The sequence below is a fragment of the Pseudomonas sp. PS01297 genome, assembly GCF_029959305.1.
GTDB lineage: Bacteria > Pseudomonadota > Gammaproteobacteria > Pseudomonadales > Pseudomonadaceae > Aquipseudomonas > Aquipseudomonas helleri.
The window spans coordinates 1-42551 of record NZ_JASCPQ010000043.1; the positions used below are offsets into that span (position 1 = coordinate 1).

A 42551-nucleotide genomic window follows, 5' to 3' on the forward strand; every position below is an offset into this window, starting at 1 on the left:
AGCTTGCCTCGCGATCTTTTGATCTTTTAAAAGATCGCGAGGCAAGCTCGCTCCTACCGGTTTTAATTAAACGCTATCAGTGCTTGAACATCACATGCCGAATGGTGGTGTAGTCCTCCAGGCCGTACATCGACATGTCGTTGCCATAGCCCGAGAGCTTGGCGCCGCCGTGGGGCATTTCGCTGACCAGCATGAAGTGCGTGTTGACCCAGGTGCAGCCGTATTGCAAGCGGGCCGCCAGACGGTGGGCACGGCCGACATCGTGGGTCCACACTGAAGACGCCAGGCCATAGTCGGAGTCGTTGGCAAACTGCAAAGCCTGCGCTTCGTCGTCGAATTCGGTGACAGACACCACCGGCCCGAAGATCTCATGGCGCACCACTTCATCGTCCTGACGCGCACCCGCCAAAACGGTCGGTTCAAAGAAGAACCCCGGCCCCGCCACGCGCTTGCCGCCCGTTACCACTTCAATGTGCGACTGCTCGCGGGCACGCTGGACAAAGCCTTCGACACGCTCCAGATGCTGCAAGGTGATCAACGGCCCGAGTTCGGTCTCAGGGTCGTCCTGCAACCCATGGCGAATACTGGACACAGCCTCACCGAGCTTTCTTACAAACTCGTGGTACACGCCCTTCTGCACATAAATACGGCAGGCGGCGGTGCAGTCCTGGCCAGCGTTGTAGAAGCCGAAGGTACGGATGCCTTCAACCGCCGCGTCGATGTCGGCATCGTCAAACACGATCACCGGGGCCTTGCCGCCCAGCTCCATGTGCATGCGTTTAACGCTGTCGGCCGTACCGGCGATGATCCGGCTGCCGGTCGCGACCGAACCGGTCAGCGACACCATGCGCACTTTGGGGTGGCTGGTCAGCGGTTTGCCGACACTTGGGCCACGACCAAAGACCACGTTAATGACGCCCGCAGGGAAGATGTCCGCCATCAACTGCGCCAGTTTCAACGTGCTCAACGGAGTCTGTTCAGACGGCTTGATCACCACGGTATTACCGGCGGCCAGCGCCGGAGCGAGCTTCCAGGCGGCCATCATCAACGGGTAGTTCCAGGGCGCAATAGACGCCACCACGCCCACCGGATCACGACGGATCATCGAGGTATGCCCCGCCAGGTATTCCCCTGCTGCACTGCCTTGCAGGCAACGGCTGGCGCCCGCGAAAAAGCGGAACACATCGGCAACGCCGGGCAGTTCGTCGTTGAGCGCGGCGGTGTAGGGTTTGCCGCAGTTGTTGGACTCCAGGCGCGCCAGCTCCGGGGCATGAGCGTCGATGGCGTCGGCCAGCTTCAGCAGCAATTGCGAGCGGTCCTTGGGCGTGGTCTGTGACCAGGCGTCGAACGCCGCGTCGGCCGCGCACACTGCTGCATCGACCTGCGCCAGGCTGGCCTCTGGGATTTCTACCAACGTGGCGCCCAACGACGGGTTGAGCACCGGGAGTTTTTCGCCTTCACCGGCGATGAGTTGACCATTGATCAGCAGGCGGGTTTGCATGGTTTCTCCTGTGGGCGGCGTGGGCCACCCCATCAAAAAGGCGCAACCTCCCCGCATGCGCGCAATCAAGGCGCACGTGGGTAGTTGCAAGGGCTAAGAGGTCGGGGGCGTCAGAGCGCGGGTTCAGGCACGGCGGTGCTGAACATGCGGGTACGGAAGGCCAGGTACACCAGCCCCAGCACGACCCAGCATGAGCCGAGGATCAGCGCATCGGCGTCCAGGCTGATGAGCATCCAGCCCGAGGTAATGGCCCCGATCAGCGGGAACAACACCCCGCGCAGCACACCGGCTTTGTCGCCCAGCGCACGGTCGAAGGTCAGTTTCAGCGCGCACAGGTTGACGGCGGTAAAGGCCAGGAATGCGCCGAAGTTAACCAAGGACGTGGCGGTGGCGATGGTCAGGCCAAAGCCGACAAAACCAAAGGCGCCGCACAGCACGATGTTGAACACCGGGGTCTTGTAGCGCGGGTTGAGCACGCCAAACAGCTTTTGCGGCAGTTGGTTGTCACGGCCCAGGGCATACAGCAAGCGCCCGACACTGGCCTGGAACGACAGGCCAGCAGCAAAGTGGGCAATGATGATGCCGGTCAGAACCACTGCAAAAAACAGGTCGCCGCCGATGGTCTTGGCGATTTCAAACGCCGCGCCGTCGATGTTTTCGAATACGCCCACCGGATGCGCCAGGTACATGAAGTACGAGGAGCCGACATACAGGCTGCCGCCGATCAAAGCCACCAGCAAAATGGCCCGCGGGATGGTGCGTTCTGGTTCAACGGTTTCTTCGCTCAAGGTCGACAGGGCGTCGAAGCCAAGGAACGAATAAGCCGCAATGGCAGCACCGGCCATGGTCGCCGAGAACGGAACGTCGGCATTGAAGAACGGTTTGACCGACAACAACCCGCCCGGACCATTGATCGCGCTGACGTAGTGCCAGCACAGGGCGATGAACACGGTGATGATGGTGAGCTGGATCAGCATCAAGATGATGTTGAAACGGTTAGCCACCTGGATCCCGAGGATGTTGAGCAACGAGGTGGACACGATAAAGCCGGTGATCCAGACCCACTGCGGTACATCCGGGAACGCCAGGCTCAGGTAGCTCGCCCCCAGCAGCCAGATCAGCATCGGGATAAAGAAGTAATCGAGCAGCGCCGCCCAGCCGACCATAAAGCCGATGTTGGGGTTAAGCATTTTACGGGTGTAGGTGTAAGCCGAACCCGCGGTCGGGAATACGCGCACCAGTCGCCCGTAGCTCAACGCGGTAAAGATGACGCCGATGGACGCCACCACATAAGACAACGCCACGGTGTTTTGGCTGGCCTGGGCGATCACGCCGTAGGTACCAAAAACAATCAGTGGCGCAATAAAGGCCAGACCGAACAGCAACACAGACACCGGACCCAAGGTACGGCGCAGATGCGGAGTCGAAATCGATGCGCTCATGACGATGCCCTCAAGCTGAGTAGTGGTAGGCGGCACGAATCACATCGAGGTAGCTCTCGACGGTCATGTCTTTGATGTTGCTGGCATCGGAAATATTGCTCTTGGACTTCTGCGCGATGGCCGTGAAGTCTTCTTCGCGCACCCCGGCCACGTCGGCAAAACGCGGGATACCCAACTCGCGGTTCATGCGAAACAGTTGATCGACGCCCGCTTGGGCCGCGTCCACAGCGCTCAGGTTGGGGTCGATCCCCAGGGCATACGCCACATCGGCGTGGCGGCGCAGGTCGGCGTCGCGGTTATGGCTGAACACAAATGGCAGGAAAATCGCGTTGCCGATGCCGTGCGGGGTGTCGTACATGCCGCCGATGGCTTCGGAAATACAGTGCACGCTGGCGATGTCGGCATTACCGAAGGCCATGCCGGCAATCAGGCTGGCAATCAGCATCTGTTCGCGGGCTTCACGGTTGTCCGGTTCTTGCACGGCGGGCTTGAGATGTTGCGCGATCAAACGGATCGCGTGCAGCGCCAGGCCGTCACTGATCGGGTTGGCGGGTTTGCCGGTATACGCCTCGATGGCGTGGGTCAGCGCGTCCATACCGGTGGCGGCAGCAATGTGCGGCGGCAGCGTGGCGGTGATGTCCGAGTCGAGCAGCGCCAGCACCGGGCCGATGCGGTAGTCGAGCAGGCTCATTTTGAACTGGCGGCGGGTGTCGGTGATCACCGAGAAAAAGGTCACTTCGCTGCCGGTGCCTGCGGTGGTCGGAATCGCCACAATCGGCAGTACTGCGTTTTTGAGGGCAAACGCGCCTTCGTAGTCTTCAACGATGCCGTCATGGGTCAGCAAAACGCTGATGGCCTTGGCGGCGTCCATTGCACTGCCGCCGCCGACCGCCAGTACGCCGTCGATGCCTTTGCCACGATACAGCTGCGCGGCACGGTTAACGTCTTCGCTACGCGGGTTGGGTTTAACGTCGGCGATTTCGTCGTAGCGAATACCGGCCTGTTCCAGGCTGGTATAGATGCTGTCGAGCAAGCCGGCGTTTTTCACGCCCGGGTCGGTGACCAGCAGCACGTGGTTCAAGCCCAGGCCGAGCAAGTGTTCGCCGGTACGCTGGCGCAGGCCAGGTTCCATGACGATTTTGGTGGGTAATAGAAACTGGAATTGCATGGGGACGTTCCTCTCGCTCTGTGGCGCTTTGCAATGTTGTAGTTATGGCAGACGAGTCAGGGAGCCGCCGGGGCGGCCACTATCGGTTTTTATTGTTGAAGGTGCCGCATGGCGGTATGGGTCGAAACACTAAGACACAGGTAGCGGATCAACAAATACTTAAAACTCAAGGGAGCATTCGATTAAATCGAATGCTCTGCGATCACCTGTAGCCGCTGTCAAGGCACGAGGCTGCGATCGATTGCGCTGCGATCGCAAACCCTGACAACTCGAACCGCCTGAAGCATCGCGTTCACCGATTTACGACTGCTGCGCAGCCGATCGCAGCCTCGTACCTCGACAGCGGCTACAGCAGCTACAGCGGCTACAGCGGCTACAGCGATTGGCCGTGGCGGGCCATGATGTGGCGCACCACGCTGTAGTCCTGAAGCGAATCGCTGGACAGGTCTTTGCCATAGCCCGAGCGCTTCAGGCCGCCGTGGGGCATTTCGCTGACCAGCATGAAGTGGCTGTTGATCCAGGTGCAGCCGTACTGCAAGCGCGCTGCCACTTGCATGGCCTTGTCGAGGTTTTGCGTCCAGATCGACGAGGCCAGGCCGTATTCAGAGTCGTTGGCCCAGTCCAAGACCTGCGCCAGTTCATCAAAACGGGTCACGGTCACCACCGGCCCAAACACTTCACGCTGGACGATTTCATCGCTTTGTTTGCAACCGGCCAGCAGCGTCGGCTGGTAATAGAAGCCCGGCCCCGGATGCGCAGCGCCCCCCGTCACACACTCAATGTGCGGCTGGCCCAGCGCCCGCTCGACAAAACTGGACACGCGATCACGCTGACGGGTGCTGATCAGCGGGCCGATCTCGTTGTCGGCATCGCGCTTGCAGGCAAAGCGGATACGGCTCACGGAATCACCCAGCGCCGCCACCAACTTGTCGTAAATACCGGCCTGCGCATATACCCGGCACGCCGAGGTGCAATCCTGCCCCGCGTTGTAATAGCCATATGTGCGCACCCCTTCGACCACGGCCTCAAGGTCGGCATCGTCGCAGACGATCACCGGCGCTTTGCCGCCCAGTTCAAGGTGGGTGCGCTTGAGGGTTTTGGCCGCGGTGGAGAGGATTTTCTGCCCGGTGACAATATCGCCGGTCAATGACACCATGCGCACTTTCGGGTGGCTGACCAGATGGCTGCCGACGTTTTCACCGCCGCCACAAATGATGTTCAGCACCCCGCGCGGCAGGATTTCGGCCAGCATCGGCGCCAGGGCCAGAATCGACAGCGGCGTGTGCTCGGAAGGTTTGAACACCAATGTGTTGCCCGCCGCCAGCGCTGGGGCGATTTTCCAGGCGGCCATCATGATCGGGTAGTTCCACGGCGCAATCGAGGCCACCACGCCGATCGGGTCACGCCGCACCATGCTGGTGTAGCCGGGCAGGTACTCGCCACTGAGCTGGCCGGTCTGGCAACGCACGGCGCCCGCAAAAAAGCGGAATACATCCACCGTGGCACTCAGGTCGTCCTTGCGCGCCAGATGCAGCGGCTTGCCGCAATTCAGCGCTTCGAGACGAGCAAGGTAATCGGCGTTTTTTTCAATCGAACTGGCGATTTCCAGCAGCAAGTTAGACCGTTGCTGCGGCGTGGTCCGCGCCCAGCCGTCGAAGGCCCGGTGCGCGGCAAGGATCGCGGCCTCGGTCTGCTCGGCGCTGGCCTCGGCGATCGACGTCAGCACCTCACCCGTGGTCGGGTTGATGATGGGTTCGACAATGCCCTGCCCGGCGACTGATTCACCGTCGATCAACAGTGCGGTGAACAATGGTGTCTGCGCGGCGGGCATGGTAGGGCTCTCTTGTGCTGTGCGGTCGTGGTGCGCCCGATTATGTGGGCTGGACCGTTTTATAGAGGCTGCAAGATTAGTCTTGGCGCAGCGCGAACGACAAACACTAAATCCAGATTAAATCGCCAGCTTGCGCCCGCCATGGGGCTGCTCGCGGGCGACGGTCAAAAACGGATCGACCAACGGCGGGCGCGCGGTTCCCCGGCGCCAGGCCAGGCCGACGTCGAGGGTCTGGTTGAGGTCGGCAATAGGCCGGGCTTCGATGATGTCGCCTTCCAGCGACCAGGGCCGGTAGGTCATGTCCGGCTGGATCGAGATCCCCAGCCCCGCTGCAACCAGGCTGCGCACCGCTTCGGTCGATGCCGTGCGCAAGGTAATGCTCGGCTGCAACCCCGCCTGCGCCCACAAGCGCTGGGCATTGCTGTCCATCTCATCGACGTTCAGTTGGATCAACGATTCTTTGGCCACGTCGGCCAGGTTGATGCTGTCCAGCTCCAGAAGTGGATGCTGGGCCGGCAGCCAGATACGGTGCGGCGAATGGGTCAACACCTCGGACTGCAAGGCGTGGCGATCTTCCAGGTTGGAGAGGATCAGCACGCCGACATCAATCTCGCCACTGACCAGCAAATGCTCGATGTACGGGCGTTCGTCTTCCATCACGCGGATTTCGACGTTGGGGTAGGCGCGCTGAAAACGGGTGAGCAAATCCGCGAGGTAATAACCCGCCACCAGGCTGGTCACGCCGACGATCAACTGCCCGGCGACCTGATCGGTGCTCTGCTGCAAGCTGCGCTTGGCGTTGTCTACCGTGGCCAGAATCAAATGCGCCTGGCGCAAAAACTGATGACCCTGGTGGGTCAGGGTCATGCCCTTGGCGTGGCGATTGAACAGGCTGACGCCGATTTCCTGCTCCAGTTGCTGGATCGCCAGGGTCAAGGTCGATTGAGAGATGTACACCGCTTGGGCGGCAGCCGAGATGGAGCCAGTCTCGGCCACGGCGATGAAGTGACGGATCTGACGCAAAGTCATCATGAAAACACATCCCGGCGCACTGATTTTTTGTGATGGACGAGTGTATATCTTTTTTATCGATAGCCCGGCACAAACCTCAGCGCTGCTTTACTGACCGTTACCCTTATTCACATTTGCTTACGACAGTCGCAGGCAGGGATCGCAGTATCATCCCGACACCTGACCACCGAGAGTTTTAGTCATGCCCACTGCTGCTTCCAAACGCTGGCTGATCCTGATCGCCGTGATGCTGGCCTTTGTGCCCATCGTGATTGATATGACCATTCTGCATATTGCTGTGCCGTCGCTGACGCTGGCGTTGGGCGCGTCTGGGGCGCAGGTCTTGTGGATCATCGATATTTATCCGCTGCTGATGGCCGGTTTGCTGGTGCCTATGGGCACCCTCGCCGACCGCGTCGGTCATCGGCGCATCCTGCTGTATGGCCTGAGCGTGTTCTGGGTGGCTTCGTTGCTCGCCGCGTTCGCGCCGACGCCGGCCATGCTCATCGGTGCGCGGGTACTGTTGGCGCTGGGCGGCGCGATGATCATGCCGTGTGTGCTGGGCATTATTCGCCGCACTTTCGAGGACGAAAAGGAACGCGCTCTGGCCCTCGGCCTGTGGGGCACCGTCGGCGCGGCGGGCGCAGCGGTGGGCCCGCTGATCGGTGGCGCGCTGCTTGAGCACTTCTGGTGGGGGTCGGTGTTTTTGATCAACGTCCCGATCATGGCGGTGGTGATCCCGGTGGTGTTTGTGCTGTTGCCACGCTTCGAGCACACCACACCCGGCAAATGGGCCGTGGGCCAGGCGCTGGTGCTGATTGCCGGAATCATCGGCGTGGTTTACGGCATCAAAGCCAGTATCGGCGCCACGCAATCGCTGTTGTTCGCCATGCTGGTGCTGGCGGCCGGGCTTGCGTTGCTGGTGCTGTTCGCACGCCAGCAACTGCGCTCTGCCACGCCGATGCTGGACCTGTCGCTGTTCGCCCACCCGGCGCTGCTGGGCGGCATGATCATGGCGCTGGTGACCATCGGCGCGCTGGCAGGCGTGGAGCTGACCCTGGCCATGGAGCTGCAATACGTGCTGGACAAAACGCCGTTGCAGGCGGGGATCTTCCTTATTCCGATCATGGCCGCCGCGGCGCTGGGTGGGCCGGTCGCCGGTTATTTGTCCAACCGCTTTGGCTTGCGCGGGGTCGCCAGCCTGTCACTGGCCCTGTCTGCCGGAGCATTGGGGTTTCTGGCCTTTGCCGATTTCAATGCCCCAGGTTTTGCGGTGCCGGCCATGCTCGCGGTATTGGGCTTGGCACTGAGTATCGGCCTGACCGCCTCGTCGATCGCCATCATGGGCTCGGTAGACGCCAGCAAAGGCGGCGCCGCTGGTTCATTGGAAGCCACCGCTTACGAGCTGGGCACCGGCCTGGGCATCACCGTGTTCGGGGTGTTTATGTCCAAAGTGTTTGGCAGCACCCTGTCACTGCCCGCTGAACTGGCGCCAGCGCAGGCCGAACGGGCCGCCAGATCCATCGGCGACAGTTACGTGGTGGCCGGTGAACTGCCTGCCGCCCAAGGCAATGCCTTAATTGAAGCCGCCAAGCTGGCGTTTTCGAGTACCCACTCGGTCCTGCTCACCACATCGGCCGTGGTCATCGCGCTGCTGGCGATAGTGGTGTTTGTGCTTTTTGGGCGGCAACGCCAGCAGATCTAAAGGGGGCGTGGGCAGGGGTAGTTACAAAAAGGTGCGTACTTGTGGGAATGTCGAGGCGCCCATAGATTGCGCGCCCTGATCATTCTTGCCCACCCTACCCTCGATAAATCGGTGATAAACCACGCCTGGCTGAAAGCCCTGGCGGCCAGTGATCTGGAGGTCACTGTGCACCGCCTGTATGACGCCTACCCGAATGGCGGCCCCCTCGATGTAGACGCCGAACAGGCGCTGGTCCGCGCCCATGACTCGATTGTCTGGCAGTTCCCGCTCTACTGGTTCAGCACTCCGCCGCTGCTCAAGCAATGGCAAGACGAAGTACTGACCCATGACTTCGCTTACGGCCACGCCGAGGGGCAACGCCAGTTGGCCGGCAAGCGCATCGCCATGGCGATTTCTGCGGGCATCAAGCAAGAGGACTATCTGCACAGCGGGCGCTACCGCTACAGCCTTGACGAACTGCTACGGCCGCTGGAAGTCACCATTCGCTACATCGACGCGCAGGCCGTGAAGCCATGGGTGTTTTATGGCGCCGAACACGACATTAACCTGCCGCAACTGGAAGAAAACGCCCAGGGTTACGTGAACTATCTACGCCAACTGACCCAAGCGGCCTGAGTCAGGCCTCAGTGACCTGCGCTGCAGATTCAGCGGGCAGCGGATTGCCCGCATGCAGCGCGCCCCATTGACACATCGCATCGATAATCGGCTGCAAGGTGCGACCCAGCTCGGTCACCCGGTAAACCACCTTGGGCACCTTGCCCGGGAACGCCTCACGGTCGATCAGGTGGTCGCCCTGCAACTCCTTGAGTTGCTCGGTGAGCACCTTCGATGACAAGGGCTGCATAAGGCGCAGCAACTCGCCGGTGCGTTTGGGACCTTCCATCAGGTGACAAAGAATCGCGCACTTCCAGCGCCCACCGATGGCCTGAATCGTTGCATCGATAGGAAAGTTGAACACCCTGTTGGTCATCGCCAGCATCTCCGCATAAGCCTCACAGCCCGTAATTAGACACAGTGCGGCCCACATAAGCAAAACACCAACTGTAGGAGCGAGCTTGCCTCGCGATCTTTAAGCATCGCGCCCCGCCCGGTAGCTCCCGTCTATCCCCTGCTTAAACCACCCCACCGCACAAATAGTTGTACAAATTAATTGACTTGTACAACACGCTCCCTATTCTCTAAAAACCTGTACAAGATATTTTCTTTGTACAAAAAAAGGAGGGAGTCAGATGCTCGATGCCATAGACACCGCCCCAGTCGGGATCAGCCGCTTAGCCCGGCACGGCGACCTATCGGGTTGCGGGAGGCACTGTGTCTGACTTCCTGCACGATTTCGCCCGCCGTTTTGCCGCACTGGATGCGAGCAATCTGCACACGCTCCATGAGCTGTACAGCGACGATATTCAATTTCGGGATCCGCTGCATGAGATCCACGGCCTGGCAGCGCTGCAAGCCTATTTTGCGCAGCTCTACGCCAACGTCAGCGAGCTGGGCTTCACCTTTCACACTTATGACCAAGTGCAGGACGGTAGCGGGTATCTGCGCTGGACCTTGCACTATCGGCACCCGCGCCTGAGCCGTGGCCAACGCATAGACGTGGCTGGCTGCTCACATCTGTTGTGGCGCGAGAAGGTCTACCAGCATCGCGACTATTTCGATGCAGGCGCCCTGCTCTATGAGCACCTGCCGCTGATGGGCTCCGCGATTGGCTGGTTGAAAGGGAGACTGGCATGAAGCGTATCTGGCTCACCGGCGCCAGCAGCGGCATTGGCGCTGCTCTGGCAGAGATCCTGTTGAATCAGGGCCATTTGCTGGCCGTGAGCGCGCGCAATGCCCAGGCCCTGGAGACCTTGCACGCGGCGTTCCCGCAACAGGTCCTGGCGCTACCCGGCGACCTGACGGATCCGCTCCAGGTTCGAGCCATCGGCGAACAGATCGGGCAGGTCTGGGGTTATCTGGATCAGGTCATCTTGAATGCCGGCACCTGCGAATATCTGGACGCAGACCACTTCGAGGCCAACATGATTGAGCGCGTGATGCGCGCCAATGTGTTTTCGGCGGCCTATTGCGTGGAAGCCGCGCTGCCGCTGTTGCGCAAGGCCAAGCGGCCGCATCTGGTGGCCGTGTGCAGTTCGGTGACCTACCTGCCGCTGCCCCGCGCCGAGGCGTATGGCGCTTCCAAGGCGGCGATGCGCTATCTGTTTCAGTCGTTGCGCATCGACGTGGCCCACGAGGGTATCGATGTCACTGTCGTCAGCCCGGGCTTCGTCGATACGCCGCTGACCCAACACAATGACTTCCCGATGCCGATGCGCTGGCCAGTGAACAAAGCGGCCACTTACATCGCCACCCGCCTCGACAAACGACCGCTGGAAATCGCTTTCCCAGGTCCTTTTATCGCCGTCCTTCGCTTACTGGCGGCTTTGCCTCAGCGCCTGCAATTGGCCCTGGGCAAACGCATGGCGCGCCCTGACACAGAAGAATCTTCATGAAAATAGCCATCATCGGCAGCGGTATTTCCGGCCTGACCTGCGCCTATCTGCTCAACCGCCAGCACGACATCACTGTGTTTGAGGCCAGTGACTGGGTGGGCGGCCACAGCCATACGGTTGACGTTGAAGTGAAGGGCGAACGCTTTGCCATCGACACCGGTTTTATTGTGTTCAACGACTGGACCTACCCCAACTTCATCCGCCTGCTGGATCAACTGGGCGTGGCCTCGCAACCCACCGAGATGAGCTTCTCGGTGCGCGATCCGAAGTCGGGCACCGAATACAACGGCAACAACCTCAACAGCCTGTTTGCCCAGCGGCGCAACCTGTTGTCGCCGGGCTTCTGGGGCATGTTGCGCGACATTTTGCGCTTCAACCGCGAAGCCCTGCGCGACCTGCACGAACAGCCCATCGCCGCCGACACCACCCTCGGCGCCTACCTGCAACAGAAGGGCTACGGTCAGCGCTTTATCGATCACTACATCGTCCCGATGGGGTCGGCGATCTGGTCGATGTCGTTGGCCGACATGCAGGGTTTTCCGCTGCAGTTCTTTGTGCGTTTTTTTAAGAATCACGGGCTGCTGTCAGCGACTAACCGCCCGCAGTGGCGTGTGGTCAGCGGCGGTTCGCGCAGTTATGTGACGGCGCTGAGCGCCAGCTTTGCCGAGCGCATCCGCCTGAGCTGCCCGGTGCAGCGGGTAGAGCGAGACGCGACCGGAGTCACCCTGCACAGCACCGCAGGCAGCGAACGTTTTGACAGCGTGGTGTTCGCCTGCCACAGCGATCAAGCCCTGAGCCTGCTGGCGGCGCCCAACCAGGCCGAGCGCGAGATACTCGGGGCGCTGCACTACGCCGACAACGACGTGGTGCTGCACAGCGACACCCGTGTGTTGCCGAACCGCCGTCTGGCGTGGGCCAGCTGGAACTACCGCCTCGGCGGCTCAACCCGGCAACCCGCCGCGCTTACTTACAACATGAACATCCTGCAAGGGCTGAAGAGCGACACGACCTTTTGTGTCAGCCTCAATCAGAACGAGGCGATTGACCCAAGCACCATCCTCGGTCGCTACCGCTACGCCCACCCGCAATACACCTTGGCAGGCGTAGAGGCGCAGGCACGCTGGGCAGAACTGCAAGGGGAGCAACACAGCTACTTCTGCGGGGCCTACTGGGCCAACGGTTTCCATGAGGACGGCGTGGTCAGCGGCTTGCGCGTGGCTGCGGCGTTCGGAGAACAGCTATGAACAGCGCGCTTTACCGCGGCTGGGTCAGCCACCGTCGGTTGCTGCCGCGCGCCCACGCATTTCGCTACCGCATGGGCATGCTGTACCTCGACCTTGCCGAGCAAGCGCAAGTGCTGGGCCTGTCGTGGCTGGCCGGGCGTTCGCGCTGGGGCGCATTTACCTTCCGCGAAACAGACTACTTGCCCCACGCCACGCGCCAGGGCGTGACGCTCAGCGATGCCGTGCGAGCGGTTGTCGAGCAGGCCTTGGGCCACGCCCCGCAAGGGCGTATCTGCCTGCTGACGCAGCCGCGCAGTTGGGGTCTATCGTTCAACCCCATCAGCCTGTTTTACTGCTTCGAAGCTGATGGCAGCTTGGCCGCCATCCTCTGCGAAGTCAGCAACACCCCGTGGCGAGAACGCTACCACTACGTGCTGCCGACCCATGCCAGCGGCGAGTCACGCCATCGGGTGGCCAAGAGTTTTCATGTCTCGCCCTTTTTGCCTCGCGATCTGGAGTACCGCATGCGTTTCTCTGCGCCGGAGCAACAGCTGAACGTGACCATGCAGGACTGGCAGGGCGAGCAAAAAGTCTTTGAGGCGGGCATGGGCCTGGAGCGCATCGAACTCACGCGCCACAGCTTGCATCACCACCTGCTGGAGTTCCCCTGGATCACCGGCAAAACCGTACTCGCCATCTACTGGCAGGCCCTGCGCCTGCTGCTCAAACGTACGCCCGTGTTTTCCCATGAAGCCGCCAACGGTGAACAGCGCACCGCCCATTTGGAGTCTCGCCATGACAAACCCTAGTCTGAACCCCACCAGTACCGGTGATTCTGCAGCCAATGGACTAGGCGCACGTCTGCTCAAAAAAGGCGTGTTGCGCAAATTGGCCCAACTGCGCCACGGGCATTTGCAGGTCATCGTCGACGGTGAGCCCCTGAGCTTTGGCCAACCCGGCGCTGAGCTGCACGGCACACTCGAAGTGCATGACGCGGCCTTCTGGCCCATGGTGGCCTTGAATGGCTCCATCGGTGCGGGCGAGGCGTATATCCATGGGTATTGGAGCAGCCCCGACCTGACGGCGGTGATCCGCATTTTTGTGGCCAACCTCGACGTACTGGATGACATGGAACGCGGCCTGGCATTGCTACGCCGCCCGGTGGCAAAAGCCCTTCACTGGCTCAACCGCAACACGCGCCAAGGCTCGCAACGCAACATTTCAGCGCACTACGACCTGGGCAACGCGCTGTTCGAAAAACTGCTCGACCCGACCATGATGTATTCCGCGGCCATGTTCCGCTCCGCCAACGACACCCTCGAACAGGCCCAACTGAACAAGCTCGCGTGCATCTGCGAAAAGCTCGACCTCAAACCCACCGATCACCTGCTGGAAATCGGCACAGGCTGGGGCAGCATGGCCCTGTATGCAGCCACCCACTACGGCTGCAAAGTCACCACCACGACCCTGTCCCATGAGCAGTTTGCGTACACCCACAAACGAATTGCCGAACTGGGCCTGCAAGACCGCGTCACCCTGCTGTTGCAGGACTACCGTGATCTGACGGGCACCTACGACAAGCTGGTCTCCATCGAGATGATCGAGGCCGTCGGCCACCGCTTCCTGCCCACCTATTTCAAACAGTGCGCCCACCTGCTCAACGATGACGGGCTGATGCTGTTGCAAGCCATCACTATTCGGGACCAGCGCTACGAGCAGGCTAAAAAAACCGTCGACTTTATCCAGCGCTACATTTTCCCCGGTGGCGCGCTGCCTTCGGTAACCGCCATGCTGAGCACCATCAGCCGCGACACCGACCTGAACCTGCATCACATGGAAGACTTCGGCCTTGATTACGCCCGCACGCTGCGCCTGTGGCACGACAACCTGCGCAGCAACCAGCACAGCCTGGAAGCGCTGGGCTACGACCAGACGTTTTATCGCCTGTGGGAGTTTTACCTGTGCTACTGCGAAGGCGGCTTTCTGGAGCGCAGCATCGGCACCGCGCATCTGCTGCTCGCCAAACCTGGGGCCAGGCCGCAACCCTATGGGCTAAAAGCCTGAACGGGCGTGGCCGGCTGTTTCTGAATGCCGGGCTTTTCCAACTGGGATGGTTCGCGTGTGTGTGGGGCGCTCAACGCCCCTGGCTGTTACTGATTGCCATCGCCTGCCTGGCGCTGCAACTGGGGTGGGTGGCAAAGGCTTTTAATGAGTGGCGCGGCGTGCTGCGGGTGGCAGCCTGCGGCTGGGTATTGGACAGCGCGCTGATGCACCTCGGGTTGTTCACCTTTTCGGGGAGCACCGTGGTTCTGCCGTTATGGCTGGCGCTGCTTTGGCTGCTTTTCGCCAGCACTTTGAACTACAGCCTGAACTGGACAAAACATCCATGGTGGCTAGGCAGCCTGCTGGGCGCTGTCGCGGGGCCGTTCTCCTATTGGGGCGGCGCGACATTGGCAGGCGTGGGCCTGCCGCTGGGTCTTTGGCCCAGCCTTGTAGTCCTCGCACTCATTTGGGCGATGCTGATGCCCGCGCTGCACTGGGTCGCGGGGCACCCGGCCCGTTGACTCAGGGCTGCTTGCGGAAGAACAAGGTGATCTGCCCCACCTCTACCCCGAACTTAGTCATGTAAGAGCGATTAATCAGGGTGTCTTTGTCCATCATGTACATCCAGTCGTCGAGCTGAACCTCGTACTCCTTGCCATCCACCGGCAGGTTCAGCACATAGTTCCAGCGCAGCGTATTGCCAGCCACCTCGCCACGGGCCTCGCCCACCACGTCACCCGCCGTTCCGCGCCATTGTCCGGGGCCCGCCGGGGTCAACGTCCATACCCGTTTTTGCTTTGTACCATCGCTGTAGGTAAACGACTCGTCGAGGATCAGCTTGTCGCCTTCTGAGTGGCCGTTGACCTGCACATGGAAGCGCTTGACGACTTCACCTGAACGCTTTTGAAACATCCCCCACGCCTCGACCCGCCCCTCAAAGAACTGGCGCACCTCAAACGTGGGCTTCTCTTGACTGTAAGTCTGCACATCGACCCTGCTGCAACTGACAAGGCCAACGCATAGCAACATTACCAATAGCTTCAACATGTGCATTTCCTCGGTGGCGATGACAGGTTCATCTCAAGGTTTGGCCTCGCCCAGCAATTGGGCACGCAACTGCGGGTTGCGGGTTCGCGGGTCCAGCCAAATCGCAAAGAAGGCTTTGGCGAACGCATCATCCTTGACCACATGCTGCAACGTGTCGCCGACGTAAAAACGTACGCCCTCGCCCGGCATATACACACCGGTGATGCGATCTCCAGGGCGCACATCGACAAACGCTTGCTGCATCTCCCGCTCCCAGCGCGCCGCCAGCTCCGGGCTCAGAGAACCGGGGGTGAGACGGCGGATTTCCTTGAGGCTGGCCTCGACCAGATCATCGCGACTGATCGCACGGCTGTAGGTCAGTTCCAACGCAAAAGGCGTGTCGGCACCCAAGGGTTGACGCGGGCTCCAGAAACGCGCGTTGTAAATCGAGAAACCGAACATGCGCATCTCCCCGCTGCCCTGCAGGTGAGCATCGGGTAAAGCCTCACGCCAATCCGCCAGCAGTTCTGCGCTCGGGAGCAGCAAAGCAAGGCAGATCACGCAGCGAGTCAAGCGGTCCATCGGCATAACCATGCGAGACCTCCACACCACTTAATGGACGTCTTGAAAACTTATACGAATTTATTGATTTGTACAGGTTATGTATGAAAGGAGGATAAAAGAGCGCGACGCCGGAAAGCAAAACCCCGCAATTAAGCGGGCTTTGACGTGGTTGCATCACGGAGCGATTACTTGGCAGTGGCAGCTTTAGCCGGAACACCAACGGCTTTGCGTTCACCAGTTGTAGACACTTCATACACGCTCGTTACCCAAGTGTCGGCGATCACGGTTTCTACCACGTAACTCTTCTGGGCTTGTGGTGTGAATTGCTGCGCAACGGGCTGTTCTTTGTCGAACGGTGTCGGCATGGGGATACCGTTGAAGGTGAACTGCTTGGCCTTGACCTGCCCTTCTACGTATAACGTTTTGTCAGCCTCGACCAGCTTGCTGATGCTGTCAGTGCCACCGGCCATTCGCTTCAGATACGCCGGTATGCGCTTGAAGTAAGCCGTGTCATAAACCCGGTCACCCGCGCTATCAATACCAATATTGGTATACCCGTACATATAACTGACCGGGTGATCGCCCTCACCGCCGATGGTGCGGAACGTCACGCTGGCTTGATGATCATTCATGACCAGTGGCACCACCGGCGCTGACGTAAGATCACCCGCCTTGCGGCTACTGCAACCGGTCATCGCAACAGCGAGTGCGATGGCTAACGGAAATGCCAGATAAGTTTTCATTCGATCCTTGAACACGTTAAGAGAAGGACCGTATTGAACCATTTGCTGAAGGAAAGTTCCCTGTACGCTGTGGGAGCTTCACACCTTATCCGAGCCAACCCCTAAAGGATTAGCGCCATGAGCACGAAGTACCTGTTGCTGAGTTTTTGCGCTGTGTTACTGGTTGGCTGTACGGGAAGGGGCTTTCAACCGCCGCCCGGAGCCTACACACAGTGGTACAAAAAGGGCGTCACCCAAGCAGGCGTCGACAACGCCATGCGTGCTTGCGGTTATACCAACCTTGATGGCGTGGGCGACACCTCGCCAATTGATGTTGTGCTGACGCGGTTCTACTGCATGAAGGACGCAGGGTTCAAGCGCAGGGACAACCTGGACCTGTGCAAGCAAGGCCGCATTGGCGAGTCACCGGTGTGTGAAGGTCGGCGGTAGCGCAATGGCAAAAGAGACGGCACGTTCCTTTACGGTTCAGCCGTTTGCCAGCGAGGAAAAATCACAAGCGAAGCAATGATCGCTAAAAGTGCACCACCGGTGCTGTAGAGCATCCGTAAAAATACCAAATCGAGCTCCGATCCTCCTGACTGGCCAATCTGCGCGACCAGAATGAAATGGGGAGTGAGGAACATTAAATAGCTGATGTGGCTCACAGAGCGCCCAGCCAGGGTGCCAATAGAGACAGGCAGTATCAGTGCAGCCAACAAAACCGGATCATGGATTACGTAACCAAGAACGGCAGCAATGGCTCCCCCCAAGAAGGTGCCACCGACGCGCTCCAGAGACATCTTCAACGTTGAAGACATGTAGGGCTGCATGATCAGAAACACCGTGAGGGTCATCCAGTAGCCGTAATGCAACGACCACAATTGAACCATCCAGACTGACAGGGCTCCCGACAGCGCTACGCGAAGACCATGCAGAAAGAGGTTAGATTTGGGTGTGAAATTTTCTCTGAGGGCCGACCATAAAACTGGCGGCTTAACAGCATCAGAATGATCGTTCTGACACCATTGGAACAGTAATGCGGAGCCTGTAGCCCATAAGCTGCCGTAGAGAAAGTAACGTGCATAATCCAGTCCCTGGGCAAAGTCCTTTGCCGGGAATGCAGTGGATACCGCAAATGCCGTCGCTGTCAGCAAAGCAGGAATGCTGATGCGCGCGCCGCAAACCTGGGCGTAAGCACCCGCAAACGCGAAGAGGGCCGACAGCACTATCGCCAGCGGCGGCCATTCCATCGTCCAGGCACCTAGCCCTGACGCCACGGCGCCGGTCATGCCGAAAACCAGGCCGACAATACAATCTTTTGCGGACTTATTGCCCGGAATCGACAGATAGCTCCAGAATGCGGCAATCGCTGACCAACAGAACAAAGGGTTGTGCAAGCGAGCCGCGAGGAGCGCCGGCACAGTACAGACAATCCCACCACACACTACGTAGCCAATGGGCACATTGCGTACCGCTTGCAACATCTTAACGGTCAGTGATTGCGACATGATCGAACCTTCACTACTCAACTGAAACCAGTGCGGTTCGATCGATCTTGTCAATCGAGGTCACCCCCGTGAGCGTCATTGCCACGCGCATTTCTTTCGAGAAGATATCCAGCATATTCTCGACCCCGCGCTGTCCGTCGGCGGCCAGAGCGTAAACCGTCGAACGCCCCAGCAGGCACGCCTTGGCGCCTAACGCGAGCATACGCACAACATCCAGCCCGGAACGAATGCCGGAGTCCACCAGCACCGTCAGGTCATCGCCCACCACGTCAGCAATGGCAGGCAAAGCCTTGGCGGTGGACAGCACACCGTCCAATTGGCGACCGCCGTGATTGGAGACCACGATGCCATCAGCGCCAAAACTGACTGCGTCCTTGGCGTCCTGTGGATCAAGGATGCCCTTGATAATCATCGGGCCCTTCCAAAACTCGCGGATCCACTCCAAATCCTTCCAACTGATGGAGGGGTCGAAGTTATTGCCTAACCAGCCAACATAATCTTCCAGGGTGGTGGCTTTGCCCATGTACTTGGAGATGTTGCCCAAATCATGCGGGCGACCGAGGAGACCGACATTCAACGCCCAATCCGGCCGAGTAGTGGCTTGCAGGATGCGCCGTGTAGCTGCGAATGGACCGGACATGCCCGAGTGGGCATCACGGTAACGAGCGCCTGGTGTCGGCATGTCTACGGTGAACACCAGCGTGGTAACGCCAGCTGCTTGAGCGCGCTCCAGGGCATTACGCATAAACCCGCGATCCTTGAGCACATAGAGTTGAAACCAGATCGATTGCGGACTCTGGGAAGCAACCTCTTCAATCGAGCAGACCGATACTGTGGACAGACAAAAGGGGATGCCTTTCGTGGCCGCAGCCTTGGCCGCTTGCACTTCACCACGACGGGCGTACATACCGGTCAGCCCAACGGGGCTGAGGATGATCGGCAGACTCTGCTCCTTCCCGAATAGCGTCGTCTTGAGACTCAGACTGTCAACATTTCTCAAGATGCGTTGACGCAAGCTGATGCTGGCAAGGTCAGAGCTATTGGCCCGCAGTGTGTGTTCGGCATAGGCGCCGCCGTCGATGTAGTCAAATAGAAATCGCGGCAACTTGCGTCTGGCAGCTTCGCGATAGTCGGACGCCGATGAAATAATCATTCTCTACAACTCCTATGTCTCTAGAAAATTTCAGCGACGCAGGACGCTGCTGAATGGATTTCACGATAAGGGTTTGTTGATCATGATAAAAACAACTTTTCCTACTCCAAATAAGTCGCTATTGGAATACACATGAATCTCAGAACGCTGCGAGTGTTTGTAGAAGTGGTGCGCCAGGGAGGGTTCTCACAAGCCGCTGAGGTGGTGTCTTTGACTCAGTCTTCAGTCAGCAAGGCGGTCAGAACGCTCGAGGATGAACTGGGAACGCCACTCTTGAACCGTATCGGCCATAAAAGCGAGTTGACGGCCGCCGGTGAGATTGCCTTTCGACGCGCACTGGTTTTACTCGCAGAGCGCAACGATCTGATCGCAGAGATCAATGATCTGCGGGATCTGAAGGGCGGTACGCTGCGGATCGGCTTACCCCCTGTAGGCTGCGGGGTGTTGTTCGCTCAGATGTTTGCCACTTATCGCAGCCGTTATCCGAGGGTGAATATAGAACTGATAGAGCATGGGAGTAAGAAACTGCGTGAGTGCCTGGAGGCCGGAGAGGTGGACCTGGCTGCACTACTGATTCCGATCGATGAAACGTTCGCCTATCAGCAAGTGCGTAACGAACCTTTAGTGGCTGTACTGCCTGGCGCCCATTCGCTTTCGCGACGCAAGCGGATCAACTTCAGTGATCTGGCGGATTCGCCATTCATCCTCTTTGAGGAGGGGTTTGCACTTAACGCATTAATAATGGCCGCATGTGATCGAAGAGCGATTGTGCCCCGGGTGACAGCCCGCAGTGGGCAAATTGATTTCATCGCTGACCTGGTAGCTGCTGGTTTGGGGGTAGCTTTTTTACCGCGAATGCTGGCGCAAAAACATAAGCATGCGGGCATCGCTCTGGTACCTCTTGAAGAGCCAGATACAGATTGGAACATCGCACTGGCGTGGCGTGCCGGTGCGCATTTGCCTCCGGCTGCAATAGCGTGGTTAGAGCTGGCCAAAGAGCTGAGATAGTGCAACAAGATCCAATACCGCAAAGCAAACGACCGCGATGGGCTTTTAAGAGCGCCATTGCGAAGGGTTCGACGCTATTTAAAATTTTTGTAAAAGATTCCCATTGGCAATTCGTCTTCTCTCTATGGATCACATAATGACCACTAGACAGGAGCCAATGGATGTCCGCTTGTACCTCTTCCCCGCCTTTCAGTCTGCGCAGTGTCGCGCTGGCATTTAGCCTTTCCGGCTCGCTATTGGCCACTAGCGGCGCGTGGGCCGAACCCGTCAGTTACATGATTTCGGCAGGATCTCTCACCAATGCGATCAACACGTTTTCCGCTGCAAGCGGGGTGACAGTGAGCTTTAGCAGCGAAGAAACGGCTGGCTTGAGCACGGCGGGGTTGCAGGGGCATTACGAGCCGGAGCAGGGCCTTGCCCTACTGCTGCAAGGCAGCGGTCTGAAGTTCCAGCAAGTGGGAGACAAGCGCTACGTGCTGGCGCGATCTAACGCGTCGGATTCAATGGAGCTGGCGGCAACGACCGTCTCCAGCACGGGGTTGGGCGTCACGACCGAAGGGACAGACAGTTATGCCACGGGCTCGGCAAGCACCGCGACCGGTCTGCGCCTGTCCGCACGCGAGACGCCGCAATCGATCAGCGTGGTGACACGTCAGTTGATTGAAGACTTGAACTTGAACGATGTGACCCAGGTACTTGAGCAGACCCCAGGCGTGGTGGTCGAGAGCATGGGGCCCGCCGGTAGCGACTCTAATCACATTTATGTGCGGGGCTTTGAAATCAGCAACATTCAGGTTGACGGGGTTAATCGGCCTGACACATTCGGGTTCAGTGATGACCTTTCTGACACTGTCACCTATGACCGGATCGAGGTGGTACGCGGCGCGACAGGGCTGATGTCGGGGACCGGGGATCCGGGCGCCACCGTCAACTTGATTCGCAAAAAACCGACGCTTGAAACCAAGCGCACGCTCACGCTTAAGGCGGGTTCTTGGGATGACTACCGCGCTGAGCTGGACATTTCCGGCAAATTGTCCGAAAGCGGCAATGTACGTGGACGTTTCGTCGCGTCGAGCAGTGATAGCCGCAGTTACATTGACCGCCAGACCCTGGAACGGCAGGTGGCTTATGGGGTGCTGGAATGGGACGTCACCGATGACACGATGCTGACAGTCGGTGCGGAATATCAGGACATGGACAACAAAGGAGCCGGCAATCACGGTTTTCCAATGTTTACCTCCGATGGCGGTCACTTCAGCCCGTCTCGCTCGTTCAACTCGGGCGCAGACTGGGGCTATCACAAGCGTCGGACCAAGACGCTGTTCACCACCCTGGATCACGAACTGGATAACGGCTGGCATCTCAAGTTCAACGCTGAACACAGTCGCCGCAGCTATGACGACGCCTTCGCCACGGCCGCAAGCGGCACTGTGAAGCCAGATGGCAGTGGTATCAGTACGTGGACTGGGCGTTGGTCAGGTGAGCCTCGCCAAACCACATTCGACGTGTCGGCGACCGGCCCTTTTGAGCTGTTCACTCGCGAGCACCAACTGTATCTAGGGGCCAGCCACTCCAAGTCGTATTACCGAAATGATGGCTACCCACTGTGGTCGTTTCAAGACATCGACAACATCTACACATGGGATGGCTCACTGGCTATACCCGATGCCATCTACACCAAATCTTCACGTGATGCGCTGGATGAAAAACAGGATGGCTTAGTCGCTTCGGTTCGCTGGAGCCTGGCCGACGATCTGTCGTTGATCACTGGGGCACGGGTGATTGACTGGAGACGCGATGAAGCCGCCACCACCCTGTCCACCGGCACTATCAAACGTACTTCGCGCACTGAAAACGGGATCGTGACGCCTTACTTGGGTTTGGTGTATGACATAGACGATAACTGGTCGGCTTATGCCAGCTACACCACGATTTTCCAACCGCAGAACTACAAAGACGTCAATGGCAGCTATTTGGACCCTAAAGAAGGCGTGAACTACGAGCTGGGCATCAAGAGCGAGTTCTGGGACAAGCGTTTGACCGCGGCACTGAGCGTCTTTGAGGTACACCAAGACAACCTTGCGGTGGCTGATGGCAGCCAATTGGCGCCGGACGGCAATCAAGCCTACCGCGCCGAGTCCGGCACCAAAACCCGCGGCTTTGAGATGGAAATGGCGGGTGAAATTCTGCCCGATTGGCAGGTCTTGGCCAGCTATACCTATGCCGAGGTAAAAGACTCGGATGATAAGCGCCTCTTGACTGAAGTGCCTCGCGACACGGTGAAGCTGTTTACCAGCTATCGTCTTGGCTCACTCCCGCAATTGAAAGTGGGCGGTGGTGTGCGTTGGCAAGGCACCGAATACTACAAAGGTGCCGGGCCTAACAATGAGACGTTCTCACAGGGCGCTTACAGTGTGGTCGACCTGATGGCGCAATACGCCGTCACCCCGCAAACCAGCGTTTCGTTAAACCTCAACAACTTGTTGGACAAGAGCTACTACACCGCGATTGGCTCTCGTGGATGGTATGGCGCCCCACGTAGCGCAACGGCCACCTTGGTCTACGCCTTCTAAACGTCAGAAGCCCCCTGATCAACGCCCCACATGTAAGCGTGAGCTTGCTCGCGAGCTATTGATGGTGAGGGCATGCCGAGCCACAGCGAGGCACCGAAGGGTTGGGGCGAAAAGCGGCGCTTTCAAAGTGACGCGCCGTACCAAGCCACACCAACACGGTGCTTGGCGATGCACAGAGCTGCCAGAATTTGCCAGACCCAAAAAGCCAAAAGCCCGCAGTTACGCGGGCTTAAGGGTGTTTCTTGCTAATTGGTGCCGGTCAGTGCCGGACGCCCAATCACTCCCACTCTATTATCAATTGCCCCATGTAGACCCTATAGATCGGCACATACATAGCGAATCGAAAAATAAGACCATGAAAAATGCCATGTCTCGCCAAAAACCAATCAGGACGTCGAGTGAGGGCTATTCACGGCAAAGGCAGCCGATAGCTGCCGCTCAAGGATCGCCAATTCATCAGTATTCCCATCACGAACAACCTCGGCCCGCAGCTCAGCCGCATACAAAGGATCAGCCTGGAAAAGCTCTGACATTGCCTCATCGTGACTACGATCTTTCATCGCTACCACTCCATCGAGCCCTAAGTACCATAATTGATGCTGAGCCAGCTGCGACGACTGAACTCAGCATCGCAAGTTGCGATGTTCAGATATCGAGAGCCGGTAACCCGCTCACAATGCTCTGGGTTTTCAAGCTCACAGTGACAACTCGTTGGAACAGCTCGAGTGGATATTTTGGATTGCCCATGGTTTCAATAGCCCAATCGTTCGCATCGTTAACGATACCACTGGCCTTATCAGTGCGAATCGCCTGCCGTTCCATCACCCAGTCCAGCGCAGCCTTGCCGTTGACTAGATAGTCCCACGCTGCCTCAGGGATACCCTTGAGAGTAATGCGGTGATTGTAAATGACCGCGCTTTTATCGCCTTTCTTGACAAACTTCATAGCCCTATTCTCTACACGGTAATCGCTATGGGTGAGCGTACCTTTAGTCTCGATCGACAGGGGATAGGGTTCGACGGTTTCGTAATTTAAGTGAAGGTCGGCCAAAGCACGACCTGCTTTACTGAAGACCCAGAAATCGATAGCTTTCTTCACTGGAGGAATACGCGGTAGTTCCTTAGTTAGGTTATCAGCAAAACGTTCGCGATAGTCTGGCGAATGCAAAATCCCGTAAATATAGTAAAAAAGATCTTCTTTACTAATCTGCTCACTTGGATAGGCCGTCTCGAAATTAGCTAAACCTGCATCAGTGATAGCATAGCGCCTACTTAAAACAGCTCCAACCGGTTCGGCAAAAAGATCGTCTTCTGAAGCGTGCCCGGCGTCATCGCCGTAGTGATAGAGCGGAAAGCACTGGGAGCCTTCGATATCTACCACATGCAGGCTAGGAGGAACTTCGGACATCAAAGCACTGAAGCCAACTTTCTCACCACCAGCAGAAACGCATATGACAAGGTTCTTTGCCGTAGCATTGGGGAAGATACGTGGTATCTGGCCTACCATCTCATTGAAATTACGATTGAAATACAGCCATTGTTTGGTAAATGGGCGATAAAGACTGGGCACCAAACAATCTGCGTCGAAGGAGTATTTATGATTTCGGCCTAAATACTGCTTAAGCGCTCGTGTCCAACTGATTCGGGTTGGATCATTATCAATAAAACTATCCACCCGCTCTTGCCGCTCGTTGTTATCTAGGTGAGAAAACTTTGAATTGAACCGAGACACCTCAGAATTGTAAAATTCGATCATAGCAGTCATGTTATCAGCGAGTCGTGCCTTGCCGCTATTGTGCGCCCAAGCGTCTCGCTGAGTTTTAACACCATTCGAATATATTTCGAACAAAGCGGCTGTCTTTTTGTTTCCCATCACCATAAACTGAGCAAAACTATCATCGCGCTGTTTAAGCCAGTCCCCATGAGCATCAGGAATTATGGTTTGCCAATCGTTAGTAGCAATTCCGGCAACGCTGCCATAACTTTCGATTTTTTCTAATTTTTCATCTCGACTTAGGTTGTCGCCAATATCGTGGAAAAAGATGCGGCCGTGCTGGTCTGCTTGCGGATTTTTAACAAGCAACGAAATAGAGATTCCAACACGGACATCAAATACGTTCCCACCATCTTTCTTCGCTTTTGCAGTTGATTGATTTGAATTCCCCCGCAGATGAAAAACATGAATACTGGAAAACTCATCAGCCAAACACTTTCGCAAACCGTCAGAGGCGCCGCCGTCGATCCAGCCAGCGTTGGTAACAAAGCCAATAACACCGGCGTCACCTATTCGATCACTTGCCCAACGGATAGCCCGAATATAGCTGTTGTAAAGCCCATTTTTCAGCGTCGCCTTAGAACGCGCAGCGTAAGTTTCACGAATTTTGGTGTCCAATCCTGGATATTCAAAATTTGCATTGTTATCATTTGCGCTCCCCTGCCCTGCAGAGTAAGGGGGATTACCCACAATCACACGAATATCCAGCTGCTTCTGTAGCTTGCGCCGTTTACTATTATCTACTAACAACTGTTCTACCAAGTCTTCCTTCTCATACATTTGAAAGGTATCAGTCAAACAAATACCTTCAAATGGCAGATAGTCACCACCGACAAGCCCATGATAAGTTGCTTCGATATTGATAGCAGCAATATAGTAAGCCAGCAACACCAACTCGTTAGCATGGATTTCGTGCTTATACTTGTTCGCCAGTTCTTCAGGCTTTATCAGCCCCGATTGCAACAAGCGAGTAATAAAAGTCCCGGTCCCGGTAAATGGGTCAATGATATGAACCCCCTTACTACCCAAAGACTGGCCAAACTCCTTTTGAAGCAGATGATTGACGCTTTGTAGAATAAAGTCCACCACCTGAACTGGAGTGTAAACTATGCCAAGACGTTCGGTCATCTTAGGGAATGCATTGCTGAAAAACTTTTCATACAGCTCGACGATTATTTTCTGCTTACCCTGAGCATTGTCAATGCCGGCGGCACGTTGACGTACGCTCGCATAAAACTTCTCCAAGGTATCAGCCTCCTTGGCCAGATGATGCTCCTGCAATGTATCTAGTACACTTTGCATGGCCTTAGACATGGGGTTATGGCTAGCAAAACTGTACTCATCAAATAGTGCATCGAAAACCGGCTTTGTTACTAGATGCTGGGCGAGCATTTCGACAATCTCAGCATCGGTGATGTTGTCATTGAGGTCGTCGCGCAGTTCGGCGGCGAATGCTTCGAAAGTGGCTTTTTCGTTGGTGTATTCCGGATTCTCCAGAATGCCCTGGATACGGTCTATGTGGGTACGGGCGATCCTGGCTATATCGTTGGCCCAGTCTTCCCAGTGGTGACGATTGCCACACTTGTCGACGATCTTGGCGTAGATGGCCTTCTCAATTTCACCGACCTCGTAGGTCAGCTCAGCCTGTTGAGTTATCTGACCTTCGGCATCGTATTTAGCGCGCTTTTCGCCAATGCCGTATTGGCCTTTACCGGCTTTGCCGTTGCTAGTACCAGTGGTTTTCTTGGACTTCTTCTCGGCTTTGTCGGTGATGGCGATAACTTCCATCTTGCGCGGGTCTGAGCCAATCAGGTCGAGCTTGTTAACCATGGCATCGAAACTGTCGTCGTGCGAACGCAACGCCTGGAGCACCTGCCAGACCACCTTGTAGGTTTGATTGTCGTTGAGAGCTTCGTGAGGCTCCATCCCAGCCGGGATAACCACCGGCAACACGACATAGCCACGCTTCTTGCCCGGTGCGTTGCGCATCACACGGCCAACGGACTGAACCACATCAACTTGGGAGTTACGCGGAGTGAGGAACAGCACGGCATCCAATGCTGGCACATCCACGCCCTCAGACAAGCAACGCACGTTGCTAAGAATGCGACAAGTATTGGCCGGCGCCTCAGCCTTAAGCCACTTCAACTTGGCTTCCTTCTGGCTGGCATTCATACCGCCATCAACGTGCTCGGCCTCGCAGGTCAGCCGCGCAGCCTCATCGATTTCTTCGGATTCCTGATACGCCTCCACGACCGACTGGAACATGTCGGCAATGTTGACGGAGCTGACCTTGTGCTTGGTGCCCTTGTAATTTGGCGAAATGACCTGGCAGAACGCGACAGCACGCTTCATTGGCTCATCATCACCGATGAGCTGTTCGTGCAATCCTTGTTTAGCCAAAGCCTTCCAGCAGCCAACGATTTTCGCCGCGTCATCTACTTTGAGCTGATTGTTCTCATCCTTTAGCATGTCCTGAAGACGGCGGCTAATGGTGCTCTCCTCGACAGTGAGTACCAGCACCTTGTAATCAGTGAGCAGGCCACGCTGGACAGCCTCGGAGAAGTTGATGACGAACAACTCCTTACCATACAGCGCTTCGTCATCCATAGAGCAAAGCGTGACTTCACCTGACTCTGCCTTGACCTTTGCACTGTCGCCGTAGATGCGTGGCGTGGCTGTCATATACAAGCGCTTAGCTGCGCGTATGTCGGCACTATCATGGACACGCACGAAGTTGCTTTCGTCGTCATCGCCGAAGGTCGCGCCTGTAGTACGGTGAGCTTCGTCGCAGATCACCAGATCGAAGTCAGCCAAGCCATGCTCATGCTGGGCACGGCTTATCACATCGATTGAGTGATAGGTGGAGAACACCACGCTCATGTGCTCAGCGTCATGACGCTTGAGCATTTCTGCTGCCAGACGGTCCGCTTTGGTCGTGGCCGGGTAGCGCAGCTCGTGGGTGAACACCTGAACCGCGTCATCCTCGGCCTTGCGCTTCTTGCCTACGTCACTGTCGGAACAGACTGCGAAGCTGTGCAGCGGGATTTCAGTTTCCTGCGTCCACTCTGTGAGCGTCTGCGACAGGAGGGACAAGCTAGGCACCAAAAACAGCACACGCTTGCCCTTACCAGCCAGGTGCTCAGCAATCTTCAAGCTGGTAAAGGTTTTGCCAGTGCCGCAAGCCATGATCAGCTTGCCGCGCTCAGCATCCTTGAGGCCTGCGGCGACAGCATTCAATGCCGTCTGCTGGTGCTCACGCAATTGCTTCTTGGATTTGAGCGCAACCGCTTTGCTGGACTGGTACTTGGCCCAGTCAATCTGGCTGTCTTCCAAGGCTTGCAGATCGATCTTGTTGATCGAAAGATGTTGGCCTTGCAAAGCATCCTCAGCGTGCTCGCTCCAGTTGTTGGTAGTCGTAACGATGATGCGGTGCGAGAACGGAGCTTTACCCGAAGCGGTGAAGAAACTATCGATGTCCTTCTTCTGGACTTTGTAGTCTTCGGCGTACAGCTTGCACTGGATGGCGTGGTACTCGCCTGTGCCCTGAGTGCGCGCTACCAGATCAATGCCTGCATCCTTACCGCTCAAGCCCTGCTCTTTGGCCCAATCAGCGTACGTCCACACCTGGTCGTACAGATCACGGTAGGTCGCTTCGTTGCGTAGGTAGACGCAGATCAGCTCCTCAAAGTAGGTGCCCTTCTCGCGCTCGGTGACTGAGGTAGAACGATACAAATCCAAAAGCGCGGCAAGGGCCGACATATGCAATTCCTTTCAAAGCGGCTGACAGAATAAAAAAGCGCCATTCTAGCAACTGCCGATACTGAATTGGATTGCACAATCCAGAGATTTCAGCCATGAGCCCTTACGATTTACGAGGGAAAACGACAGCGCTCATTTTTTCTCGAATACCCGCTTGCAACTCACGAAACTCGATCATCATCTGCTCGACCTCGACTGCGCTTGCTCCCTGGCCGTTTTTCTCCGCAAGCCAGAGCTTCAACAACCCAGCGACCCGTCCCAAGTCGCCATTGATCCTGCCTAGATCAGCCACCGCCTTGAGATCGACGACCGAACGGATCGGATGGTGGAGAGCTCCCGCCCGCAGTAAAGCAGATAGGGAAAGCCCAGCGTTGCGGGCGCGGCTTTCTATTTCTGCTTCTTCAACAGCAGTCACGCGAAACCGAAGCGTGCGGTCGCGGTTCAATCCCTCCTTTTTGGTGTCGCTTTGTTTTGGCATGGCTCCTCCTTTCTTGGATCGCGGCAGCGATTGATGGCCTCGCAGAGCAAGATGCCGTCGAACCGCAGGTGAGTAAGGTGGTGGTGTTTGTAGAGGAAGGGCGAAGCCGTGTAGCTACAAACACACATCTTGCCGTCCAGCTAGGCGCAAACATATGCGTATCTATGCGAACCGCTCAGAAAGAGCGACCATAAGCATACTTACGCATGTCTACGCTAGATTACGCATGTAAAATATGCAACTTTATGCGCTTACTTGCGCAACCATGCTTAGGCGGACTCTTCGATGACAAAAACACCAAAAAAAGGGCCTACAGGTGCAGGCCGGGTCGCATTTTTAGCGCGTCTTGAGGAATTTCGTAGCCTGATCCAGGCGGGGTGGCCGGTGACGGTCGTGTACGAGAACCACGGTGGGGATAACACTGGGCTGAGCTACAGCCAGTTCGCCCGATATGTCGGAAAATACATCCGCACGCCGACCAAGCGCGGAGATCAGCCCCCAAAGGTTGCAGAAGAGACACTACTTTCTACGTCGCCGCTGGTAGAACAAACGCAGTCTGGCGCGACGGTGCAGCCAAGCACAATGCCAAAGCGTCAACTTGGGTTCAGGCATGATCCTAGCAGTGGCAACAATCGTGACGACCTGATCTAACTTTGGTGGATGTCCGAGAGCTTCAGCGACCTCGCCTCTCTCAAGCGTACACGGCCATTAACGACGCGAAGATTTGCCCCTCCCCCTGCATGCAACGCCGACTGATTGAAAATCACATTCCGTCGGTTCTTTGAGAGTTTTCTAGGAAACCTCATCGGCATTCGCCGCCAATCGGCATCTTCCATGTCAACCTAATTAGCCAATCATTCCATCGATGCAACCGGCATATCGGGGCACGATCAAGCACGAATAATAGTGACTGATTGAGGTCGGCATATGCACCAAATAATCTCAAAGCCCATCAAAGACAGAACGCTGTCAGCTGAGACTCAGCACAGAACGACCGCTTATGCGCTCGGGAAGCTTATTCGCCAAATGGCCAACAGCGCCAAGATTCTCGGAGCCGTTTTTGTAGGGATGGTATGCATCTCCCCTGCCCGTGCTTACGCAATCTATTGCTCGAACTGCTCGACGTTCTATCAGCAGATGTTCGAGTACGTCGAGCAGGTCAACACGGCACTGAATACCGCCGAGCAACTGCAAACGCAGATTCAGCAGTATCAAAACATGGTTTCGCAAGGCACGAGCTTGCCGAATTCGATGTTTGGCAGCATCGCGGCCGATCTGGAAAATGTCGCCAACATCTACAACCGCTCGCAAGCCCTAGGGCGACAAATCCAGGACATGGATTCGAAATTCAACACGGCCTTCCCAGGCTTCGAGTCTTACGTGAATCAAGCTGCGAACTCGGCAGAAGCTCCGAACCATGATCGCTATGAAAAGTGGTCCGTGCAGGGTCGTGACAACGTGAAAACGGCAATGAAAGCAGCGGATTTAAATACAGGAGCCTTCGAGTCTGAAGACGCTCAGCTCGCGCGCATGGTTTCACGTTCACAGTCAGCCGTGGGCCGGATGCAGGCGATTCAGGCAGGCAACGAAATCGCCTCACAAAATGTCCAGCAGTTGCAGAAGCTGCGCGATCTGCTGGCCACACAAATCAACATGCAGGGCAATCACATGGCTCAGCAGGTTGATCGAAAGGCTGCGAGCGAGGCAACTGGACAGCAGTTTGAAGCGCGTGAAAACACACGCGGTGGCGTGAAGGGGTACTGAGAATGACTATTTCGAAATGGCTCATCGCGTTGATCTGCTCCGGCTCAGCACTAACCGCTTTTATGGTCACCATGGCAGTTCAACGCAACAGCGAATGTACCTCGGTGACTGAGCACCAACGGCGACAGAGTGACGCTGATACCTCGTTTGAAGCACGCCCGAATACTCGCGGCGGCGTTAAGGGGTACTAGCTATGGATACTCGCCTACTGTTGTTCCTCGCCTTGGCGAGTGCATTTGCGAGCGGAGATGCTATGGCCGCGACCGACCTTTCCCATGCCGACACATCGGTGCAGGGCCTACTTGACCTCGTTTTGCAGCAGTCGCATCAGTGGTCAGGAAAGCTGTATGACTATGCGATCAGATTATTCTGGCTATTAGCCTCGATTCAGTTCGTCTGGACGTTCATACCTTTGGTCATGAAGCAAGCCGACTTCGGCGAGATTGTCGGCGAGCTGCTGCGCTTCGTCCTGGTAGTCGGTTTCTTCCTCGCTGTAATGAAGTACTCGGTGGAATGGTCATCTGCCATAGTCGATAGTTTCCGCGAAGCGGCGGCATCTGCGAGCGGCCTCGGGCGCGCATTAGAACCCGGCGATATGCTGGCAGTTGCGCTGGATTTTGGCCGCGCCATGGTGAAAGGCATATCAGTGTTTTCTCCGGCCAAAGGACTTCTGATCGCAGTATGCGCAATCCTTGTATTGGCGTGTTTCGCCTTCATCGCTGCATTCATGTTCGTAACGCTCGTAGAGTCTTACGTCATCATCAATGCTTCGGTGCTGTTCTTTGGCTTTGGCGGGTCACAATGGACGCGTGATTTTGCAATCGCCCCAATGCGTTTCACCGTCGCAATCGGAGCCAAGCTGTTCGTCTTAACGCTGATCGTCGGCCTGATCGTTCAGTCGGCCAAGCAGTGGTTGGCCGCCTATGCCAATGACGAAGCGTCGTTGATGACGATGGTCGGTCTGGCCTTGGTGTGCTGCTATCTGACAAAGACTATTCCCGACCTGATCGGCGGCATGATTAGCGGCGCGTCGATGGGTGGCGGATCAGCCATCGGTGGTATGGCGGCCGCCGGTGCTGCCGGTGCTGCGGCGGCAATCGCAACCATCGCCACGGCCGGGGCGGCCGCTCCTGTTGCTGCCGGTACAGCGAGTGCCGGAGGCATCAGCGGCGGCGGTCTGGCACGGGCGATCAACTCCAGTATTGCCGGTGCAAGCTCCGCTGGTGCTGCCTCGCCAGTAGGTGGCGCTACGTCCCCCGGCGTAGGGGCCAGCACTGGCGGCGGCGCAGCGGCCAAGGTGGCAAGCTCCGCAGGTGAGAAGACTGGCGGTGGTGCAGCTACCCCATCGGCTACGTCCAGCAACAGCGTCCAGCAGATCGCTAAGCAGACCGGGAAGGCCGCACAGAGCGGCAGTGACAATGATCAGAAAGCAACACCGAAAGGGGGAACTGTTAGTTCCGGCAACGCAATGTACGAAGCGGCCAATGGTGGTGCAAAAGCGCTTGGCGTAATTGCCTCGCTGACAGTGCCGGGCATGGAGAATGCCCACTCAGCGTCGCTTGGCGCTGGTCTTCCATTGCCAGCCCCCAGTGACTCCAGTTTGCCCACGTCCGCAGAGCCAGCTGGAGAAGTCGCAGGCATGGAATCCAACGTCATTCGACCAGATACGAACACCAGCTTGAGTTCCGGCCGCCTCGACGTTTCGAGAATAACCTCAAGCAACGACCAATCGGAGAAATAATCATGAATAGCATTCTAATGTTCGCTGGATTCGTAGTGCTCGCCTCCATCTTAGCCATCGGCATGTGGGCGTTCGGCCGTTGGCTGCGAAGCAAAGGCTACGGGCCATTGCTCGATAGACTGGATCGACAATGCACCGCGTTGCAGCTTCGAGTAAGCCCGCTGGCTCTTTCGGCTTCCTTTCACATGTTTTCTGGAGTGCAACATCTGAATCGCCTCCCTCTATTGGGTAGCAAGAGCAATGCTGCTCAAGCCCAGCAAATTCTGATAGCGATCCGAGCGGCGCAGGAAGCCAAAAGGCTCGACTCCTCCGTCAACCGCTGACCCTACAATCCCCCGCCAGAGTGCGGGGGTTTGTTTCCCGGGGCCACCAAATCCAAGTAGTACGCACGGACTTGTCTCAGCTCACCCCTTCAGCCCACCGCACGTAAGCGTAATCTCCCCCTGAGTTCGAAATCCAGGCCGCCTATTACTTCGGACCAGCATCGCACTGGCACTCCATCAGAACGACGACCCCAGACAGCCTTGATCCAACGCGTGGAAGGCTCTGCCATTAGTAATACGCACGGACTTTGAACAATTGGACCATCGGCCTGGACGGGCCGTCGTCAAAGCGCGGGGGCTTCGCCATTAGTAATACGGACGGACTTGGTACACTAAATCTCCGATGTGTTTATGTACCTGGACACTGCCATAACTGATACACCCATTAGCCTAGCGATAGTCCGTACGCTCAACCCCTCGCGCCTTAGAGCCTGTGCCTGTGTTTGCTTGGTTTTAGCGGTATCAAGGTAGGTTTGTCGGTCTACTGAACCGGCAGCTCGCCTACGAAGCTCGTGGCGCCTCCTATCGCGCTCTGCAGCCTCGACCCGACTGACAATGGTCTTGAGTTGGCGTTGTTCGTCGGCAGTGATCCCGAACAGGTTGATAAGGGTGTCGTTCTTCGGCGTGTACAGCGGCGCGTAGTCCTTGCCGCCAAAGCTGACTTTCTCCCCGGCCTCGTAGGCTTTGGCCCTGCTGAACAGGGTCATAAGCTCTTTCGAGCGGCTATTCCACTGTGGATCAAGTTCGCGGGCCAGCGCGGCCGCTTCGTGGTACATCTGCTTGCTGTTGGTCGCCCCGGACAGCAGCAGGAAATTCAATCGCCAAAACAGGTGCTGCATCCGGCTGCCTTCACCGACACCACCGCGCAGCTCGGCCAGCTTGCGCAGGTCTTCCAGCCGATCCCACGCGAGCTGTCGGCCGGAAAACCCGCGCAGATTGTCAGCTTTGCTGCCGGGCACCAAAAGGAAACGCTTACCCGTTGCGCGCTGTTCGGCCTGTTTCTGTTGCTCCTGCCGTTGCTGCTCGATAGTCCATCGGGCTGCCGGTAGCAGGGCCTCGGCCAGATACTCGAAGTTGTAGCGGATCGGCTGACCATCAAGGCCGCTCTGGACGTGAACCACGCGGCAGACTTTGCCGCTCTTGCTGTTGACCGTCTCGACGGTACGCAGCACGCGGCTGGCGTCCTTGGCCATTGGGTCGGCCCCGACGTGCGCGAGGCGATCCACAAGGTAGCGTTGGCAGGCGTTCCAGCGGGGTAGGGCCTGTCGTGGAATGGTGCCCTCCAGCAACCATTTGGCCTGTATGCCCCGGCCGCTGTAGATCAGCACGGACGGCGGCGGCAAGCCCTCTTCGGCGCAGAAGTATAGGACGGACGCGGCCAGTTGGTCAGGCGCTCGCCCAGCCAGCGCGGGCACGCGGTAGGTGTCGAGGTCGGCGAACAGCAGGCCAAGCCGCAGAAGATTAACGACTCGCCGATTGGGTCGGATAAACTCTGCCTGGGACATCCACGTGTCACGTTTTTTGTCCAACAAACTGAGCACTTTTGGCATATCAGCCAAACGATGAGAGGACTGGCGCTTTTCACCTTGGGAGTCGACGAGCAACGAAAAAAAACCGGCTCTCGTCCTATCGTGGTACATCTGCGCTTCGTCCTGAGAGCTGAAAAGCGCAAGCTGTAAACTTGCGCTTTTCAGCTCTACAAGGTCGTTTGCAGTGTCTGAGTAAGGACGCGATGTCGACCTTGTCTCAGGCCTGAACCCCACCGCTCAGACTGCCATTCCTGGCCTAGGAGCGGGGCCGGACTCCCTGCATGTATCAATCCACTCCTCTATCTCGGCTAAATCCCACACGACCTTGCGGCTACTCACCGCAATTCGACGTGGAAATTTACCCTTCATTTCAAAGTTATAGATCGTGCGCTCACACAGCGGGATCATCGCCAGGAGTGTCTTTTTGTCGATTAGTTTTTTGCTCGATGAATGCATAGCTAGGCCCTATCAGTCACAGCGAATGTGTGCCTGATCGTGCCTTTAGGTGCCTATTGCTTCGACAGAATGATTGGCTAGAATGGTTGACATGAAAAAACAAACGACCATAGCTATTTGGGAGGGGTGTGATGCCTCCGTCGCAGAGGCCCTTCACCGATTCCTTGATCGCTGGGAGCCCTACTCCACAGCATCTAAACGCTATCCGATCGTTCGTCTGGTCGAAGAGCTTATCGACCCTGCCGTGGCGTCATATGCCGAAACGCTTCCATCGCGTTATCAGGACCATATACCCGGGGCAGGAACGAATGTAGCGTTCAGCGCGATTATCCAGCTTGTTGGCATTGCCGCTATGGTGCGCCTACAGCGTCAGCTGCTACGAGCTTTTGTTCTGACTCACGACAAGCAGTCGGGGGATGATCGCTGCTTCATTGCGACGCTTGAGACGTTGATAGAACTGGTGCTGGCATGTAAGCGCAAGCAGCCGTATACCAAGGATATGGACGGTTTGAACGGTCAACGCTTGAAGGGGTTTTGTAGATTCTGCGGCGCGCGAGCAGAGCTAGCATTGTTCGCAGAAGGTGAAGGTCAGCGTGACATTGATGAACACCTACGCCTGAGCAACCTGTACTGCACCACCCACCGCCCAAAGACACCAGATGGACGCTGGAATCCGGCATACAGGCAAGCAATGAGATCTGTAGCGCAGTTCGACCTAGAGCTGGCCAGATTGAGCAGACAATGCGCGATACGAGCAGAGCCTAAGGCAAAGTCAGGTGACGAGCTCGTCGACGCTTATATCTTTCGATACATGCTTAGCCAAACCCTGCACCTAGCGGACGAAGCGGAGTTAAGAAATCTCGCTCGATTAATGGTGGACATGAAGCTGACAGACCGAAGAAAGCAAATCCTCGTACTGCAAAAACTTGGCTTCAACCAGTCAGAAATTGCTCGCAGACTGGAGATCGAACGCCAAGCAGTATCCAAAACTCTTCGCTCAATTCCTGATTGCTTTCGACTTTCGACAGCATGAGTAGTTTAACACGCGCTGCTACAAATATTGACAATCAGTATATTTTTTAAGAGCACACTTATCAATGCCGAAGCCACACGCCAATAAAATATTAAGCACTCACAATTCAAAAATCCTTAAAGAGATATAATTATGTCCAGCACTAAACCAGGGCGAAATAAGCCGTGCCCTTGCGGCTCCGGGTATAAGTATAAATTTTGCCACTATGCAATCGATACAACCAAACCAGAACGTCCCACAAAAAATATTTTCAATATTAGCTCCGAAGGGCACGAACTCCTATACTCGCTCATGAATATTTCTCGGCAGGCGGATATACCGCTACACGAACTATGCATGGAAAACGGGCTGTATTACTTCAAAGACATAACAATAGCTCAATGGGAAAAAATCACTGAATCCTTTGCAAAGGATTCGTCATCCACAATGAAACTATTGCAGAATGCTTGGGAGGAAACAAACGATGCCGAGTATTTCAATAGAATGCTTGAAAACTGCTCAAATATAAGCCCGCTTATAAAGAAAAGAGAAAAAACAATTTCTCAAATTGTGACCAGCCATTTCAGCGAAATGTATGAGATCGCCATCCCTGCATCATTCATGGTGATCGAGGGACTTTTTAGAGAGTACAACAACATCTCATTCGAGGCGAATCAAGGGATAAGTTACAAGATCAATCTTGAGCCTTATGAAAACACAATGCTTTACGCTGACATGTCCGCAACCTTATACTTCACAAAGTTCCTGAATAAACTTATGACAGGTAAGCCTGGTGACACCTCGATTCATCGAAACCCTGTTATGCACGGCGCAGACAATGAATTCCCCACCAAGCGAAACTCGCTATTACTCTTGCTCACCATATTTGAATTCGCAAGACTAGAAACATCTTTAAAGCTTTGGCCACCGAAACCGGAAACCAAGGACGGAAAACACTTCCTGAACGGATATGAAATAAAAATGAGAGAAAACTTTAATCCAAAATAAAGCTAGTCGCGATCCAGTTCCGCCAGACTAGGACAATCAACCATTAATTTCAATGGTTAGCAGTGAACTATTCCCGCTTGACCTGCGTAGCTGCGGCAATCTTCGTCAGTTCGAAAATCTGCAATCATTTGTTAGCAGTCAATCTTAAATTACTGCTTCCCCCTCTGCCATGCGTGCGACCGGTCATATCCAACGCAGATGACTGGTCAACACCGATGAGGACCACTTTTTAGGTGTAGTGCAACTCCCTATCAAGTAATTAGCTGAAAAGAGAGCGACCTTCCAAGCTACCCATTTATTTTGCGAGGTTTCTTCAGCGTCCATTCATCGAGCATATCGGCCCAATCCTGCAACATCGCTCGCCGCTGATCCCGGTACTCGGCCTTGTTGTAAACGGCTCGAACGCCTTTCTGCTCATGCGCAAGACACTTCTCGATCCAGTCAGAGTTGTAACCCGCCTCATGCAGCAGCGTGCTAGCTGTGCGGCGTAGGTCGTGGGGGCCGAATTTTCCTAGCGGCACCCCCTCCTTTTGGGCAAGGCGATAGGTCAGTGTCAGTACCTGGTTGATAGTGGCGGCACTCATTGGCAAATCGGAGTCGTAGCGTGACGGCAAGATGTACTCAGAACCTCCGGCCAAAGTTTTCAACGCAATGAAGAAATCCAATGCCTGCCGGGACAGAAACACCAAATGAGGGTTTCGGCGCTTCATCCGCTCTTTGGGGATTGTCCATAGCGCCTCGCTGAAATTGATTTCACTCCACGTCGCATTGGTCAGCTCGCTTTTGCGCACCATCGTCAGCAGCAGGAGTTTGGCTGCGGCACGAACCGAAGTTGCTGTTCCGATCCGATCCATGTACTGGTACATCAGCGAAATTTCATCAGGCGTCAGCGCCCGATCACGTGGCTCAAATTTGGCGATGCTGGCAGACCTCACTAGGTCCGCCGGGTTTTCAACCTTATGGCCACGCTCAATGGCCCAGCGAAAGACCTGTAGCACGATCTCACGGGAGTGGACAGCAGTTGCAGGCGCCCCCCGCTCCACTATCGCATCAGTCAGCGCCCGCAGATCCTCATGAGTGATTTCAGCCAGCTTCTGATTGCCAAACTTCGGCTTCAATTCGCGTTCGTAGACTGATCGGCGCATATCGCGTGTCGAATCCGCCATCTGATAGCCGCGCAGCCATTTTTCTGCCCAATCATCAAATGTCTCAGCCCCTTTGGTGCGCGCCTTCGCACGCGCCTTCTCCTTAGCAGGCGACTTGCCTGCGGCAATCATCTTCTTCGCCTCCCCTAGCCTCTCACGCGCCTCCGCCAGAGTTATTCCCCCTAAGCCATAACGACCGAAGGTGACAGTCTCCTGCCGGCCATTTATGGAATAGTTGTAGCGAAAGGAGATTGAGCCGGCAGGTGTAACCGCCACGTACAAGCCATCGCGGTCAATCACCTTGTAGAGCTTGCCTTGCGGCTTGAGGTTTCGGAGCTTGGTATCAGTGAGCATGGCTTTGACTTTTTCCATGAAAAAATACCATGCTCTGAAAAGCACGGAAGAATGGGGTTTCCCCCAGTAAAACCAGGCCTCCTGGCTATCTCGATACCATGCCCGCCCTGATGAGACGGACATGGTATCAAGCATCATGCATGGCATCGGTTGCAGTTAGTGCCCCGTACCATGCCATAAAAAATACATGCTTGGCGATGCAAAACGCTGCCCGAACTTGCCAGACCCAAAAACCCAAAAGCCCGCAATTACGCGGGCTTCAGGGCATTTTTTGCTAGATAGTGCCGGGCAGTGCCGGACGCGGGATCATTCCCACTCAATCGTCGCCGGTGGCTTGCTCGATACGTCGTAGGTAACGCGCGAGATGCCTTCGATTTCGTTGATGATGCGACCACTCACGGTTTCGAGCAGTTCGTAAGGCAGGTGAGCCCAACGCGCGGTCATGAAGTCGATGGTTTCTACGGCACGCAGGGCAACTACCCAAGCGTAACGGCGGCCATCGCCTACAACGCCAACCGATTTAACCGGCTGGAACACGACGAAGGCCTGGCTGACTTTGTGGTACCAGTCGGCTTTGCGCAGTTCTTCGATGAAGATGTGGTCAGCACGACGCAGCAGGTCGGCGTATTCCTTTTTCACTTCACCCAGGATGCGCACGCCCAGGCCCGGGCCCGGGAATGGGTGGCGGTAGACCATGTCGTACGGCAGGCCGAGTTCCAGGCCCAGACGGCGGACTTCGTCTTTGAACAGCTCGCGCAGGGGTTCTACCAGCTTGAGGTTCATTTCTTCCGGCAAACCACCTACGTTGTGGTGCGACTTGATGACGTGGGCTTTGCCGCTTTTGGCGCCAGCCGATTCGATCACGTCCGGGTAGATGGTGCCCTGCGCCAGGTACTTGATGTTGTCCAGTTTGTTGGACTCGGCATCGAATACGTCGATGAAGGTGCGACCGATGATTTTGCGCTTTTTCTCGGGGTCGTTTTCGCCAGCCAGGTTGTTCAGGAACTGGTCGGCAGCGTTGGCGCGGATCACTTTAACGCCCATGTTCTCTGCGAACATGGCCATCACCTGGTCACCTTCGTGCAGGCGCAGCAGGCCGTTGTCGACGAAGACGCAGGTCAGTTGGTCGCCGATGGCCTTGTGCAGCAACGCTGCTACTACCGAGGAGTCAACACCGCCGGACAAGCCCAGCAGGACGTTGTCAGTGCCAACTTGAGCACGGATGGTGGCGATGGCGTCTTCCGCGATTTTCGACGGAGTCCACAGGGCATCACAGCCGCAGATGTCGAGGATAAAGCGCGACAGGATGCGACCGCCCTGCTTGGTGTGGGTCACTTCCGGGTGGAACTGCACGCCGTAGTAAGCACGTTCGTCGTTGAACATGCCGGCAATCGGGCAGCTCGGGGTGCTGGCCAGAACGTGGAAGTCGGATGGCATTTTGGTGACCTTGTCACCGTGGCTCATCCACACGTCCAGACCGAACACGCCGTCTGCGTCGATGTGGTCTTCGATGCCGTCGAGCAGGCGGCTTTTGCCGACCACGTCTACGCGGGCATAACCGAATTCACGCAGCTCGGAACCTTCAACCTTGCCACCCAGCTGTTCAGCCATGGTCTGCATGCCGTAGCAGATACCGAAAACCGGCACGCCGAGGTCAAATACCGCTTGCGGGGCACGCGGGCTGTTGGCTTCGTGTACAGACTCCGGGCCACCGGCCAGGATGATGCCTTTAGGGGCAAATTCGCGGATCGCTGCGTCGTCCATGTCGAACGGGTGCAATTCGCAGTAAACACCGATTTCACGAACGCGACGGGCGATCAACTGGGTGTACTGAGAACCGAAGTCCAGAATCAGGATGCGGTGAGCGTGAATGTCGAGGGACATGACTAAATCTCGATAAATTTCAGAAACGACACGGGGCTGAATCAAACAGCCCCGGTGATTTAATTCGTATCGCACCCGGGTTGGAGCCCGGATGCGACCACTATCAACCTACGCGATAGTTAGGTGCTTCTTTGGTGATCTGCACGTCGTGGACGTGGGATTCAGCCATGCCAGCGCCGGTGATGCGCACAAACTCGGGCTTGGTACGCATTTGCTCGATGTCGGCGCTGCCGGTGTAACCCATCGAGGAACGCAGACCGCCCATCAGTTGGTGAATGATCGCGGTGAGCGAGCCTTTGTACGGTACGCGACCTTCGATGCCTTCCGGCACCAGCTTCTCGGCACCCGCAGAGGAGTCCTGGAAGTAACGGTCGGAAGAACCCTGGGACTGCGACATCGCACCCAGCGAACCCATGCCGCGATAAGCCTTGTACGAACGGCCCTGGAACAGTTCGATTTCGCCCGGTGCTTCTTCAGTACCGGCAAACATCGAACCCATCATGACGCAGGAAGCACCGGCCACGATGGCCTTGGACAGGTCACCCGAGAAACGGATGCCACCGTCGGCGATCAACGGTACGCCCGAGCCTTCAAGGGCTGCGGCCACGTTGGCAATCGCGCTGATTTGCGGAACGCCAACACCGGCAACGATACGGGTGGTGCAGATCGAGCCTGGGCCGATCCCGACTTTAACGGCGTCAGCGCCAGCTTCTGCCAGGGCCAAAGCCGCAGCACCAGTGGCGATGTTGCCGCCAATGACCTGTACCTCAGGGAAGTTCTGCTTGACCCAACGTACGCGGTCGATCACGCCTTTGGAGTGACCGTGGGCGGTATCAACTACCACCACGTCAACGCCAGCAGCTACCAGGGCTGTGACGCGATCTTCGGTGTCTTTGCCAGTACCGACAGCAGCGCCTACGCGCAGACGACCTTGGTCATCCTTGCTGGCCAGCGGGTACGCCTTGGCTTTTTCGATGTCGTTGACGGTCATCATGCCTTTAAGGGCAAAGCTGTCGTCGACGATCAGCACGCGCTCGATGCGGTGCTTGTGCAGCAGTTCACGGGCTTCGTCCTTGTCGGCGCCTTCCTTGACCGTGACCAGACGCTCTTTAGGCGTCATCACTTCACGAACGGTGGCTTCCAGACGGCTTTCGAAGCGCACGTCACGGGAGGTCACGATGCCGACCAGGTCGCCATTGTGCAGTACAGGTACGCCGGAAATATTGTGCTGGCGGGTCAATTCGAACAGTTCACGCACCGTGGCGTCAGCTTCGATAGTGATGGGCTCTTTAACCACACCGGCTTCGTAGCGTTTGACCTTGCGCACTTCGTGAGCTTGCTGCTCGATGGTCATGTTCTTGTGGATGATGCCGATGCCGCCTTCCTGAGCCATGGCGATTGCCAGACGGGCTTCAGTGACGGTGTCCATTGCGGCGGAGACCAGCGGAATATTCAGTTCAATGCCACGGGTCAAACGAGTCTTTAGACTGACTTCGTTCGGAAGAACCTCGGAATAACCGGGAACGAGAAGGATGTCATCGAAGGTGAGTGCTTCTTGGCTGATACGCAGCATCGCTGGGGCTCCCGAGCGGGAAAATGGAAGCGCGCCATTGTACTCAAAACACCTGTGGCTCTCAACGGAAACCTTTAGAGAGTTTTGCGCTAAAAGCCATGATTTATTGACCCGCGAGGCAGAAAAAGCCCTTACAACTCGACTTTGACCCACGCCACCGGCTGATCCAGCCAGTCGGCAAACTCGTCGAGGAAGCTCTGCTTGAACCCCGCCTCGGCCCAGTTATTGAAAATAAACCCCAGGTTGGAGAAGCCGCACGGCTGCAAAAACAAGAAGCCGTTGATGTCGTCTTCATGGCCACACAAAGGGCAAACAAAGTTGTCCGTGTGCCCTGGCATCCATTCTTCGAGGCTGTCGAACAGCGCTTCGCCGACTTCCTTGCGGCACTCGGCGCAGCCTGCTTCTTCCAGAAAACCTTTGACCGGCGTGTAGATGCAACGCTTGGTGACGATCTCCAGACCGTTGATCGGCTGGCCGAACGGCAGCGCTTCAGGGTGCAGCACCACACTGGCGGCACCCGGCGCGATGGCATAGGCCATGGCGCTGCCATTGCGCCCGCACGTGCTGAGCTCTTCTTCAATGATGTTTTTACGCACCAGCCAGCGCACGATCGCGCGGGCACGCGGCTCATGGACCGGCAAGGTGGAGATTTTAGGAACGATGATGCTTTGCGAATTCATGGGTACGGCACATATAAGAAAAAAGAAAACAAACACCGTAGGAGCGAGCTTGCCTCGCGATCTTTTGATCGTTTAAAAGATCGCGAGGCAAGCTCGCTC

37 protein-coding genes are annotated in these 42551 nt (G+C 56.7%); 17 read left to right on the forward strand and 20 right to left on the reverse strand.

The features are described 5' to 3' along the window. Positions 1 to 76: 76 nt before the first annotated feature. The 5 genes from QMX84_RS14315 to QMX84_RS14335 form a co-directional block, all read right to left on the reverse strand. Positions 77 to 1501 (reverse strand): gamma-aminobutyraldehyde dehydrogenase, encoded by a 1425-nt coding sequence (locus QMX84_RS14315; RefSeq protein WP_282364089.1) that lies wholly within the window; start codon positions 1499 to 1501, stop codon positions 77 to 79. A gap of 110 nt (positions 1502 to 1611) precedes the next feature. After that, positions 1612 to 2943, reverse strand: a complete 1332-nt coding sequence (locus QMX84_RS14320) for an APC family permease (RefSeq protein WP_048385929.1) — start codon at positions 2941 to 2943, stop codon at positions 1612 to 1614. Positions 2944 to 2953: 10 nt separating this feature from the next. Further along, positions 2954 to 4111 carry an iron-containing alcohol dehydrogenase gene (locus QMX84_RS14325; protein WP_262124928.1) on the reverse strand — a complete coding sequence of 386 codons (1158 nt, stop codon included), beginning with the start codon at positions 4109 to 4111 and terminating at the stop codon, positions 2954 to 2956. A 373-nt stretch (positions 4112 to 4484) separates the two neighbouring features. Continuing rightward, the gene (locus QMX84_RS14330) at positions 4485 to 5942 is read right to left on the reverse strand and encodes a gamma-aminobutyraldehyde dehydrogenase (protein ID WP_282364090.1); all 1458 of its coding nucleotides are present in this window, start codon (positions 5940 to 5942) and stop codon (positions 4485 to 4487) included. 117 nt (positions 5943 to 6059) lie between these two features. Further along, positions 6060 to 6974 (reverse strand): LysR family transcriptional regulator, encoded by a 915-nt coding sequence (locus tag QMX84_RS14335; protein ID WP_282364091.1) that lies wholly within the window; start codon positions 6972 to 6974, stop codon positions 6060 to 6062. A gap of 181 nt (positions 6975 to 7155) precedes the next feature. Here QMX84_RS14335 and QMX84_RS14340 point away from each other — a divergent pair, with 181 nt between their 5' ends. Beyond that, the gene (locus QMX84_RS14340; RefSeq protein WP_282364092.1) at positions 7156 to 8658 is read left to right on the forward strand and encodes an MFS transporter; all 1503 of its coding nucleotides are present in this window, start codon (positions 7156 to 7158) and stop codon (positions 8656 to 8658) included. A gap of 66 nt (positions 8659 to 8724) precedes the next feature. Beyond that, on the forward strand, positions 8725 to 9273 hold the full coding sequence (locus QMX84_RS14345; protein ID WP_282364093.1) for an NAD(P)H-dependent oxidoreductase: 549 nt from the start codon (positions 8725 to 8727) through the stop codon (positions 9271 to 9273). Between the two features lies 1 nt (position 9274). Here the strand turns inward: QMX84_RS14345 and QMX84_RS14350 are convergent, their stop codons facing one another. Beyond that, positions 9275 to 9628, reverse strand: a complete 354-nt coding sequence (locus tag QMX84_RS14350; protein WP_153328833.1) for a helix-turn-helix domain-containing protein — start codon at positions 9626 to 9628, stop codon at positions 9275 to 9277. A 341-nt stretch (positions 9629 to 9969) separates the two neighbouring features. On the opposite strand from QMX84_RS14350, the gene QMX84_RS14355 reads away from it, so the two are divergent. From QMX84_RS14355 to QMX84_RS14380, 6 genes are read left to right on the forward strand one after another with little or no spacing between them, the layout of a single operon-like run. Continuing rightward, positions 9970 to 10392 (forward strand): nuclear transport factor 2 family protein, encoded by a 423-nt coding sequence (locus QMX84_RS14355; protein ID WP_282364094.1) that lies wholly within the window; start codon positions 9970 to 9972, stop codon positions 10390 to 10392. Continuing rightward, positions 10389 to 11150: an SDR family NAD(P)-dependent oxidoreductase gene (locus tag QMX84_RS14360; protein ID WP_282364095.1), complete on the forward strand. Its 762-nt coding sequence runs from the start codon at positions 10389 to 10391 to the stop codon at positions 11148 to 11150. The genes QMX84_RS14355 and QMX84_RS14360 overlap by 4 nt, the downstream gene beginning before the upstream one ends. After that, on the forward strand, positions 11147 to 12394 hold the full coding sequence (locus tag QMX84_RS14365; RefSeq protein ID WP_282364096.1) for an FAD-dependent oxidoreductase: 1248 nt from the start codon (positions 11147 to 11149) through the stop codon (positions 12392 to 12394). The genes QMX84_RS14360 and QMX84_RS14365 overlap by 4 nt, the downstream gene beginning before the upstream one ends. Then, on the forward strand, positions 12391 to 13182 hold the full coding sequence (locus QMX84_RS14370; RefSeq protein ID WP_262124939.1) for a DUF1365 domain-containing protein: 792 nt from the start codon (positions 12391 to 12393) through the stop codon (positions 13180 to 13182). The genes QMX84_RS14365 and QMX84_RS14370 overlap by 4 nt, the downstream gene beginning before the upstream one ends. Next, positions 13169 to 14437 (forward strand): cyclopropane-fatty-acyl-phospholipid synthase family protein, encoded by a 1269-nt coding sequence (locus QMX84_RS14375; protein ID WP_282364097.1) that lies wholly within the window; start codon positions 13169 to 13171, stop codon positions 14435 to 14437. Before QMX84_RS14370 ends, QMX84_RS14375 begins: the two co-directional genes overlap by 14 nt. A 20-nt stretch (positions 14438 to 14457) precedes the next feature. Further along, a complete protein-coding gene (locus tag QMX84_RS14380) occupies positions 14458 to 14937 on the forward strand; it encodes a DUF2878 domain-containing protein (RefSeq protein ID WP_348775198.1) in 480 nt (159 codons plus the stop codon). 1 nt (position 14938) lies between these two features. Here the strand turns inward: QMX84_RS14380 and QMX84_RS14385 are convergent, their stop codons facing one another. From QMX84_RS14385 to QMX84_RS14395, 3 genes are all read right to left on the reverse strand, one after another. Then, positions 14939 to 15463, reverse strand: a complete 525-nt coding sequence (locus tag QMX84_RS14385) for a DUF3833 domain-containing protein (RefSeq protein ID WP_282364098.1) — start codon at positions 15461 to 15463, stop codon at positions 14939 to 14941. A gap of 33 nt (positions 15464 to 15496) precedes the next feature. After that, positions 15497 to 16030, reverse strand: a complete 534-nt coding sequence (locus QMX84_RS14390) for a chalcone isomerase family protein (protein ID WP_262124951.1) — start codon at positions 16028 to 16030, stop codon at positions 15497 to 15499. A 161-nt stretch (positions 16031 to 16191) separates the two neighbouring features. After that, positions 16192 to 16749, reverse strand: coding sequence for a hypothetical protein (locus tag QMX84_RS14395; protein WP_282364099.1), 558 nt, complete (start codon positions 16747 to 16749; stop codon positions 16192 to 16194). A gap of 117 nt (positions 16750 to 16866) precedes the next feature. Here QMX84_RS14395 and QMX84_RS14400 point away from each other — a divergent pair, with 117 nt between their 5' ends. Continuing rightward, entirely contained in the window at positions 16867 to 17178 is a 312-nt protein-coding gene (locus tag QMX84_RS14400; RefSeq protein WP_123751421.1) for a hypothetical protein, read from the forward strand. Between the two features lie 29 nt (positions 17179 to 17207). Here the strand turns inward: QMX84_RS14400 and QMX84_RS14405 are convergent, their stop codons facing one another. Together QMX84_RS14405 and lldD are read right to left on the reverse strand one after the other, a co-directional pair. After that, on the reverse strand, positions 17208 to 18236 hold the full coding sequence (locus tag QMX84_RS14405) for an FUSC family protein (RefSeq protein ID WP_123751420.1): 1029 nt from the start codon (positions 18234 to 18236) through the stop codon (positions 17208 to 17210). 13 nt (positions 18237 to 18249) lie between these two features. Continuing rightward, the gene (gene lldD, locus QMX84_RS14410) at positions 18250 to 19389 is read right to left on the reverse strand and encodes an FMN-dependent L-lactate dehydrogenase LldD (protein ID WP_282364100.1); all 1140 of its coding nucleotides are present in this window, start codon (positions 19387 to 19389) and stop codon (positions 18250 to 18252) included. 132 nt (positions 19390 to 19521) lie between these two features. On the opposite strand from lldD, the gene QMX84_RS14415 reads away from it, so the two are divergent. Together QMX84_RS14415 and QMX84_RS14420 are read left to right on the forward strand one after the other, a co-directional pair. Beyond that, complete coding sequence (locus tag QMX84_RS14415; protein WP_282364101.1) at positions 19522 to 20397, forward strand: LysR family transcriptional regulator; 876 nt, start codon at positions 19522 to 19524, stop codon at positions 20395 to 20397. 161 nt (positions 20398 to 20558) lie between these two features. Next, positions 20559 to 22970 (forward strand): TonB-dependent receptor, encoded by a 2412-nt coding sequence (locus QMX84_RS14420; RefSeq protein WP_282364102.1) that lies wholly within the window; start codon positions 20559 to 20561, stop codon positions 22968 to 22970. A 386-nt stretch (positions 22971 to 23356) separates the two neighbouring features. Here the strand turns inward: QMX84_RS14420 and QMX84_RS14425 are convergent, their stop codons facing one another. The 3 genes from QMX84_RS14425 to QMX84_RS14435 all read right to left on the reverse strand — a co-directional run bounded on the left by QMX84_RS14425 (position 23357) and on the right by QMX84_RS14435 (position 28983). After that, on the reverse strand, positions 23357 to 23530 hold the full coding sequence (locus QMX84_RS14425; RefSeq protein ID WP_282364103.1) for a hypothetical protein: 174 nt from the start codon (positions 23528 to 23530) through the stop codon (positions 23357 to 23359). Positions 23531 to 23615: 85 nt separating this feature from the next. After that, a complete protein-coding gene (locus QMX84_RS14430) occupies positions 23616 to 28505 on the reverse strand; it encodes a type ISP restriction/modification enzyme (protein WP_282364104.1) in 4890 nt (1629 codons plus the stop codon). 103 nt (positions 28506 to 28608) lie between these two features. After that, entirely contained in the window at positions 28609 to 28983 is a 375-nt protein-coding gene (locus tag QMX84_RS14435) for a CopG family transcriptional regulator (protein ID WP_282364105.1), read from the reverse strand. 285 nt (positions 28984 to 29268) lie between these two features. Between QMX84_RS14435 and QMX84_RS14440 the strand changes: the two genes are divergently transcribed. From QMX84_RS14440 to QMX84_RS14455, 4 genes are all read left to right on the forward strand, one after another. After that, entirely contained in the window at positions 29269 to 29634 is a 366-nt protein-coding gene (locus tag QMX84_RS14440) for a hypothetical protein (RefSeq protein ID WP_282364106.1), read from the forward strand. A 417-nt stretch (positions 29635 to 30051) separates the two neighbouring features. After that, positions 30052 to 30747, forward strand: a complete 696-nt coding sequence (gene trbJ, locus QMX84_RS14445; protein WP_282364115.1) for a P-type conjugative transfer protein TrbJ — start codon at positions 30052 to 30054, stop codon at positions 30745 to 30747. 193 nt (positions 30748 to 30940) lie between these two features. Continuing rightward, on the forward strand, positions 30941 to 32488 hold the full coding sequence (gene trbL, locus QMX84_RS14450; protein WP_282364107.1) for a P-type conjugative transfer protein TrbL: 1548 nt from the start codon (positions 30941 to 30943) through the stop codon (positions 32486 to 32488). Between the two features lie 2 nt (positions 32489 to 32490). Further along, complete coding sequence (locus QMX84_RS14455; protein WP_282364108.1) at positions 32491 to 32811, forward strand: hypothetical protein; 321 nt, start codon at positions 32491 to 32493, stop codon at positions 32809 to 32811. A 332-nt stretch (positions 32812 to 33143) separates the two neighbouring features. Here QMX84_RS14455 and QMX84_RS14460 read toward each other — a convergent pair whose 3' ends face one another. Together QMX84_RS14460 and QMX84_RS14465 are read right to left on the reverse strand one after the other, a co-directional pair. Then, complete coding sequence (locus tag QMX84_RS14460) at positions 33144 to 34451, reverse strand: replication protein (RefSeq protein WP_282364109.1); 1308 nt, start codon at positions 34449 to 34451, stop codon at positions 33144 to 33146. Between the two features lie 126 nt (positions 34452 to 34577). Further along, positions 34578 to 34796 carry an AlpA family phage regulatory protein gene (locus QMX84_RS14465; RefSeq protein ID WP_222276907.1) on the reverse strand — a complete coding sequence of 73 codons (219 nt, stop codon included), beginning with the start codon at positions 34794 to 34796 and terminating at the stop codon, positions 34578 to 34580. Positions 34797 to 34887: 91 nt separating this feature from the next. Between QMX84_RS14465 and QMX84_RS14470 the strand changes: the two genes are divergently transcribed. Together QMX84_RS14470 and QMX84_RS14475 are read left to right on the forward strand one after the other, a co-directional pair. Beyond that, positions 34888 to 35829 carry a LuxR family transcriptional regulator gene (locus tag QMX84_RS14470; protein WP_282364110.1) on the forward strand — a complete coding sequence of 314 codons (942 nt, stop codon included), beginning with the start codon at positions 34888 to 34890 and terminating at the stop codon, positions 35827 to 35829. Positions 35830 to 35961: 132 nt separating this feature from the next. After that, positions 35962 to 36816, forward strand: a complete 855-nt coding sequence (locus QMX84_RS14475) for an SEC-C domain-containing protein (RefSeq protein WP_282364111.1) — start codon at positions 35962 to 35964, stop codon at positions 36814 to 36816. Positions 36817 to 37103: 287 nt separating this feature from the next. On the opposite strand, the gene QMX84_RS14480 is transcribed toward QMX84_RS14475, so the two are convergent. The 4 genes from QMX84_RS14480 to QMX84_RS14495 all read right to left on the reverse strand — a co-directional run bounded on the left by QMX84_RS14480 (position 37104) and on the right by QMX84_RS14495 (position 42452). After that, positions 37104 to 38315 carry a site-specific integrase gene (locus QMX84_RS14480; protein ID WP_282364116.1) on the reverse strand — a complete coding sequence of 404 codons (1212 nt, stop codon included), beginning with the start codon at positions 38313 to 38315 and terminating at the stop codon, positions 37104 to 37106. 306 nt (positions 38316 to 38621) lie between these two features. Further along, positions 38622 to 40199: a glutamine-hydrolyzing GMP synthase gene (gene guaA, locus QMX84_RS14485; RefSeq protein ID WP_282364112.1), complete on the reverse strand. Its 1578-nt coding sequence runs from the start codon at positions 40197 to 40199 to the stop codon at positions 38622 to 38624. A gap of 103 nt (positions 40200 to 40302) precedes the next feature. After that, on the reverse strand, positions 40303 to 41772 hold the full coding sequence (gene guaB / locus QMX84_RS14490) for an IMP dehydrogenase (RefSeq protein WP_048367064.1): 1470 nt from the start codon (positions 41770 to 41772) through the stop codon (positions 40303 to 40305). 131 nt (positions 41773 to 41903) lie between these two features. After that, positions 41904 to 42452: a sugar ABC transporter ATPase gene (locus QMX84_RS14495; protein WP_282364113.1), complete on the reverse strand. Its 549-nt coding sequence runs from the start codon at positions 42450 to 42452 to the stop codon at positions 41904 to 41906. Positions 42453 to 42551: the final 99 nt, after the last annotated feature.

Coding starts and splice junctions, on each gene's coding strand:
- QMX84_RS14315 (WP_282364089.1), bottom strand. CDS start 1,501: ATGCAAACCCGCCTGCTGATCAATGGTCAACTCATCGCCGGTGAAGGC.
- QMX84_RS14320 (WP_048385929.1), bottom strand. CDS start 2,943: ATGAGCGCATCGATTTCGACTCCGCATCTGCGCCGTACCTTGGGTCCG.
- QMX84_RS14325 (WP_262124928.1), bottom strand. CDS start 4,111: ATGCAATTCCAGTTTCTATTACCCACCAAAATCGTCATGGAACCTGGC.
- QMX84_RS14330 (WP_282364090.1), bottom strand. CDS start 5,942: ATGCCCGCCGCGCAGACACCATTGTTCACCGCACTGTTGATCGACGGT.
- QMX84_RS14335 (WP_282364091.1), bottom strand. CDS start 6,974: ATGATGACTTTGCGTCAGATCCGTCACTTCATCGCCGTGGCCGAGACT.
- QMX84_RS14340 (WP_282364092.1), top strand. CDS start 7,156: ATGCCCACTGCTGCTTCCAAACGCTGGCTGATCCTGATCGCCGTGATG.
- QMX84_RS14350 (WP_153328833.1), bottom strand. CDS start 9,628: ATGACCAACAGGGTGTTCAACTTTCCTATCGATGCAACGATTCAGGCC.
- QMX84_RS14360 (WP_282364095.1), top strand. CDS start 10,389: ATGAAGCGTATCTGGCTCACCGGCGCCAGCAGCGGCATTGGCGCTGCT.
- QMX84_RS14365 (WP_282364096.1), top strand. CDS start 11,147: ATGAAAATAGCCATCATCGGCAGCGGTATTTCCGGCCTGACCTGCGCC.
- QMX84_RS14370 (WP_262124939.1), top strand. CDS start 12,391: ATGAACAGCGCGCTTTACCGCGGCTGGGTCAGCCACCGTCGGTTGCTG.
- QMX84_RS14375 (WP_282364097.1), top strand. CDS start 13,169: ATGACAAACCCTAGTCTGAACCCCACCAGTACCGGTGATTCTGCAGCC.
- QMX84_RS14385 (WP_282364098.1), bottom strand. CDS start 15,463: ATGTTGAAGCTATTGGTAATGTTGCTATGCGTTGGCCTTGTCAGTTGC.
- QMX84_RS14390 (WP_262124951.1), bottom strand. CDS start 16,030: ATGCCGATGGACCGCTTGACTCGCTGCGTGATCTGCCTTGCTTTGCTG.
- QMX84_RS14395 (WP_282364099.1), bottom strand. CDS start 16,749: ATGAAAACTTATCTGGCATTTCCGTTAGCCATCGCACTCGCTGTTGCG.
- QMX84_RS14400 (WP_123751421.1), top strand. CDS start 16,867: ATGAGCACGAAGTACCTGTTGCTGAGTTTTTGCGCTGTGTTACTGGTT.
- QMX84_RS14405 (WP_123751420.1), bottom strand. CDS start 18,236: ATGTCGCAATCACTGACCGTTAAGATGTTGCAAGCGGTACGCAATGTG.
- lldD (WP_282364100.1), bottom strand. CDS start 19,389: ATGATTATTTCATCGGCGTCCGACTATCGCGAAGCTGCCAGACGCAAG.
- QMX84_RS14415 (WP_282364101.1), top strand. CDS start 19,522: ATGAATCTCAGAACGCTGCGAGTGTTTGTAGAAGTGGTGCGCCAGGGA.
- QMX84_RS14420 (WP_282364102.1), top strand. CDS start 20,559: ATGTCCGCTTGTACCTCTTCCCCGCCTTTCAGTCTGCGCAGTGTCGCG.
- QMX84_RS14425 (WP_282364103.1), bottom strand. CDS start 23,530: ATGAAAGATCGTAGTCACGATGAGGCAATGTCAGAGCTTTTCCAGGCT.
- QMX84_RS14430 (WP_282364104.1), bottom strand. CDS start 28,505: ATGTCGGCCCTTGCCGCGCTTTTGGATTTGTATCGTTCTACCTCAGTC.
- QMX84_RS14435 (WP_282364105.1), bottom strand. CDS start 28,983: ATGCCAAAACAAAGCGACACCAAAAAGGAGGGATTGAACCGCGACCGC.
- QMX84_RS14440 (WP_282364106.1), top strand. CDS start 29,269: ATGACAAAAACACCAAAAAAAGGGCCTACAGGTGCAGGCCGGGTCGCA.
- trbJ (WP_282364115.1), top strand. CDS start 30,052: ATGGTATGCATCTCCCCTGCCCGTGCTTACGCAATCTATTGCTCGAAC.
- trbL (WP_282364107.1), top strand. CDS start 30,941: ATGGATACTCGCCTACTGTTGTTCCTCGCCTTGGCGAGTGCATTTGCG.
- QMX84_RS14455 (WP_282364108.1), top strand. CDS start 32,491: ATGAATAGCATTCTAATGTTCGCTGGATTCGTAGTGCTCGCCTCCATC.
- QMX84_RS14460 (WP_282364109.1), bottom strand. CDS start 34,451: ATGTACCACGATAGGACGAGAGCCGGTTTTTTTTCGTTGCTCGTCGAC.
- QMX84_RS14465 (WP_222276907.1), bottom strand. CDS start 34,796: ATGCATTCATCGAGCAAAAAACTAATCGACAAAAAGACACTCCTGGCG.
- QMX84_RS14470 (WP_282364110.1), top strand. CDS start 34,888: ATGAAAAAACAAACGACCATAGCTATTTGGGAGGGGTGTGATGCCTCC.
- QMX84_RS14475 (WP_282364111.1), top strand. CDS start 35,962: ATGTCCAGCACTAAACCAGGGCGAAATAAGCCGTGCCCTTGCGGCTCC.
- QMX84_RS14480 (WP_282364116.1), bottom strand. CDS start 38,315: ATGCTCACTGATACCAAGCTCCGAAACCTCAAGCCGCAAGGCAAGCTC.
- guaA (WP_282364112.1), bottom strand. CDS start 40,199: ATGTCCCTCGACATTCACGCTCACCGCATCCTGATTCTGGACTTCGGT.
- guaB (WP_048367064.1), bottom strand. CDS start 41,772: ATGCTGCGTATCAGCCAAGAAGCACTCACCTTCGATGACATCCTTCTC.
- QMX84_RS14495 (WP_282364113.1), bottom strand. CDS start 42,452: ATGAATTCGCAAAGCATCATCGTTCCTAAAATCTCCACCTTGCCGGTC.